The sequence below is a fragment of the Aliiroseovarius crassostreae genome (assembly GCF_001307765.1).
GTDB lineage: Bacteria > Pseudomonadota > Alphaproteobacteria > Rhodobacterales > Rhodobacteraceae > Aliiroseovarius > Aliiroseovarius crassostreae.
Genome location: NZ_LKBA01000025.1, coordinates 1 through 56,827, shown reverse-complemented (window position 1 = coordinate 56,827; position 56,827 = coordinate 1). Strand labels below are relative to the sequence as shown.

The following is a 56,827-nucleotide window of genomic DNA, read 5'->3' as shown; positions in this document are numbered from 1 at the left end:
GCCTGAACTGGCCCTCGATCGTAATCGGATTGCGCGATTTTGGCGGCACCGGGGCCTATGCCTCCGAATTCATCGCGGGCACCAAACATTTTCTGGACCATCGGCTGGCTGTTACTGGTGGGATCGGGTGGGGGCGCCTCGGCAGTTATGGCGGGTTTCAAAATCCGCTTTCTGTTTTTTCAAACAGGTTCAAATCCCGCTCGGAAAACGCCCTTTCACATGGCCGAGACACCGGCCAGCTGGACTTTGACCAATGGTTCCGGGGCGATGCCGCACTTTTTGGCGGACTGTCTTACAAGATCACCCCAAACCTGACCCTGAAGGCAGAATATTCCTCGGATGCCTATGAGGTTGAAGGTGCAAATGCCGGGTTCACACACCAAACCCCATTTAATTTCGGCCTGACCTACAGCTCTCGATATGCCAATCTGTCCGCCTATCTCCTGCACGGGTCTGAAATTGGCATTTCGGCAAGTTTCATCACCGACCCAAAGCGCGCCACCATTCCCGGAGGGATCGAGGCGGCCCCGCCCACGATCATCCCTGCCGCATTTCGCCGGACAAAGGGTTGGGATGGTCACAGCGCAGATCAGGGGAAAGCCCTCCTGACACAGGCGCTTCGCGATCAGGGGTTGATCCTGGAAGGGGTGTCCCTTTCAGGGTCCGAGGCCACGCTGCGCCTGATCAACACCCGCTACCGCACCGCATCACAGGCGCTGGGGCGCGCGGCGCGCGTGGCTGCCAACACCCTGCCCTCTTCCATCACCACCTTTCACATCGAACTCGTGCGTCACGGCATGGCCCTGTCCCGCAGCAGCCTGAGACGACAGGATCTGGAAGCGCTGGAATATGATCTCGACGGGGCGTGGAAGAGCTTTGCCCGCACCACCATTTCTGAGGCCGACAGCAAGGCCATCCCGCCCGTCACGGAAACCTATCCCCTGTTTGACTGGTCCCTCACCCCCTATCTGGAGCCGGAACTGTTTGACCCGGACAATCCCGTGCGCGCGGATCTGGGGCTGCAGGCCTTTGCCTCGTTCGAACCCGTGCGCGGGCTGGTCTTTTCCGGCGCCCTGCGACAGCGGGCCTTTGGCAACCTGAACACCAGCACAAGGCCATCGAACTCGCAACTGCCCCATGTGCGCACCGACATCACCGAATATGCCAAGCAATCCGACCTGCAGATCAAGCATCTGACCGGCGAGTATTTTTTCCATCCGGGCCCCGAGCTGTATGGCCGGCTGAGCGCAGGGTATTTTGAAACCATGTATGGTGGTCTCTCGGGTGAGGTCTTGTGGAAACCCGTCGAAGGTCCGCTCGCCCTTGGGGCCGAGATCAACTATGCGCGGCAACGCAATTTCGATCAGCTGTTCGGGTTTCAGCGCCGTGACGTCGTGACTGGCCACGTTTCCGCCTATTATGATTTTGGCGGCGGTTATCTGGGGCAGCTGGATGCCGGGCGCTATCTGGCCGGGGACTGGGGTGCGACGGTTTCATTTGATCGCGAATTCAACAACGGGTTCAGGGTGGGGGCGTTTTTCACCCTGACCGATGTGCCGTTCGATACGTTTGGCGAAGGGTCGTTCGACAAGGGGATCCGCTTTGACATCCCGATCACCTGGCTGGCGGGCGCCCCCGCCCGCAGCGGGTTTTCGACAACCATAAGGCCGGTTCAGCGCGACGGCGGCGCCCGGCTGGAGGTTCGAAACCGTCTGTATGATCTGATCCGCGACAGTCATGTGACGGAACTGGAAGATGGATGGGGAAGGTTCTGGAGATGAGATTGACCCATATTTCCCGCCTGCTCAGTTTGGCAGTGCTGGTGCTGACGGCCTGCTCTTCAGATCCGCAGCAACAGGCCCTGATGGCCGGGATCTGGCAGCGCAACACATTGCCTGACCCCAATCCAGAGTTTGTCACCCTCGCCAAAACCGGCGCGCCCGCCTATGTCGTATCGGTTGAAAATCGTCCGGGCGCCTATGCGCAATTTCTGCGCCAGCAGGTAAATATCCGGGGCGAAGAGACCTGGATATCAGGGGACGGGGTGTCTTTGGGCATGAAAGAGGGGCTGGTACTGGCCACGCGTGGTTTGGGAGGGGACCTGATGTCCGCCGACATTTCCCACCTTCTTCCCGCAATCCTGTCACGCCGGAACACCGTGACAGAGCTTTACCTGACCCATCTCAGTGCCAATGATGAAACCAGCTTCAGCACGTTTCGTTGCCGCCTGAGCAACCGCGGCACCCGGTCGGTTGATCTGGGGCCCTATACGGCCCGGACTGACCTGATGGTAGCTGATTGCACAAACGGCGATACCACACTGAAAAACCTGTATTGGCTGGACCGGCAGCGCGGCGGGATTGTTCAATCCCGACAGTGGATCAGCCCGCATACCGGCAGTCTGGCGCTGCGCGTCATACCGGGTGCGGGCTGAACCCGAAACACCCTCCGGGCAGGGTCAGTCGGCACCGAACAGATCGCGGGTGAACACCTTGTCCTCGACATCGCGAATGTCATCCGTCATCCGGTTGGCAAGCACCACATCTGCCTCATTTTTGAACGCATCAAGATCCCGGACAACGCGGGAGCCGAAAAAGGTTTCATCCTCCAGCACCGGTTCATAAACGATGACCTCAATCCCCTTGGCCTTGATCCGCTTCATGACCCCCTGGATTGAGGACTGGCGGAAATTGTCGCTGCCAGCTTTCATCACCAGACGATAGACCCCAACCACTTTGGGCTCTTTTTGCAGGATCTGCTCTGCCAGGAAATCCTTGCGGGTGCGGTTGGCGTCGACAATTGCGCGGATCAGGCTTTGCGGCACTTCGGAATAGTTCGCCAGGAGCTGTTTGGTATCCTTTGGCAGGCAATAGCCCCCATAGCCAAAAGACGGGTTGTTGTAATGCCCGCCAATCCGGGGATCCAAGGACACACCATCAATAATCTGGCGTGTATCCATCCCCCCGGCGATGGCATAGCTGTCCAACTCGTTGAAATAGGCCACCCGCATGGCAAGATAGGTATTGGCAAACAGCTTGATCGCTTCAGCTTCGCGCGCATCCACGAACAGGACCGGCACATCTTTCTTCACCGCGCCCTGCAACAGAAGCTCAGCAAAACGCGCCGCCCGCTCTGACCGTTCCCCCACGATGATCCGCGAGGGGTGAAGGTTGTCATAAAGCGCGCGTCCCTCCCGCAGGAACTCGGGGGAAAAGATCACCTGATCCGTCTTCAGTTCTTCCCGTATCCGTTCGACATAGCCCACGGGAATTGTCGACTTGATCACGATCGTCGCACGCCGGTTCACCGCAATCACATCCCGCACGACAGCTTCGATTGAGCTGGTATCGAAGTAATTATCCTTGGGGTCGTAATTGGTTGGCGTGGCAATAATGACGAAATCCGCATCCCGATAGGCTTCGATAGGGTCAACGGTCGCGCTGAGGTCTAAAGGTCTGTGCGCCAGAAACTCTTCCAGTTCCGCATCCACAATCGGGCATTGCCGCGCATTCAGCATGGCCACTCGCTCGGGTGAGATATCCACCGCCACCACTTCGCAATTCTGCGCCAACAGCACCGCGTTTGACAGCCCAACATAGCCAATACCCGCAACCGCAATCTTCATAATCTGGATCCTAAACCGTTCTAATGCGTCAGTAGCCCGCCACCAGCAGCCCCTAAAGCGTTTCGACTTTAACCAAAGACAGGGAAAAGTTAAAACACTGTCAGAGATATCTATGTCATGGGCGTTTCAGAATAAACATGTGCTGCCGTTTATCCCGAAACGCCTTATGAAGACAACAGTTGGCGCAGCAAGTCCACCTTCTCGGCCAATAACGACAAATCACCACGGGTTTCTACATTTAACCTCAAAAGAGGTTCCGTGTTTGACCGACGCAGATTGAGCCGCCACGCCCCGAAATCAAGGCTCATCCCGTCGGTATCATCCCGCATGGTCGCACGGGACCCAAGGACCTGTTCCACGGAGGCAAGCGCCTGATCGGCGTTTTCCACCCGGAAATTGATCTCTCCCGATGACGGGAAGGCCGCCCGCCGTGCGCGGATCAGATCAGCGAGCGGGACAGATTTTCGGGACAGAAGTTCAATCACCAGCAACCATGGGATCATACCGCTGTCACCGGCCATGAAGTCACGAAAATAGTGGTGGGCGGACATCTCACCGCCATAGATCGCGCCCGTGTCCCGCATCACCTGTTTGACAAAAGCATGACCGGTTCGGGCCATGATCGCCTGCCCTCCGGCGGCGTTCACCAGATCCTGTGTGTTCCAGATCACACGCGGGTCATGCACAATCATTGCGTCAGGGTCTTTGCTCAGAAAGCTTTCAGCCAACAGCCCAACCACATATTCCCCCGGCACAAACTGGCCTTCATGGTCAAACAGAAAGCAGCGGTCAAAGTCGCCGTCCCAGGCAATTCCCAGATCCGCCCCCTGCGCCAAAACCTCCTGCGCGGTGACCGGCTGGTTCTCAGGCAAAAGCGGGTTGGGGATGCCGTTTGGAAAGCGGCCATCGGGCTGGTGATGCATCCGGTGAAACCGGACCGGTGCCCTCGCATCACTCATGGCCGTGGCAATTGCATCGAAACTGGGCCCGGCCGCCCCATTGCCCGCATTGACCACCACGTTCATCGGCGCAAGCTGCGAGATATCGATGAAGGACAGCACCTTTTGCACATAAGCCGCCCGGGTGAGCTCTGCCTGCGAGGCATCGTGGCGCCCACCGGAGAAGTCGGCGGGAAACTCCCCTCGTTCTGCAAGGGTTTTGATCCGGGCGAACTCCTTCTGCGGATCCAGCGGCGCGGCCCCCGCCTTGACCATCTTCATCCCGTTATAATCCATCGGATTATGCGACGCGGTCACACAGATCCCACCATCTGCATTGTGGAAGTCCGTGCCGAAATATACCTCTTCGGTGCCGCAAAGCCCCAGATCGACAACTGTGACACCCGCCCGCATCAACCCTCTGACAACAGCATCAGACAGCGCCGAGGAGGACGCCCGCGGGTCATGGCCCAACACAACCTTTTTGGCCTGCAGGACCTGTACAAAGGCGCGGGCAATGCGCTCGGCCAGCAGCTCATTCAGCTCTTCCCCCAACCGGCCCCGAATATCGTAGGCTTTGAAACAGGGCATGGGGTAAAAAACGGAATGCGTCATGTCCAGATCCTGGGCCAAAGCTCAGCCCCTCGCCCCCTGCCCGCGGGCATAAACATCATCAAAGCGCTGAATATCGTCCTCACCCAGATAGGCCCCGGTCTGCACTTCGATCAGGGTCATCGGCACCTTGCCTGGGTTTTCCATCCGATGCCTGACCCCCAGCGGGATATAGACCGACTGGTTCTCCGTCACCAGCTGGACCTGATTGCCGATTGTGACCTGCGCGGTGCCCTGCACCACAATCCAGTGCTCGGCCCGATGGTGATGCGATTGCAGGCTGAGCGAGGCGCCCGGCTTGACCACAATCCGTTTCACCTGGAACCGATCCCCCTGGGCGAGGCTTTGGAAATGCCCCCAGGGGCGGTGATCCATCGGAAACTGCTCAGCCTGAACCGCGCCCTTTTGCTTCAGCAGAGTGACCACCTCTTTCACATCCTGTCCCCGTGATCGGTCAGCCACCAGAACCGCATCCGGCATGGCAACCGCAATGATGTTGTCCAGTCCGATCCCGACCAGTTCCAGCGCATCATCTTCGGACCGCAGCAGGCTGGCACGGCAGTCGATTGCGTCAGCATTGCCATGTGTCACCACACCATATTCGTCCGCCTCACATTCCCGCATGACTGCATCCCAGCCACCAAGATCACTCCAACCGGCAGAAAAGGGCACAACAGCCAGATTGTCCGCCCGCTCCATCACCGCATAGTCGATCGAAATATCTCTGACCTCGGACCAGGCGGTGGGATCGAGACGCAAAAAGCCCAGATCCGGCTCTCCCTCCTCCACTGCGGCCTGAACCGGCGCAATCAGATCGGGGGCGTGCAGGCGATAGGCTTCGAGAATGGTGGAAACTGTGAACAGGAAAATCCCGGCATTCCAGAGAAACCGCCCATCTGCCAGCATGTCTTCTGCCTTGGTCACATCGGGCTTTTCCACAAATGCCGTCAGATCCGACAGCCGGGCACAGTCCCCCGGCACCTGTGGCAGTTCGAGATAGCCATAACCGGTTTCCGCGTGGGTCGGTTTGATTCCGAAGGTGACCAGCTTGCCGCGCATGGCCCCCTCTACCCCTGCTTCAATTGCCGCCTGAAACGCGTCGGTATCCGGAATGACATGATCCGACGGGGCCACCAGCATCAGCGCATCCGGGTTCTCTTTGTGCAGCAATATGGCCGCCGCCAGAACCGCCGGAGCGGTGTTGCGGCCGTCAGGTTCGATCAGGATTGCGCCGGGATCCACCCCGACCTCAACCAGTTGCTCAGTGACGATAAAGCGGAAATCCGAATTGGTCAGCACCACAGGACTTGCAAATTGCGGCCCGGTCAGGCGCTGGACCGACATTTGCAGCAGTGATGTCTGCCCCATCAGCCGGGAAAACTGCTTGGGGTAAGATTTCCTGGAAAGCGGCCAGAGGCGTGTGCCCGACCCACCACATAACAACACCGGAACGATCTGCATTCAGACCTCCTTGCCGAAAGCCCATCAAGACAGCCTCGAACCAATGTCACCGGTCGGAAGATCCAAACGCAACACTCGTCCTAAGCATGATATTTCTATAATTAAATACAACCTACAAGATATCCACCCCTATCTCCGAAACGCACAAAAAAACGGACGGCAGGGGGACCCGCCGTCCGTAAAAGGCCCAAAGGCCAGATCAGGGGAATCGCTTGGATAGCGTTTGCAATAAGCGCAGGCCCCGTCAGACCGTCTGTCAGACCATCTGGATGACATCCTTGTCGATCGACAGCATGTAGCCGCGCCGCGCAATGGTCTTGACCAATAGCTCGCTCATCATCTGGTTGCCCATGGCGTCACGCAGCCGCTTGATCCGGGTGGCCCCGGCGGCCTCATCACAATCCGCAGCGTCACGCCCCGAAATCAGCCCTTCCAGCTCAGACCCCGATAAAACATCATCGTCCATGCGCGCCTCGGCAAGCGCAGACAGGGTTTCAATCGCCGCCTCGGTCAGTTTCAATTCCATATTGTTCAGATAAACCGTGCGCTCTTCACGCGAAATCAGAAGCGAATTGACCTGGATGCCAGCCCGTTCAATTTCCCCCATCCGGCGATTAAGCCCGATAATTGTAACCAGGAAGACCAGCGCCGCGATCAGCATGGCAGAGGCAAAGAGCAGCAGGACAAAGATCACCATACGATAGCTTGTCAGCGTGTCGGAAAAAGCCGTGCCCGACTGGGCCAGAATTTCCAGAAGCTTGATTTCGGCCCCTGAGGTCAGATTGTCATTTTCGATAAAAATCCGCTCAACCCGCGCATTGAAGGCGTTGGCATCCGGCAGGCTCAGAAACAGGAACACGGCCGCCATCAACAGAATTGCAACAATTGCCGCAACCCCGGCCAAAACCATGGGGGAGGCCCCTTTGCGCGCCTCAGTAGCGAAGGAAATATTGTCCGGCACTGTCTTTCCTTTCCGCAAGCCCATCCGTGTCAAACTGCGATACCACATTCAAAAGCACCCATCCATGGCGGGCCAGGCGCGCAGCCACCTGTTCGCGCGCATTCGAGCTGTTGGTGCAGGCGCTATCCGGCAGCTCCATCACACCATAATGCAGTTTCAACGGGTCATCCCGTTTGGCTTTGTAATCGACATAACACGCGGCCTGAGCCGGAAATGCCATGGCCACAAGAGCGAGGGAATAGAGGATCTGTTTCATGCCGAAACCATGCGCGGACCTTATGGGATATTCAATATCAAACAGGATAATCGCACCCCGTTATCCGATAACCATTCACCGATATGGCTTGTCCCGCCGCGCTCCGGGCAGGCTTGGGTCATGACACATGCATCCTTTCAAGATGCCCCCGAAGATCCACTGACCCCGATAAGGAGCCCCCCATGACCCGAATTGCCCTGCCCTCAGTCAACCGCTTCCTGATGATGCCCCTGTTGGTTGCCGCCCTCAGTCTGAACCCGGCCTCTCTCGCGCCGTCATTTGCCGGATCTCGTGACAATGATGATGAGATTGGCGCATTGATTGCCGCCCTGCTTGGGTTGGCCGTGGTTGGTGCGGTGATCTCAAACGACAATAACGATGATCGCCGGCGCCCCTCTGTTGATCGTGACCGCTATGACGACAGATACCGCAGGGATCCGAAATACACGCTTCCGAGCCAATGCCTGCGCAGCTTCAAAACCCAGTTCGGCAAGAAACGCTATTGGGGGCGGAATTGCCTGAAAAAGCGCTACAACCACGTGCGTTCGCTGCCCAAGGCCTGCCGGGACACGGTTGTGGTGAAGAACAAGAACGGCGTCTGGGTCTCGCGCAAGGTGTATCAGCCCCGGTGCCTGCGCGAAGCCGGCTATCGCAAACGCCGCTGATCCATTTGGCAAGGAAGGCGACCAACCATCCATTCCGTCGCCTTCGCATGACCCCCCTTTCCGGTCATGTGCAACTGGCAGAGACCTTGGTCTCTGCCTTTTTTCTTGCGAAATCCCATGAGATCGGTCACGCCATCCCCATGACCAAGACAATTCCCGACTATAGTTTCGAACTTGCCGCCCACGGGCGCGGGTTTTGCCGCGTTGCCGGTGTGGACGAGGTGGGCCGTGGCCCGCTGGCAGGTCCGGTGACGGCTGCCGCTGTCATTCTCGACCCGGACCATATTCCCGACGGGCTGAATGACAGTAAAAAGCTGACCGCCAAAAAGCGCGAGGCGCTGTTTGCGGAGATTCTGACCCTGGCGGATGTGTCGATTGCCCATGCCACGGTCGAAGAGATTGATGAGCTGAACATTCTTTACGCCAGCCACCTGGCGATGGAACGCGCGGTTGCGGGCCTGTCCACCCCGGCCGATCACCTGTTGATCGACGGCAACATGGCACCCAAGGGACTGACAATACCGAACGAAACTCTCGTTAAAGGCGACAGTCGGTCCGTGTCGATAGCCGCCGCATCCATCGTGGCGAAGGTCACCCGCGATCGCATCATGGTGGATTTGGCGCAACAGTTTCCCGGATACGGATGGGAAACAAACGCAGGCTACCCATCGAAAATCCACAAAGAGGGGTTATCCAATCTGGGGATAACCCCACATCATAGGCGTTCGTTTAAACCTATCCACAACATCTTGTATCAACAGAAAAATGTAATGGGCTGATTCAAAAAAGAAATTGACCCGTTATCCACAAGGCCTCATCTTAGACGGTAATGAATGAGCGCAAAAATGCGCCGTCTAAAGAGCGCAAATAGCGCCGGTACATGAGGCAGAAATGACAACCAAAACCAAAGCAAAGGCGGCTCTCGAGCTGCCACTCAATGAGATATTGGCGGGTGACTGCATCGAGGTGATGAACAGTCTTCCAGAAAACTCCGTTGACCTGATTTTCGCCGATCCCCCCTATAATTTGCAATTAAAAGGCGAGCTGCATCGCCCCGACAATTCCAAGGTGGATGCGGTTGATGATCATTGGGACCAGTTTGACAGTTTCAAAGCCTATGACAAATTTACCCGCGCCTGGCTGAAGGCGGCCCGCCGCGTGCTGAAACCCAATGGTGCGATCTGGGTGATCGGATCCTACCACAATGTGTTTCGCATGGGGGCCGAGCTGCAGAACCAGGGCTATTGGATCCTGAACGATGTGGTCTGGCGCAAATCAAACCCGATGCCGAACTTCCGCGGCAAACGCTTTACCAACGCCCATGAGACAATGATCTGGGCGTCGAAATCGGAAGGTGCGAAATACACCTTCAATTACGAGGCCCTGAAGGCCCTGAATGAAGGCATCCAGATGCGCTCTGACTGGGTGCTGCCGATCTGCACCGGGCACGAACGCCTGAAGGACGAAAACGGCGACAAGGCCCATCCGACCCAGAAACCCGAAAGCCTGCTTCATCGCGTTCTGGTTGGCTCGACCAATCCCGGTGATGTGATTCTCGATCCGTTCTTCGGCACCGGCACCACTGGCGCCGTGGCCAAGATGCTTGGTCGGGATTTCATCGGCATCGAGCGCGAAGAAGCCTATCGAAAAGTGGCCGCAAAGCGGATTTCCAAAGTGCGGAAATTCGACAAGGAAGCGCTGCAGACCACCCAATCCAAACGCGCGGAACCACGCGTGCCCTTCGGCCAGCTGGTTGAGCGTGGTATGTTGCGCCCAGGCGAGGTGCTGACCAGCCCGCGCGGCAAGACCGCCAAGGTGCGCGCAGACGGCACGCTGATTTCCGGCGATGCCCGTGGATCAATCCACCAGGTTGGCGCGGCACTGGAAAGTGCGCCGAGCTGCAATGGCTGGACCTACTGGCACTTCAAACAGGATGGCAAGAAAGCCCCGATCGACGTCTTGCGCCAGCAAGTGCGTGCCGAGATGGTCTGACGCCACCATTTCCCAAGAAAACAAGAATAACTCGGGCGCGCTTTCGGGCGCCCGGATAACGATGTACCGCCGTGCTGTGGCAAAATCCACGGCACACATAACTTGCCCCGCTCCTTGTGAGCGGGGCTTTTTTTACATGTCAGAAAAGGGGCGCTGCCCCTCGCCTCTTCGAGGCTCACCCCGAGGTATTTCCAGCAAGAAAAAGAGGCCCGGAGTGCACTCTAGCGGATCACCGGCGGCGGCAGGTCACCACGTTTGTAAGGGGTCCAATCCTCGATGTCCGGGTAATATCTTTTGCGCCAGGCGCGCACACGTGGGTTCATGCGGCGGCGCCAAAGCGGAGGGACCATCGCCATCATCGTCATAACCACATAGCCAAAGGGCAATTGTGGTGCCACGTCATCGGGATAGGTCTGCAGAAGCGGGAAACGGCGCGCGGGTTTGTAATGATGGTCCGAATGGCGTTGCAGGTTGATAAACAGCCAGTTGGTTGCCTTGTGGTCGGCATTCCACGAATGATGTGGGCGCACGGGTTCGTATTTTCCCTCTCCCAGATGGCGGCGGGTCAGGCCATAATGCTCCACATAGTTGGTCAGTTCGAGCTGCCAGACCGCAACCAGCGCCTGGAACAGGAAAAGGGCCACGCCCAGCGCGCCGCCGACAAGGACAGCCAGCAAAAGGGCAAGCGCCTGCAGGATGGCATACCTCCAGAACGGATTTCTGGCATTCCAGACCGATAGGTTGCGGCGCGCAAGCATCGCTTTTTCCGCAGCCCAGGCTGATCGTGGGCTTTCCCGCAGAACCCTGAAAAAGAACCTGTGGAACCCTTCGTTATATTTTGCTGTCACCGCGTCTCGGGTGGTGCCCACATGCGGGTGATGGACCAGCAGATGTTCGGTTCTGAAATGGCTATAAAGGACGGTGGCAAGTAACAGGTCAGCCAGCCAGCGCTCCAACCTATTGGACTGATGCATCAATTCGTGGCTGTACACGATGCCGATGGTGCCTGACAGCACCCCAACACCAAAGAACACCCCGAATTTCTCAGCCACAGACAGGTGGTCCGCTTCGATCACATAGGCCAGCATTCCGTAAATCAGCACCAGTTGGATGGGAAACCAGATCATCGTGATCAGGCGATACCAGAGCAATTGATCGTCCGGCGTTTCAGGGTCGGGGTTTTCGGTATTGCGCCCCAGAAGCGCGTCGAGACCGGTATATAACCACCAGGTTCCCAGCGGCGGCAACAAAAGAAACCACCCTCCCTGTGTTGCCGATACCCAGACCAGCAAGGGCAGCAGGATTGATATTCCAAACGGGGCAGCACGCCGAAAACTGGCAACTGTCTGAGCGGGGACCATGGCACGTTCCTCTTTCATTGCACAAGGCTTACGCCTGAACGATTTCAAGCACAAGCATCGCAGCACGGCGAAATCCCTAATTTGGGGTTTGTTGAGAGGCGGAGACTCTTTGATTGGGAAAATGGAAAAAGACATCTCAGATTTTTGCGTCCACCAGAAGATTCTGAAGAGACGCGCAAATAATCATACCAAATTCAATAACTTAAAATCTGCACTAAACGTGGGGGAAACATTACAAACACAACCAGAAGGCATATTTATATAATTTTAATCATCTTTAACGTTTTGTTAATACTTTTTTGAGTTTAACTATTAAGCAACCAATTAATCGTGCTTCCTGTCTAAGTTCCAAGTCTCCTTTTCAACTCCAGGGTCATCTTGTGAAAGACTTCGGCTACAAAAAATCGCATGACAATCAGCGCGAAGTCGCATCACAGGGGGGTGTTCTCAAACCCTATCGTGCGATTGGGAAAAGAGGTTTCGACATTCTAGTGGCGCTTTTCCTGCTGCCAGTTCTCGCACCGGTCATTGCGCTTTTCATTCTGTTGATCCGGCAGGATGGTGGACCGGGGCTTTACTCGCAGGAACGGATCGGCCTGAAAGGCCAGCGGTTTCGCTGCTGGAAATTGCGGACCATGGTCCAAGACGCCGAACAGCGGCTGAAAGAACTATGCGCCCTGGACACGGGAATTGCCCGCGAATGGCGCGAAAAGCAGAAGTTGGAAAATGATCCGCGCATTACCCCTATCGGGCGCTTTCTGCGCGCAACCAGCCTTGATGAACTGCCGCAGATCTTCAATGTCCTTTTGGGCGATATGAGCTTTGTCGGACCACGCCCTTTCATGGCCAGTCAGGAGCCACTTTATCGGGATGCAGGTGGAACAGCTTATTTCTCCCTTCGCCCCGGTATCACCGGCCCCTGGCAGGTGGCGGCGCGGGGGCGCTCAGATTTTCTGGATCGTATCCATTTCGATCAGTCCTATCTTGAGCAACATTCGCTTGGCTATGACCTGAAACTGATGCTGCAAACTGTCGGTGTCGTGGTGCAGCGCACCGGTCATTGATTTCAGGAGGACGAGCGCGACTTGGCAGCGCCATCGCGCTGAACAAGATCATAAGCCTTTCGCATGACGGTAGGCAGGTCCGCTGGGTGCAGGTGTTGAAATTCCCCCCGCTGTGGTTGAGCACCCATCGGCACATCCGCCACCCGCAGGGAAAGGTGCAGATGAAAATGCGTAAATGTATGCCGCACTTGCGCACCGGGGGCATACCAATCCCCAGACAGGGGCGGATCTTCCAATGGCGCTTCTCCCCACTCGGCCCCCGGCCAGCCCAGCATTCCCCCCAAAAGACCCTTTTCTGGTCGGCGCTCCACCAACCAGGCGCCATCTTCACGCCGCGCAAGGTAAGCAATGCCGTAACGTGTTGGTTTCGGGGGTTTCTTTCGCTTTCGGGGCAGATCTGAGGCCAGACCGGAACACCGTGCCTGACATGTTTCTCGCCAGGGGCAAATGCCGCAGGCGGGGTTTTTGGGGGTGCAAATGGTGGCCCCCAGATCCATCACCGCCTGCGCATAATCACCCGGGCGCTGATCAGAGGTAAGCCGTGCGGCCGCGGCCTTCATCTCTGGCTTGGCATCCGGCAGAGGGGTGGTGATCTCAAACACGCGCGCCATCACCCGTTCAACATTGCCATCAACCACCACATCCGGCTGGTCAAACGCGATCGCCGAAATCGCGGCAGAGGTATAGGGGCCAATACCGGGAAGCGCCTCCAACTCTGCCCGCGTTTGGGGAAATTCCCCCCCTCGCTCAGCCACGACTCTGGCGCATTTCAGCAGGTTTCGCGCGCGGGCGTAATAGCCAAGCCCAGCCCATTCCCCCATCACCCGTTCATCCTGCGCACCAGCCAGATCCTGCACGGTTGGCCACAGGGTCATGAAACGGAGAAAATAGGATTTCACCGCCGCCACGGTGGTTTGCTGCAGCATAATCTCCGAAAGCCAAACCGGGTAGGGGTCTGGCACCACCCCGGCTGCACGATCCTGTGGACCAACCCGCCACGGGAGAACCCGCGCATGGCGGTCATACCACGCCAGAAGAACGGCAGGTTTCGGCTCACCCTCAACCACGTCACACATCCGTGCCCCCCCCTTGTTTGCTTTCCGCTGGCATTGCATGTTTAAGCACCTAAAATAAAGACAAATGAGAAAGTTGCCAGCCGTGACCAAATCCGTCACAGAAAAACGACGCAGACGCGGGTTCGAACGCACATCGAGCCTGCTCACCGCCCGTATTCGCAAGGCGGGTGAAGCGCGCGGGTTTTCAGTGACGCGGATACTGACCCATTGGGCCGAGATTGTCGGCCAGGAGGTTTCGGCAATTGCCCGACCTGTGGATGTGTCTTACGGGCGCGGCGGCATGGGGGCGACCCTGACCGTTTTGACCACCGGGGCGCAGGCGCCGATGCTTGAGATGCAGAAGGAACAACTGCGCACGCGCGTCAACAGCTGTTACGGTTACAACGCCATTTCCCGCATTCGCATTACCCAGACCGCAGCCACCGGATTTGCAGAGGGGCAGGCACAATTCACCCCAGCCCCGCCCGCTAAGAAAACGCTCGATCCAGACGTCAAAAATCAGATCAGAAACTCAACCGCTGATATCGGGGATGAGGGTCTGCGCGCTGCGTTAGAGACACTGGGCCAGAATATACACAGAAAACAGAAACCAAAAGGCTGAGACCCGATGAACCGTTTCCTCCCCATAATTGCCGCTGCCGCCATCGCTGTCGCAGGTGGTGCTTTTTTCACATCCCAAAACCAATCTTCCCTTCCGGGCATTTCCATGGCCGTGGCGCAGGACGCGGACGTCATACCCGCCAAGGATATCGTGTTGGGGAACGAAGACGCCCCGGTGACCGTGATTGAATACGCATCCTACACCTGCCCGCATTGCGCCAACTGGCACGCCGAAAGCTTCAAGAAGCTGAAAAAGGACTATATCGACACCGGCAAGGTGAAGTTCATTCACCGCGAGGTCTATTTTGACCGCTTCGGTCTTTGGGCCGGCATGATTGCCCAATGCGCAGGGGAAACCCGGTATTATGGCATGACCGACATGATTTATTCGGGTCAGAAGGACTGGATTGGCGAGGGGGATCCGGCCACCATCCTCGACAATCTGCGCAAGATCGGGCGCACCGCAGGGATGACCAATGAAGAAATGGAAACCTGCCTGACCGACGAGAGCTTTGCCCAGAGCCTGGTGGCAGCTTACCAGCAGAACGCCACCGCAGATGAGATCCGCGCCACCCCGACCTTTATAATCGGCGGCGAAAAATACTCGAACATGTCTTACGAGGATTTTGCCGCCACGATTGAAGAGAAACTGGCGGAATAAAGCGTTTCGGTTTTAACCTGACACAGGGCAAAACCGAAGCGCTGCAAGAGGTCTCGATGTCGTGGGCGTTTCGGAATAACCGCGTGTCTCAAGTTTATCCCGAACCGCTTTAGGGCTTTTGGGCCATTTGGTGGTAGAGATCTCACCAAGGCAAAATGAAAGCCGCGCTGGTGACAGGGCGGCTTTTTCATTTGGCGGGCATCGGTCCTGCGTCATGGCAGGATGTCAATCACCGTGCCATCATTGACCATCACCCAGATCTCTTCGATCTCACGGTTCGAAACGGAAATGCAGCCAGCGGTCCAGTCCGCCCCCTCGGGGTCAATCCCTTTGCGTGGCCCGCCATGAATAAAGATATCACCGCCAGGATCCCGCCCCTGGGATTTTGCATAGGCAATGTCTCGGGCGTTTGGGTAAGAAATCCCAAGGCTGAGGTGAAACGTGCTGCGCGCATTTCTGCGGTTGATGTGATACCGGCCTTCCGGAGTCTTCCCATCCCCCTGAAACTGCTTGTCACCCGCTGGGGTAAAGCCCAGGTCAATCTCATAGGATTTCAGAACGTCCCGTTTGTGCAATAGATATAGTTTCCGATTGCTCTTCGACACCACAATCTGGGTCACTTCTGGCCCATCATAGTGGCGAAGAGTTTTGGTTTTTGCTCCGCAAGACGCCGTTCCCATCAGGCCAACGGCTGCCAGAACGGCAAAGATCAATCGCATGGGTGTTGCCTGTAATTGCCCGGGTGTTTTCCCTTGCCATACCGCATTCCCCCACCTTTGGGCAATATCAATGCAGCCTTCGGGGGCTATCTCGCTCAGATCCTGCGAAAAGACGCCGCCAGTTCAACATGGGGTGACCAACGGAACTGATCAACCGGACGCACCCAGGCCAACTGATATCCCGACGCGACCAAGATCTGTGCATCCCGGGCAAAACTGACCGGGTTGCATGAGACCATGGCCACCTGAGAAACCTCGCATTGTGCCATTTCCCTCACCTGCGCAATGGCGCCTGCTCTGGGTGGGTCAATCACGATAGCGTCAAAGCGATTGAGCTCATCAAGCAAAAGGGGACGGCGAAACAGATCGCGGGTTTCTGTGGTGACCTGTTTCAACCCGGAGGCCCGCCGCCATCCCGTATCCAGGGCCTTCATCATCGCCTCGATCCCTTCCACCGCATGGATCCGGGCGCGGCCCGCAAGGGGCAGGCTCAATGTGCCCGCACCCGCAAACAGATCCACAATGGATGCAGCCTGCGGAATGGCCTCCTCAACCGCCTCAACCAGCGCCCGCTCACCTTCCAGGGTCGCCTGCAGGAACGCACCGGGAGGAGGGGCCACCCGCGCCGCTCCGAATTGCTGCAGGGGTAGAGATTCACTCGCGATGACTTCGCCATCCCATGTCAGGCGGGCAAGGCCAAATTCATGCAATACCTGGGCAAGATCAGTCTCTAACCTGCGGTCCAGTGACTTTCCACCCGTGACAGAGACATCCACCCCACCCAGCGTTTCCACCAGATTGACAGAAAGTTCGCCCTTGCGTGACCCTCCCGTCCTCGCCAGCGCCTCGATCGCGGGAAGCTGCGCAAGCAGCGTTGGGGACAGCAACCGACAGTCGTGAATTGCTGAAATCACACCCGAGCGCCGGCCATGAAATCCGGCAACCACGCCCTTCTTGCCGCGCCGGACTGACAGGGTTGCACGGCGGCGCGAACGCTCCGGCGAGGTAACAATCGGGCGGATATCAGTCTCTAACCCGTGCGCAGACAGGGCATTTCGCACCACATCCATCTTCCATTCCGCCACAAATGGATCCGAGGCATGCATCAACGCACAGCCCCCGCAGCTGTTGTAATGTGGACAAGGGGCTTTGACCCGACTTGGTGAGGGCGTCACAATGCGCGGGGCTTCAATCCGGTCGCCCTGCACCTCTCCACTCACCTCTTCCCCCGGCAGGGTGCGGGCGGCAAAAATCGGTCCGGCAGCGATGCCGTCCCCAAGGTGGCCCAAACGTTCGATCAGATGGGAAGTGGTGCTCATTTCAACAGCTCCTCGCGGGTGAGTGTAAAACCCGATGCTATCCAACGCGCTTCAAGGGTTTTGATGTGTGCGCCCAGTTCTGGCCCCGTATAGTCCGGCATCAGATCTGCGGGCTTGACGGGAAACACGGCACGGGCGCCCCGTGATATTAGGTTTTCCGTATCCGGCAAAAGAGCCTGCCCCATCATTGCGGCGCGCAGCAAGGCCACGTCATGTGCTATGTCAGCCCCATCCCGATAAGCCAGTTCCGACAGGGACGTCGATGCCCCCATCTGGTCACGCAAAACAGCGTACCGGCGTGCCTCTTTGCGCGACAGCCGCAGACGATCCTCTGGGACCTCCCCTCCAAGGATTGCGAGGCGGCGCATTGGATCTGGTGCCCTGTTCCCTTCCAGATGCACAAGAACAGCAAGATAGGTTGCATCCGCCCCGGGCAATACAGACCCTAACACACCGCAACTTGACATTAATGCGACAGAAGGGGCGGGATCCGGCGCGGACAGAAGTTTACGCATTTCCGCACCAACTCGTTCCTTGGACAAAGCCCCTAACCCGCCCAGATTCTCTGCAATCGCCGACAGCGCCTCAGCATCTGGCCCTTCCGCCACATCGCCATACCAGGCATGAAACCGGAAAAATCGTAGAATGCGCAGGTAATCTTCGCGGATACGCTGCCCAGCATTGTCAATGAACCGCACGCGGCGCGCCAGAAGGTCGGGCAATCCGCCAAGCGGGTCAATCACCCGTCCTTCAGCATCTGCATAAAGCGCATTCATGGTGAAATCGCGGCGATGCGCGTCTTCTTCCATCGTGCTGGCAAAAGCAACCACGGCCCGGCGACCATCCGTTTCCACGTCTTTTCGATAGGTGGTGATTTCAAAACCTTCGCCGTCAACCACCACGGTAATGGTGCCATGCTCAATGCCGGTCGGCACCGCCTTCAGACCGGCCGACCCGGCCAGTTTCAACACTTGATCCGGCAGGGCATTGGTGGACAGATCAAGATCGGAAATCGGCTCTCCCATCAGGTCATTGCGCACACAGCCCCCGACAAAATGCAGCGCAAATCCTGCGCTGGAAAAGATGTGGGCGAGCTGTTGTACGGGTGCAGACCGAAACCAATCCCCTTGCAACCGGGTCATAAAGCCAACCTTTCCGCAAGCGCACGCAACATACGCGCCGTTGCCCCCCAGATGTAATAGGGGCCAAATGGAACGGTTTCATAATACCGGATGCGCCCCTGCCAGATCCGGCCCTGTTTCATATATTTCGCAAGGTTAGAGACATGTTCGAACGGAACCGTGAAAACCTCTTCGACCTCACCCCGCTCTGGCACCACCTCAAATGGTCGGGTGACAAGCCCGAGGATGGGGGTCACGGTGTAGGAGGTGACGGTTTCATGGGGGGGCAGCTCGCCAATCAGCTCTACCGCATCACGCGGCAGGCCGATTTCCTCCCAGGCTTCCCGCAGGGCCGCGGCGGCGGGTGAATTATCCTCAGCATCGATCTTTCCGCCGGGAAAAGCGATTTGACCGGGGTGATGTTTGAGGTGAGAGGCACGTTTGGTCAGGATCAGTCGCAACGCGCCCTGCTCATGAATCAATGGCACCAGAACGGCAGCGGGGCGCAAGCTGCGCCCCGTAGGTGGTCTGATATCCGGGTTGAGGTCAAAATCGGAACTGCCGCCACCAGAGTGGCCCAAAGCAGTCCGAATGCGATCAATCTCTGACGTCACCATCTGGTCCTTTGGCATCTTTGCCGACAGTCTTTGGATCAAGATCATAATGCGCACCACAGAATTGACAATCAGCGGTCACGCGCCCTTCTTCCGTGGTCATGTAGGCAATGTCTTTTTCAGAGTAGATCGACAGGCTTTCACGGACACGATCTTCGGAACAGGTGCAACCAAAGCGGATCGCCTGCGACTCGAAAATCCGCGGTGCTTCTTCGTGGAACAGACGGGTCAGCAAATCAGTCGGCGCAACGGACGGCCCAATCAGCTCCAGCTCTTCCACCGACGACAGCAGGATATTGGCGCGGTTCCAGTTTTCCTTGTTGTCCTCAGTGACCAGATCGTCGGCAACCAGAAGACCGTCTTTGCCTGAACCGCCATCTGGCGACACGTGAGAGCCCGCCTTTGGCATATGCTGCAGCATGACACCTCCTGCGCGCCAGCTTTCCTGACCACCGGCCCAGGTGGATTTGCCAAACGTCAGATGGAAACGGGTCGGCAATTGTTCCGATTGCGCAAAATAGGTCTGCGCGCAGTCAGACAGGGAACTGCCCACCAGCGGGGTCATGCCAGTATAGGGTTTATGGCCATCACCCTGGTCAATCAGCACCGCAAAAAAGCCCTTGCCGATCTGCCCAAAAGAAGGTGCCTCATGCGACAGGCGCTCTTCATCAAAGCTGGCATAGGCGCGGATCATCGCCGGTTCACCCTCTTTCGCGGGGGCATAGTAATCTGTGGCGATCAGGCGGGCGGGCCCATCCCCCCGGATCTGAAGGGACAGTTTCCAGCGCAATTTGATGGTTTGACCGATCATCGCGGTCAGCATCGCTGCCTCAGCCACCAATGCCTCGATTGCCGGGGGGTAGTCATGTTGCGACAGGATCGTGTCAAGCACACCATCCAGACGCAGCACACGTCCCCGTACGTCACAATTGTCCAGTTGGAAGGGCAGGATGGTATCATCCCAGGCAATCAGGTTTCCTAGTGTCATCGGGCTATCCACGGCTGAGCTTTCGGCAATTCGTTTGCATACCGCGTCTATATGGTCGCGGCAACCGTTGGGCAAAGAGGGAGCGCGCGATTTATTTCACCAGCCCCACAAGCATCAACGCGTTTGGCCCTTGAACTCAATCACTGCCATCGACAAGTCGTCACCAAATTCCCGGCTGCCGCAGAAATTATCCAGCTCCCACACCAGCCCATCCAGAAACAGCTGTCCTTTCAATGAGGCATTGCGTGAGATCATTCTTTCGAACCCCTCTTCCTCTAGCATCTGGTCCTTCTCATTCTCCGCTTCGGTAAACCCATCCGAATAGAAAATGAGCCGGTCCCCCGGTGCGAGAGCAATTTCGAAACGCTCATAGCTGCTTCCCCGGATCAACCCGATCGGCAAGCCGCCCTGCCCAACATATTCCACACTGCCATCTGCGCGCAGCAGCACGGGATTTGGATGGCCGCATTGGGTGAGCGTCAACACACCTGTATTCAGGTCGAGATAGGCAAGAATCATGGTGAAGTAATGCTCGGTAGGCATATCCTCCAGCATCATGGTATTGAGCAGATACGCCACTTCTTCCGGGTCACGCAGGCGCAATTTCCCCCGCAGGCCCGCGGCCATGGTGATATTCTGCTCAGGGGATCCATCCGACAAATAGGATGCAAGACGGGCCGTCAGAAGCGCAGAGGCAATCCCGTGGCCTGAAACATCAATCGAGTAAATTGCGACGGTATTCTCATCAGCCTGAAACATCCCGACAAGATCACCGCCCACATGCCCACAAGGCTGCAACAGCAGGCTGATCTCAGAGGACCCAAAATCACGAAACCGTTCACGCACCAAAGATTGCTGCATGTTGCGCGCCTCGATCAGGTCCCGATCAATGGAGTCGTAAATCGCCTGGATTTCAGTAAGGGTTGCGTTGACCAGCCTGTTCTTTTCCTGCAGCTCCCGCTCCATGGACATGATCCGGCCACCAGCATTGATCCGGGCCCGCAACTCCTCAGCATTGACGGGTTTATTCAGGAAATCATCCGCCCCGACATCCAGCCCCTGCGCCACCGCACCCTTTTCGCTTTTGGACGTCAGAAGGATGAAGTAGCCATACTTGTCTCTCTCCATCGCACGAAACGCCTGACAAAGCTCCAGACCATCCATGCCCGGCATCATCCAGTCAGACAGGATCAGGTCGATATCTTCCGTGGCAATCTTCTCCAGCGCTTCCTCACCGGATCCGGCTTCAACAACGGTAAACCCCTGACGTTTCAGGGTTGAGCTTACAATCATCCGCTGCGCACGGCTGTCATCCACGACCAGGACAGTGTTGACCACAGCCTCTCCCAAGGCTGCGCCATCTCTGACAGCAGAGTTGATCATATCTGGATTTATAGCAGATTTTGCCACGTGTTACCCTTCATCGCCAAAGCGAGTCGCTTACATTCCCTCAGCCATAGCCCCCGGAGATTTAACGGCGGTTTAAATTTAAAATTCTCAGGAAATTTACTGTCACACTAACCCCAGCTTAATCATCACCGGCTATTCAAGGCGCAGTATCAACGATTTATTTCTTATGAGGGCAGTATGATTAGCTGGGATCGCGTCGCGGAATTGAAAGCAGAGATCGGCGAAGAAGATTTTGCCGAGGTTGCAGAGATGTTCCTGATGGAGGTGGATGAGGTCATCGACCGGTTGCGCAACAACCCCGACCCCTCACAATATGAACAGGACCTGCATTTCCTGAAAAGCTCTGCCGTGAACCTGGGCTTTGACGCCCTGTCAAAACTATGCGGAGACGGCGAACAGATGGCAGCCCGCGGCATGGCAGCCGATGTTGATCTCACACCGGTCTTCGATACGTATTTCGCCTCAAAAGAGGTGTTCACCGCGCATTGAAATCAGCGTTTCGTTTAAATGACAAACTCAGCCAGCATTTCATCATCGGTGATATCGGAATAGGCAAAGCCCTTCTGATCGAGCGCATCACACAACGCGTCAAAATTCTCAGGCACCGTGGTTTCGATCCCAATCAAAACCGAACCGAAATTCCGGGCGGACTTCTTCATATACTCAAAACGCGCAATGTTGTCGTCTGGTCCCAGGATTTGCAGGAAATCCTTAAGCGCGCCGGGACGCTGGGGCAGACGGAGCAGGAAGTATTTTTTCAGCCCGGAATACCGCTGAGCGCGCTCTTTCACCTCTGGCAGGCGTTCAAAATCAAAGTTGCCCCCAGAGGTCACGCAAACCACCGTCTTGCCCCGGATCTCGTCCCGCAGATCCTTCAACACATCTACGGACAATGCGCCGGCCGGCTCCAGCACCACCCCTTCCACGTTCAACATATCAAGCATGGTTGTGCAGATCCGATCCTCGGGCACCCCATGGACCTGCACGGATGGCACATCCCGCAGCACGTCAAAGGGTTGCGCCCCAATCCGTGCCACAGCCGCCCCATCCACGAAATTATCAACCCGATCGAGAGTGACCGGTTGCCCCTGCGCAATCGCAGCCGCAAGCGATGCCCCCCCGGCGGGCTCAACATAATGCAGCACGGTTTCCGGGGCCACTTCCGCCAGATATCTGGTGATCCCGGCAGATAGGCCGCCACCGCCCACAGGCAGGACAACCACATCCGGGTTGCGCCCCAGCTGGGCGGAGATTTCAGCCGCGACGCTGGCCTGCCCCTCGATCACATCCTTATCATCGAAGGGTGACAGGAAATGCCCCCCGACCTTGTCACAATACCCCTGCGCAGCCGCAAGCGTATCGTCGAAATAGTCGCCAACAAGGCGGATCTCGATCGAGTCTCCCCCAAAAATCTGGGTCTTCTGAATTTTCTGCTGCGGGGTAGTGACCGGCATGAAGATCACGCCCTTGACGCCGAAATGACGCGACACAAACGCCACGCCCTGCGCGTGATTGCCCGCAGAAGCACAGACAAACACGTCCTGATCTGGATTTTTCGCAAGCGCCTTGCCCATTGCATTCAGCGCACCGCGGATCTTGTAACTGCGCACGGGGCTGAGGTCTTCGCGCTTCAACCAGATATCGGCATCATAGATGGCCGACAGATGGTCATTACGCTGCAAGGGCGTCGCGGGGAACAGCGCCCGCATCTGCTGTTCTGCCACGCGGGCTTTTCTCAGAAAATCGCTCATCTGAAATGTCTGACCCAAGGGCAGGCTCTTGGCAAGGTTGTTTACGCCAGTTTTCCCCCTGATTACGGCAGCTCTCGCCCTTCGACATAAACACCGTAGATCGTGGTCATGATGCTGATTTGCAACAATGTCATCAGCCACACTCCAAAGAAATACGCAGGAACTCCCAGCCCGGCCAGCAACACCCACAGGTTAGCGGCCGACAAAATTGCGACAAATATCCCAACCAAAACTACAATCCCGGTGGCAATCAGAAACAGCCAGAAGAACACACCGAAGATCAGCTTGCTGGATCCGCCCGTCGCGCGCCAAGCCTGTTTCAGACTTAGGTTTTGCCCAAGGGCGCGCGAGACCAGAACCGGCGACAGGCGCATCATTGCGATCATCAGGAATGTCACAAAAACGACTGCAATGACGGAAACAACAAAGGCCATTCCCATATTGGGGGCAGCTTCGGTTTCAATTTGCATGATGATCGGAACAAAGGCGGCAAACACCGGGATAAGCGCAATCAAAATCCCGATCCCCATCAAAATGATCCAAAGTGAGTAAAGCATAACCTCGGACCCATGCCATGACGGCAACCAACCTGTTGGGGTTTCATTCAAAAGCACAAATCGATGCCACGCCACAGCCATCCATCCCCCAATCACAACAGTGAATGCGTTCTGAAGCACTTGCATCAGGGCTAAGCCGACTGGCCCAATTGAGAAAATGAATTCCTCAGAAGACACCAATGCCAAATTGATCGCAAACCCAACAACCATGGACAACAGCAGCAACACCACGGAAATCCGCGCAGCATCTGCCTTGTTGCGCCACACCATTCTCCAGGAATGTTTCAAGATATCCAGACCAGACATACCAACACCTTTCAATCAATACGTGCGTTGCCCTCCTAAAATCACGGAAAGCCGATCAAAGCAAGGACGGGATGGCCCTGCAATACTTGCCCCCCGGGCAAAAACGGGATAAGCGCGCGGGGACACGCTCGTGAAAGGGAATATGATGATTTCGTCCAACACTGCACCGCAAAAGGCACCCAAGAAAGTTGTGCTGGCCTATTCCGGTGGTCTCGATACCTCAATCATCCTGAAATGGTTGCAAACCGAGTATGGGTGCGAAGTGGTCACCTTCACCGCTGACCTGGGTCAGGGCGAAGAGCTGGAACCGGCCCGCAAAAAGGCCGAGATGCTGGGCATCAAGCCGGAAAATATTCATATCGAAGATCTGCGCGAAGAATTTGTGCGCGATTTCGTGTTCCCGATGTTCCGTGCCAATGCGCAATATGAAGGGCTTTACCTGCTGGGCACCTCGATCGCGCGCCCGCTGATTTCCAAGCGTCTGGTTGAAATTGCCGCCGAACACGGGGCCGACGCCGTGTCGCACGGGGCAACCGGCAAGGGCAACGATCAGGTTCGGTTCGAACTGGCGGCCTATGCGCTGAACCCGGAAATCGTCGTGATCGCGCCCTGGCGTGAATGGGATCTGGGCTCGCGCACCAAGCTCTTGGAATTTGCCGAGCAGCACCAGATCCCGGTGGCCAAGGACAAACGTGGCGAGGCCCCTTTCTCGGTTGATGCGAACCTGTTGCACACCTCGTCGGAAGGTAAAGTTCTGGAAGACCCGGCCGAGGACGCACCGGACTATGTCTACCAGCGCACCGTGCATCCCGAAGATGCACCGGACACCCCCGAATTCATCGAGATCGAGTTCGAAAAAGGCGATGCCGTTGGTATCAATGGCGTGAAAATGTCGCCGGCAACCATCCTGACCGAACTGAACGAATATGGCCGCAAGCACGGCATCGGTCGTCTGGATCTGGTCGAAGGCCGCTATGTGGGTATGAAATCGCGCGGGATCTATGAAACCCCCGGCGGCACCATCCTGCTCGATGCCCATCGCGGCATCGAATCGATCACCATGGACCGTGGCGCTATGCATCTGAAAGATGAGCTGATGCCGCGTTACGCCGAACTGATCTATAACGGATACTGGTATTCGCCCGAACGCGAAATGCTGCAGGCGGCGATTGACCTGTCGCAGGAACATGTCACCGGCACTGTGCGCATGAAACTCTACAAGGGTCTGGCCCGCGTGGTTGGCCGCTGGTCGGATCACTCGCTCTATTCCGAGGCACATGTGACCTTTGAAGAAGACATGGGCGCCTATGATCAGACCGATGCGGCCGGGTTCATTCAGCTGAACGCCCTGCGCCTGAAGCTGATTGCCGATCGCAACCGTCGCGTTGGCAAGTGAGCTACGACGACGAGGATATCGACGATGAGCTGGACATGTTCATCGAAGCTCAGGACACCGTGTGGAGCGATGTCCTGAGCGAACTGCAGGCGGGAAAAAAGACCAGCCACTGGATGTGGTTCGTCTTTCCGCAACTGGCCGAACTGGGCAGATCCGACATGTCGCAGCTTTATGGGCTGGAGGATCTGAACGAGGCCACCGCCTATCTGGCGCATGATGAACTGAAACGGCGCCTGATTGTTGCGGCATCCCTGTTGCTGGAACATGCGGGCACGGATCCGGTTGAGATCCTGGGGGCTGTGGATGCACAGAAGCTGCGCTCCTGCATGACGCTGTTTGCTGCCGTCCCGGACGCGCCGGACATGTTCCGACAGGTGTTAGAGGTTCATTACGCGGGACAACCCTGCGCCCGCACGATCGAAATATTGAGCCGGGCCTGATATTCCTGATAACAGCGCCCGGAAATTGCCCGGCGCGCCCTACCTCCCCTTTGGTCATGCTTGCCAGACCCGGGATCGTCTTTCTATCGAGAGACAAACGGGAGGAACTGACATGCCACTGCAAAAACTTGCCGAGGGGATACAATCCGGCCTCGAAGGGCGCAGCTTTAACGGGTCTTTGAAATTTGACTGCGGCGAGGATGGGGTGATTGTGCTGGCCGAAAACGCCGCCAGCACCGAAAACCGTGACACGGACTGCACCCTGCGCCTGTCCACCGAGAACCTGCAGAAACTGCTGACCGGCAAGCTCAACCCGATGACAGCGGTCATGATGGGCAAGATCAAGCTGTCGGGAGATATGACCACCGCAATGCAGCTGGCCAAGCTCTTGGGTTAGGGTCAGCCCCCTAAGCGCGTGCCTTCAAAAACGCGGCCACCTCTTTTGCCGCCGGCATCACCTCGGCGGTGCCTTTACGGGTGACCTGAAGGGCGGCTGCGGCAGACGCCCGGTGCAACACCTGTTCCAAAGGCAATTTCTGATCCAGCCCTGCGGCCACGTAACCAATAAAACAATCCCCAGCCCCGGTCGTATCCACGGGCTGCACCTTGAAGGCAGGGGCGTGGAGCTCCCGCCCGGTATCTTGGTCCCGCCAGATCGCACCCTCTGCCCCTTTGGTGACCAGCAAAGCAAGCACGTCAATCTCGTGCAACCCAACACCCAGCGCGGCAGAAAGCTGGGTTGCCTCAACCTCATTCATCACCAGAAGATCGCAATACGGCAGCACCTCACGCACGGCGGATGCGTCAAAGGGTGCCGCAGAATAGATCACCTTTGCACCCCGACCGCGCGCAAACCTGGCAGCCTCAAGCACCAGGGTGGTCTCGTTCTGCAAGACCAGCAGGTCCTGCGCCGTCATCTTGTCCAGCGCCGAGCGCACGAAATCCCAGCTCAGCGCATAATTGGCACCGGGCATCAGCACGATCATATTCTCACCATCAGGATCAATGCAGATATTGGCGTGTCCGGTTGCCCCTTCTGTCACCTCAATATCACGCACATCCACACCGCGCCGCTCCAACGCCGCGCGACACCAATGCCCATCGGATCCGATGGCGCCGATATGATGCACAGGGCAACCCGCAAGGCTGGCCGCCACGGATTGATTGGCCCCCTTTCCCCCCAGCGAAATCGCGTGCTGTGTGGCACCAATCGTTTCGCCAGCCCCCGGAAGATGCGGCAGCTGGTAAAAATTGTCGATATTAATCGACCCGAGATTAAAGATGCTCATGGCAAGATCCCCTTGAGAAAACCCTATAATTTCCTGATGTTTACGCAAGAGAGAACCGGGGCGACCGCACTTAAAACCCCAATACTATTCACATTTAGGAATGTTAGTTTTCTATTGTATTCTATTGTATACCGACTATATGAACCAGCAGAATCCATAGGCCAAACGGTAAGTCACAAGCAGGGAGTTTCCGCCATGACGACCCAAATCGACGCCACCCTGATCCCCGGAGATGGGATCGGACCCGAAATCACCGAAGCTGTCACCGCCATCCTCGATCACATGGGCGCGCCCTTCAAGTGGGACGTTCAGCAGGCTGGCATGGCTGGCATTGACGCGGCGGGCGAACCGCTGCCGCAGGCCACAATCGACAGCATCCGGCACACCAAACTGGCCCTCAAAGGCCCGCTGACCACACCGGTGGGCGGCGGCTTCAAGTCGATCAACCTGCAGCTGCGTCAGGCGTTCAACCTCTATGCCAATGTCCGCCCCACTAAGACCATCAAACTCGACGGTCGGTTCGACAATGTGGACATGGTGATCTTTCGCGAGAACCTGGAAGGGTATTACATCTCGGACGAAGGCTATATGGAACACAATGGCGACCCGGAAGGCAAAGTCTTTTCAACCGGTTACAACACCAAAGAGGGTGCCCAGCGCATCACCCGCGCCGCGTTTGAATACGCCTTGGCCAATGGGCGCAAGAAGGTCTCGATCGTGCATAAGGCCAACATCCTGAAACTGCTCTCGGGCATGTTTCTGGAAGAAGCCCGCAAGATCGCCAAGGAATATGAAGACCGTGTGGCCTGGGACGAACGCATTGTTGATGCCTGTGCCATGCAGATGGTGATGTATCCGGATGCATTTGACGTGATTGTCACCACCAACCTCTTCGGTGACATCCTGTCCGACCTCGCCGCCGGTCTGGTAGGCGGGCTTGGCCTTGCCCCTGGCGCCAATATCGGCACAGATGCCGCCATTTTCGAGGCTGTGCATGGTTCGGCCCCGGATATTGCGGGCCAGCAAAAAGCAAACCCCTGCGCCTTTCTGATGGCCGCAGGTCTGATGCTGGAACATGTCGGCAAAACCGACGACGCCCAGCGCCTGAAGAAAGCGGTGATCGAAACCGTGCAGGCCAAAGATCGCGTGACCCCGGATCTGGGCGGCACCGGCACCACGATGACCATCGCTCAGGCCATCATTGACCGGCTTTGATCGAACCGGAAGGCCGTAGCACAAGCTGCGGCCTTTTTTCACTGCGCTGATAGCGCTACGCCCCTTTTTTTCTTCACACAATTTGTGTAAGGGAGGGGGGAAATCTCACATCTCACCAGCTTTGGGCAGGTGCCCGGCGGTGATCCTTTCAGCGAAAAAAGGGGTGTTCTGACATGACCGACACATCGCAGCCAGATATTCTGTATACCATTGTAGACGAAGCGCCGGAGCTGGCCTCGGCCTCCTTCCTTCCGATCATCCGTAAATTCGTATCAAGCGCCGACATCACCGTGGGCACCCCGGACATCTCGCTCGCGGGTCGTATCATTGCCACCTTCCCGGAAAACCTGACCGCTGAACAGCGCCAGTCGGACGATCTGGCTGCCCTGGGCGAGCTGGTGAAAACCCCGGACGCCAACGTGATCAAACTGCCGAATATCTCGGCCTCGGTGCCGCAGCTGGTTGCCGCCGTCGAAGAATTGCAATCGCAGGGTTACAACATTCCGAACTACCCGGAAGAGCCGAAGACCGACGAAGAAAAAGCCATCCGCGCACGTTACGACGCGATCAAAGGTTCTGCCGTGAACCCGGTTCTGCGCGAAGGCAACTCGGACCGCCGCGCTGCCAAAGCCGTGAAGAACTACGCTCAGAACAACCCGCATTCGATGGGGGAATGGGCATCGGACAGCAAAACCAAAGTGTCCTCGATGCCGGGTAACGACTTCTATGCAAACGAAGTTTCCGCCACCATCACCGCTGCGCAGGCAGGGGATGCGAAGATCGAGTTCGTCGGAAAAGACGGCGCTGTCACCGTTTTGAAAGACGGCTGGGCGCTGGAAGAAGGCACCATCGCGGATGCGACCTTCATGTCGGCGAAGGCCTTGGGTGCGTTCCTGGCAGACGCCATCGAAGACACCAAGAAAGACGGCACCATGTTCTCGCTTCACATGAAAGCGACGATGATGAAAGTGTCCGACCCGATCATCTTCGGCCACGCTGTCAAAGCATGGCTGGGTCCGGTTTGGGACAAGCACGGTGCCGCGATTGCTGCTGCCGGCGGGTCGCCGAACTCGGGTCTGGGTGCGGTTCTGGATGCCATCAACAGCTTGGACAACGCAGACGAGATCAACGCGGAAATCACCGCGCTGGACCGTCCGTCGATGTATATGGTCGACTCGGACAAAGGCATCACCAACCTGCACGTGCCTTCGGACGTGATCATCGACGCCTCGATGCCCGCCGTGATCCGCGCTGGCGGTAAAGGCTGGGATGAGGCTGGCAACAAGGGCGACACCAATTGCGTGATCCCCGACCGCTGCTATGCCACCGTCTATGATGAAACCATCAACTTCTTCAAAGCCAACGGCGCGCTGGACGTGACGACCGCGGGTTCGGTGGCAAACGTTGGCCTGATGGCACAGAAAGCGGAAGAATACGGCTCGCACCCGACCACGTTCGAGGCGCCCGCAGACGGCACCATCCGCGTGGTCACCGCCAATGGTGACATCCTGCATTCGCATGACGTGGAAGCCGGTGACATCTGGCGCGCCTGCACCGTGAAAAAGGCTCCGATCGAGAACTGGATTGAGCTGGCCCTCGACCGTCAGCGCCTAACCGGATCGGAAGCGATCTTCTGGCTGGACGCAAATCGCGCCCATGACGCCGAGCTGATCAAATATGTGACCCCGGCACTGGAAGCTGCTGGAAAAGCTGATCTTTTCCAGATCATGGCCCCGCGCGAAGCCACTGCCCAGTCGCTGAAAACGATCACTGCAGGTAACGATAGCATCGCCATCACCGGCAACGTTCTGCGTGACTATCTGACCGACCTGTTCCCGATCCTGGAACTGGGCACCTCGGCCAAGATGCTGTCGATCGTGAAGCTGATGAAAGGCGGCGGTCTGTTTGAAACCGGCGCTGGTGGATCGGCCCCGAAACACGTGCAACAGCTGGTTGAAGAGAACCACCTGCGTTGGGACTCGATGGGTGAGTTCTGTGCGCTGGGTGAAAGCCTGAACTTCCTCGCGGATGTGAAGGGCAACGCCAAAGCCGGTGTCCTGGGTGCCGCTGCCGAGGCCGCAACCCAAGGCATTCTGGACAACAACAAGTCGCCCTCGCGCAAAGTGGGTCAGCCCGACAACCGCGACAGCCACTACTGGTTCGCCCGCTACTGGGCCGAAGCCCTTGCGGCACAAGGCGATGACGCGGATCTGGCGGCTGAGTTTGCCCCGGTTGCAAAAGCACTGGCTGAGGGCGAAGAAGCGATCCTGGCCGAGCTTGCTGCGGCCCAGGGTCCAGCGGCTAACATCGGTGGCTACTTCCGCCCGTCGGTTGAGCTGAAAGCAAAAGTGATGCGCCCCTCGGCCACGCTGAACGCGATCATCGGCTAAGTTCGATCCCGCAGAACACGGAAAACCCCGCCCCTCAGGCGGGGTTTTTCATTTCTGAAACATGAAACTTTTGAAGCTGTCGAAAGCCGGAAGTTTAAAGTTTTCGCGACCCAAATATCAAAAGTTTAAACATTTCCCCGGCCAGTTCAGGGCGATTTCGTCACAACCCCGCCGCTTCCAGCTTCTCCAAATCGGGAAACCAGATCTCATTCGGGCCAGATTGATCCGGGTCACATCCGGGTGGGTCTGTAAGAGGTCCCGCAAATCTCGGGTTGCGCCCAGGGCGATCACACCGGTCAACTGCACCACCTCCCCCTCAGAAAACAGGTTATATTGCGCTGCATAATGCCGGTTGCGCATCTCCGAATACGGTTCATCAGACAGGAACGGGGTTGTCTGCAAGGCCAGCGCCCACCAGTGCGACAGCGAGGCAAAAACCGCGATGATCAAGGCGATCATCCCCGCCCAAAGTGGCAAAACAGACCCTAATTCAGGCAAATTCCGCTCTGCACTTCAGAAGTAGCCGATAGATTGCCAGATCAGGAACAGCAGATCGGCGCCCACCAGAACCGCCACAAGAGACACAGCCAGCGGGGCGATCGCCCCCAGCGCACCAAATCCAAGCAGGACAAGGGCGCGCAACACCACCCCATTGATCCAGAAGGCGCGCCAAAGCCCCCGCCAATGGGTGAGAATGTAGGACATGGGTCAGCTTAGGGCGTTTCGGGGCAAACATGAAACAGGTGCTTTTTCGAAACGCTTTTGGGGTGCTCCTCGTTGCGGTCAAACCCCGACCTCAAACCGGGTCCGGTCATGGGGGCGGGTGAAGTCCTGCGCCGGTCCTTTGGGCACAATCCGAGTCGGATTGATCGTCTCATGACTGGCATAGTAATGCCGCTTGATCTGGTGGAAATCCACGGTGTCTGCGACACCCGAATGCTGATACAAATCACGTAAATAATTGGAAATGTTGGGGTAATCCTCGATCCGTTTCAGGTTTGTCTTAAAGTGACCATGATAGACCGCATCAAAGCGGATCAGGGTGGGAAACAGGCGCCAGTCCCCCTCGGTCAACGTATTTCCAACGAGGTAACGATGTCGGGACAGGCGATCTTCGATCTGGTCCAGGGCTGCAAACAAAGCGTCAAATGCGTGTTCATAGGCCTCTTGCGTCGTTGCGAACCCGCATTTGTAGACCCCGTTATTGATGCTGGAATAGACAAACTCATTCCCCTCATCGATCTGGTCCCGAAGGGTTTCGGGATAGAAATCGAGCGTGTTTCCGGTGATCTCGTCAAAGGCGGAATTGAACATACGGATGATTTCCGAGCTTTCATTGCTGACCACCATCTGGGTCTGCTTGTCCCATAGCACCGGCACCGTGACCCGGCCCGAGTAGTTCGGGATGGCCTGCGTATAGAGCTGGTGGAGGTAGGCATGGCCGAAAAGTGGATCACCACCGCTATCCGGGTCAAACTCCCATCCGTTTGACAACATATCCGGAGAGACCACGGTGACGTCGATCAACCCCTCCAACCCCTTCAGCTTGCGAAAGATCAGCGTGCGGTGCGCCCAGGGGCACGCCAGCGAGACAAAGAGGTGATATCGACCCTGTTCCGCCTTAAAACCGTCTTTTCCGCTTGGTCCGGCGGATCCGTCACGGGTGATCCAGTTGCGAAACTGCGCCTCGCTTCGCCTGAATTTCCCCTTGGTGGATTTGGTGTCATACCAGACATCTTCCCATTTCCCGTTCACAAGCTGGCCCATGATCCGCTCCTTTATGCTGCAATGAGTATATGGGGGTGCGGATCGGGCGCTCAACATTCGTGAATGCAGAGAGAAATTGCAAATATGCACAGAAAAACCGGCCCCTGAGAAAGGGCCGGTTTCAGGCAGGATCAGAGCCTGTTTTTACCTTTCGCCCAGACGTGCCGCGGCAAGAACCGCCATGTTCAGGATGTCATTTGACGTGGAGTTGGTCGAACAGATCTGGATCGGTTTGTCGACGCCAGACAGGATCGGGCCAATCACCGTGGCACCTGCCAGTTCCTGCATCATCTTGACCGAAATCGAGGCAGAGTGGCGGGCGGGAACCACCAGCACGTTGGCGGGCCCGGACAGGCGGCAGAACGGGTAATGCTTCATCACATCCGGGTTCAGCGCCACATCTGCAGTCATCTCACCATCATATTCGAAATCAACGCCGCGCTGATCCAGAATTGCCGGTGCTTCATGCAGTTTCTGCGCACGTTCCGAGATTGGGTAGCCGAAGGTCGAGAAGCTGACAAACGCGACGCGGGGTTCAAGCCCAAGGCCCCGCGCCACGGCGGCGGCACGCTCTGCGATATTGGCCAGATCTTCGGTTTCGGGCCATTCATGCACCAGCGTATCAGCCATCAGCACGATACGGCCCTTGTGCAGAACGGCGGTGACACCGACCGCTCCGTCACTGGCGCGGGCATCAAATACATGGTTGATCCGGTCCAGCACATATGCCGATTTGCGCGTGGCGCCCGTGATCAGGCCATCGCCATGACCATGCTGCAGCATCAGCGACGCAAACACGTGGCGATCCCGCGCCGCGATGCGATGCACATCGTGGCGGTCAAAGCCCTGACGCTGTAGGCGCTCATAGAGGAAGTCTTTGTAAAGCCCGAGGTTTTCCGTGTTGGCGGCGTTCACCACACGCAATTCGCGGACTGCATCCCCCAGACCCTCGGCTTCCAGCTTCTCGCGCACATTTTCCTGACGCCCCACCACCAGCGCACGACCATACCCGTTACGCTGATATTGCACGGCAGCCCGGAGCACCTGCGGATCATCCCCTTCGGCAAAGATCATCGTGGCCTGGTTCTTGCGGGCGCGAGCGGTGATGCCGCGCAGAATGGAGGCGGTGGGATCCATGCGCGATTTCAGGTTCAGCGCATAGCTTTCCATGTCGATGATCGGGCGGCGTGCCACCCCGGTGTCCATACCGGCCTTCGCCACGGCGGGGGGAATGGTATAGATCAGGCGCGGATCAAACGGGGTCGGGATAATATAGTCGCGGCCAAAGGTCAGCTTGGTGCCATAGGCCATCGCCACTTCATCCGGCACATCTTCGCGGGCCAGTTCGGCAAGGGCCTGAGCGCAGGCGATTTTCATCTCGTCATTGATGGCGCGGGCGTGGATATCAAGCGCGCCGCGGAAGAGGTAGGGAAAGCCCAGAACGTTGTTCACCTGGTTCGGGTAATCCGAACGGCCGGTGGCAACAATGGCGTCATTGCGCACCTCATGCGCCTCTTCCGGCGTGATTTCCGGATCCGGGTTGGCCATGGCGAAAATGACCGGGTTGTCGGCCATGGATTTCACCATATCCTGCGTCACGGCCCCCTTGACCGACACGCCAAGGAACACATCCGCACCCTCCATCGCCTCTTCGAGCGTGCGCAGATCGGTGTTCACCGCATGGGCCGATTTCCACTGGTTCATGCCATCGGTTCGGCCCTGATAAATCACACCCTTGGTGTCGCAGACGATGCAGTTTTCATGCCGCGCGCCCATGGATTTGATCAGTTCGATACACGCGATCCCGGCGGCCCCCGCGCCGTTCAGAACGATCTTGCAGTCTTCGATCTTCTTGCCGCTGAGGTGCAGCGCATTCAAAAGCCCCGCCGCACAGATCACCGCCGTGCCATGCTGGTCGTCGTGGAACACCGGAATGTCCATGACCTCTTTCAGCTTCTGTTCGATGATGAAGCATTCCGGCGCCTTGATATCCTCAAGGTTGATGCCCCCGAAGGTCGGCCCCATCAGCTTGACCGCATTGATAAACTCATCCGGGTCTTCGGTGTCCAACTCAATGTCGATCGAGTTCACATCGGCAAACCGTTTGAACAGGACCGCCTTGCCTTCCATCACCGGTTTAGACCCTAACGCACCCAAATTCCCCAATCCAAGCACCGCTGTACCGTTGGAAATCACCGCCACCAGATTGCCCTTGTTGGTGTAATCATACGCGGTCGACGGGTCTGCTGCGATGGCCTCACATGGCACGGCAACCCCCGGCGAATAGGCCAGCGACAGATCGCGCTGCGTGGTCATTGGCACCGATGGCGTGACCTCGAACTTGCCCGGTGTCGGGTAGATGTGAAAGGCCAGAGCCTCTTCATCGGTGATGCGTTGTTTTGCCATTCCTCTTGGCCCTTTCCCTGCGACAGACAGACCCTCCTCCCTTACAGGGGGTCGTGCGCAGGCTCAACCTCATTTGAGCATTTTATAACTCAATTCGGGAGTTTTTGCGCAATAGTCGAAAATTCATCCCCGCCGTGACGCAACATTCAGAAAATCATTTACGGATATAACAGCCCCCTACCGCACAAAATTCCGTCCGTGCCTTTCACAGGACGATGATTTATATCTTGGCCAAACCTTTCATCAGGAGCGACACGTGACACAGACGATTTTGTTGACGGGCGGCGCAGGTTTCATTGGCTCTCATACCTATGTCGAGCTTGCAAGGGCTGGCTTTGATATTGTCATTCTGGATAATTTCTCAAACGCACGGCCAGATGTGATCGACCGGCTTGAAACGATCACCGGCGCGCCGGTCACCTGCTATACGGGTGACGTGCTGGATGAAGGGCTGCTGGATCGTATCTTTGCCAAGCACAAGATCGACGCCGCCATTCACTTTGCCGCCCTCAAGGCCGTGGGCGAAAGCGGCCAGATCCCGCTGGAATACATGAACACCAATATTGCCGGGCTTTACGCGCTGCTGCGCGCGATGGAGCGTGCCGGATGTGGGCGACTGGTGTTTTCCTCCTCGGCGACGGTTTATGGCCAGCCCAACCAGCTGCCCGTCACCGAAACCGCCGATCTCGGTTTTACCAACCCCTATGGCTTTACCAAACTGGCTTGTGAGCAGTCGCTGAACCAGATCGCCGCCTCTGATGACAAATGGACCTTTGGGATCCTGCGCTATTTCAATCCCGCCGGCGCCCATGACAGCGCGCTGATTGGTGAAGATCCGAATGACACGCCCAACAACCTGATGCCCTATATCGCCAAGGTCGCCACCGGCGAACTGGCCGAACTGTCAATCTTTGGCGATGATTACGACACGCCCGATGGCACCGGTGTGCGCGATTATATCCACGTGATGGATCTTGCGCAGGGCCATGTTCTGTCGGTCAAATCCTTGCTGGAAACAGACCAGAGCCACACGGTAAATATCGGCACCGGCACGGGATATTCGGTGATGGATATGCTGCGCGCCTATGAGGCCGCCGCGGGAAAACCCCTGCCCCACCGGATCGCCCCTCGTCGCGCCGGAGATGTGGCAAGCGTCTATGCCGACCCTTCCAGGGCCCGTGAACTTCTGGGCTTTACCGCGCAGCGGGGATTGGAGGAGATGTGCCAGTCCAGCTGGAACTGGGTCTCTCGGCGGAAAAACACCTGACACTGGGAAATATCCCGGAAAACCGGTTTTCCAGCCCCCGTGTTTTCTGGTTTTATCAACCAAACCCACCTCAATGCAGACCAGATCAAGGATCCCAGCGACGTGAGCGACAAAACTGCCAAAGTAACACCGATGATGGCGCAATTCCTCGACATCAAGGAAGGCTATCCCGATGCGCTCCTGTTCTATCGTATGGGCGATTTTTACGAGCTGTTCTTTGACGATGCCATCGCCGCCGCCGAGGCGCTGGATATTGCCCTGACCAAACGCGGCAAGCATCTGGGCAAGGATATTCCCATGTGTGGCGTGCCGGTGCATTCCGCCGAAGGGTATCTGCTGACGCTGATCCGCAAAGGGTTTCGTGTTGCGGTTTGCGAACAGTTGGAAAACCCGGCCGAGGCCAAGAAGCGCGGCGCGAAATCCGTGGTGAAACGGGATGTGGTGCGCCTTGTAACCCCCGGCACCCTTACCGAAGAAAGCCTGCTGGACGCGCGTCGGCACAATTTCCTCGCCGCCTTTGCCGAGATCCGCGAGGATGGCGCAATTGCCTGGGTCGATATTTCAACCGGCGCGTTCCACGTCATGCCCTGCTCGCGTATGCGCCTGTCACCGGAACTGGCCCGACTGGCCCCGCGTGAGGTCGTTCTCCCCGACCAGATCATGTATGATCTTGATGGAATAGTCACTGAATCCGGGGCAGCCCCCACCCCGCTCGGACAGGCCGCTTTTGACAGCACTGGCGCGGAAAAGCGCCTGAAAGAACTATACGCCGTCGGTTCACTGGAGGCATTTGGCAGCTTTACCCGTGTAGAAATTGCCGCCATGGGCGCCATTGTCGAATATCTGGAAATCACCCAGAAAGGCAAATTGCCGCTGCTGCGCCCGCCGGTGCGCGAATTGTCCCATGGCACGCTGCAAATCGACGCCGCCACGCGGCGCAATCTGGAACTGACCCATGCGATGTCCGGCGGCCGCCAGGGATCGCTTTTGTCAGTGGTGGACCGCACGGTAACCGCCGGCGGGGGGCGGCTGCTGGAGCGGCGCATTTCCTCTCCGTCACGCAACCTTTCCGAAATCCACGCCCGCCTTGAAACCGTGTCATTTCTGGTGGAACAGTCCCGCATTTCCGAAGATCTGCGCGAGTCTTTGCGCAAAACCCCCGATATGGATCGGGCCCTGTCCCGGTTGGGGCTGGACCGGGGTGGCCCCCGAGATCTGGCCGCAATCCGCGGCGGGCTGGGCGCCGCTATTGACCTGTCTGAACAGATCGCCAATGCCGAAGCGATCCCCGAACGGCTGATGGTGGCCGGGGAAAAGCTCCTGGGCCACGATACATTGCTATCCCTTCTGGAAGAGGCGCTGGTGGCTGATCCCCCTCTCCTCGCCCGCGATGGCGGTTTCATCGCCCCCGGTTATGACGAGGATCTGGACGAAGCCCGCAAATTGCGGGATGAGGGCCGGGGTGTGATCGCCGGGATGCAGGCTGAATACGCGCAGATTGCCGGGGTCAGCTCGCTCAAGATCAAACATAACAACGTGCTGGGATACTTCATCGAAACCACCGCCACCCATGCGGACAAGATGCTGAACCCACCACTGTCCGAGACCTTCATCCACCGCCAGACCACCGCCAATGCCGTGCGCTTTACCACCGTCGCGCTGAGCGAGCTGGAAACCAAGATCCACAACGCGGGAAGTCGGGCGCTGGAGATCGAAAAACGTCTCTATTCCAGCCTGACACGAGAGGTTCTGGACCGCGCTGCCGCCATTGCCGACACCGCCCGGGCGCTCGCGGAAATCGACCTTGCCACCGGGTTTGCCGATCTTGCGCGCGCCGAGGGATGGGCCATGCCGCATGTGGATGACAGCCGTAAATTCGAAATCACCGGCGGACGCCACCCGGTGGTCGAAGCCGCCCTGCGCAAAACCGGTGAGCCGTTTATCGCCAATGATTGCTCCCTCTCAAACGGCAATGACCACGCCCATATCTGGCTGCTGACCGGCCCCAACATGGCGGGTAAATCGACATTTCTGCGCCAAAACGCCCTGATTGCGCTTCTGGCCCAAACCGGGAGCTTCGTTCCCGCAAAATCCGCCCATATCGGCATTGTTTCACAACTGTTCAGCCGGGTTGGGGCCTCGGATGATCTGGCCCGGGGGCGGTCAACCTTCATGGTCGAGATGGTGGAAACCGCCGCCATCCTGAACCAGGCCGATGACCGCGCGCTTGTCATCCTCGATGAAATCGGCCGCGGCACCGCCACCTATGACGGCCTTTCAATCGCCTGGGCCACGCTGGAGCATCTGCACGAAACAAACCGCAGCCGCGCCCTGTTTGCCACCCATTACCACGAAATGACCCAGCTTGCGGACAAGCTGACCGGCGTTGAAAACGCGACGATTTCGGTCAAGGAATGGGAAGGCGAGGTGATTTTCCTGCATGAGGTGAAAAAAGGCGCTGCTGACCGGTCTTACGGGGTGCAGGTGGCCAAACTCGCCGGGCTGCCCGAAGCGGTGATTGCCCGCGCCAACGTTGTGCTTGAGGCGCTTGAGAAGGGTGAGCGCGATGGTGAGGGTGCCAAAGCGATGATTGACGATCTGCCGCTGTTTGCCGCCACTCCACCCGCGCCTGCGCCGGTGAAAACAGCGCCATCCAGGGTCGAAGACGCATTGCGGGAGGTTCTGCCCGACAGCCTCACGCCGCGCGAAGCCCTGAACCTGGTCTATGACCTGCGCGAGTTGTTAAAGGACTGATCCTTTTTTCTTGCCCAAAATACCTTAAAGCGTTTCGGAATAACCATGTGTCACGGGTTTATCCCGAAACGTTTTAGGGGGTCTGGGGGACAACGACCCCCAGCTACCAGCGGCCGGACGCACCACCCCCGCTGGAACTGCCCCCACCAAATCCACCAGATGAGGACGAGGAGGAGCGGCTGGATGTGATCCTTGGCAAAGTCCGTGTCGCGCTCCAGCTTTCGCCGCATTGCGCGCAGGAAAAGTCATCCCGTGCCCGCCCGGTTGACTGTCGCGTGGCGCTTTCCAACGTGGTGGTGTCCGTCTTCAATGTGTGAAAATCACATCGTGGGCAGCGGCTGTAAGAGGTGAACCACTTCTTGCGACGGATCACATGCGCATTGTCACAGGCCGGACAAAGCCAGACGTCGTAATCCGCGGTTTTCAGCCGTTCTTCTGTAAGCTGCCCTTTGATCAGATACGCATCATCATCAGTCTCACTCAGCCAGATCATCCACGTCCCGTCATTGGGGCAACGGCGGGGGGCGCGGCGGCGCAGGAACCGCCAGGCGGCAAACAAAAAGGCACCAAGGCCCGCAAGTGACAGCGGCCAATACCGTTTCACCTGCCGCAACCCCTGTTTTGCCACCAGCTGATACCGGGGGGCATCGTAATCTCCGGGATAGACACCCGTGATTTCATAAATCGCCTCATCGACACCGGACAAGATCCCGTTCACGTAATCCCCATCGCGAAATTCGGGCAGGATCGTATGGTCGATCACCCGCTGCATTGGCCCGTTCATGTCTGTTCCATAGCCCGAGCCGACTTCGATCCGCATCACCCGATCGTCACGCACAACCAGCATCATCACCCCATCATTTCGGGTCGCATCGCCAACGCCCCAGGCATTGAACAGTCCGGTGGCAAAGGGTTCAATCGGGCCGTCATAGGCGTGATCTGCGAGGCTTTTGAGAGTGACAAGCGTAAACTCTACCCCGCGTTTTTCGCGCAGTTCCTCAAGCGTGGCGCGCAGGCGATCCGCCTCTTGAGGTGAGAGGATGGCAGCAAAGTCATTTACGTAAAGATCTGAATAGGCGGGATAATTCTGCGCCTGGGCAATATTGGCCCAGACAAGAAAGAGGAGGGAAAGAAGGATGCGCAAAAGAAAACTCCCGTCAATGACGGGAGTTTCATACGCGGTTTTATCGCCCCTGTTGAGGGGAAAATTCAAGCCGGGGTCGAGGACACACCCACCTGGGCCGGACGCAGCAGGCGGTCATGGATCATGAACCCTTCCGCCATCACCTGGATCACATCCCCCGCCTTGGTGCCCGGCACCGGGGCTTCGAACATCGCCTCATGCTGTTCCGGGTCAAACTTGTCCCCCACTTCCGGAGAGACCAGACGGATGCCATGTTTTTCAAAAATGCCCAGAAGCGAACGCATGGTCAGTTCGATCCCTTCGATCAGCGGTTTGGACGCTTCATTGTCCACTTTCGAGGCCGCTTCCACCGCGCGTTTCATATTGTCAAAGACGGGCAGCATATCACGGGCCAGCTTTGATCCGCCGTAATTCTCAGCCTCGCGACGGTCCCGATCAGACCGTTTGCGGGCATTTTCCGCATCCGCCAGGGCGCGCATGAACCGGTCTTTATACTCGTCACGCTCAGCTTGCAGCGCCAGGATCTCTTCGCTCGGCGGCAGCTCATTGGCCAGATCGTCCAGCGACATCGGCTCATCACCGGCCTGCTCGGTCATCAATTCCTGAATGGCGGCTTCCACGTCTTCCGCCGGTGTCTTTTTCACGTCGGTCATCTTCTATCCTCGATCCGAGATCATTTTGCCAACCAGTTGCGCCGTGTAATCCACGATCGGCACGATCCGTCCGTAATTCAGCCGGGTCGGTCCAATCACCCCCACGGCACCAATAATCTTTCGATCAGCGTTCATATAAGGGGAAACCACCAAAGAGCTACCCGAAAGTGAAAAAAGTTTGTTCTCCGACCCAATAAAAATGCGCACCCCGTCACCCTGATCCGCCAGTTCAAGGAAATCGGCGATGTCGCGCTTGCGTTCGAGGTCGTCAAACAGGGTGCGAATACGCGCAAGATCGGCTTCTTCTTCGGTGCCCGACAGGAGATTCGACCGGCCCCGCACAATCAGCCGCTCGTTCTGCCCCCCCTGATCGGCCCACAGTGCCACCCCGCCGTCAATCAGCTCCTGCGCCAATGTGTTCAGCTCTGCCCGGCGGCGTGCAATCTCATCCCCCATATCGCCGCGCAACTCGGTAATGGTGCGCCCCTCGGCAATTGCATTGAGGAAATTGGCCGCCTCACGCAGGGAGGACGGCGTCTGGCCCGCAGGCGGGGTGAACACCCGGTTCTCCACCTGACCATCGGCAAAAACCAGCACCACAAGGGCGCGATCCGCGCCAAGTGACACAAATTCGATATGCTTGATCGGCGCCTCATGTTTTGGCGTCAGAACCAGGCTGGCGCCCGCAGTGATCCCCGACAGCGCCTGCCCCACCCGATCCATCATCGTGCCCACATCGCCGGGCACATTCCCAACCGTGGCATCAATCTTTTCCCGGTCACTGTGATCAAGGTTGGACACTTCAAGCAACCCATCCACAAACAACCGCAGCCCCAGATCCGTGGGCACCCGACCGGCTGACACATGGGGGGAATTCAGAAGCCCCATAAATTCGAGGTCCTGCATCACGTTGCGAATGGTCGCCGCTGACACTTTCTCGGTCATGGCGCGGGTCAATGTGCGTGACCCAACCGGATCCCCGGTTTCCAAATAGCTTTCCACAAGACAGCGGAACACCTCGCGCGAGCGGGTATTCATGTCTTTGATCAGGTCAGATCCGTCTTCCATGCGCTAATGCCTTGCCTTTCTACCAGCCCCATGGGTATCACGCCTATAGGTTTTAAATAAAGGGGAATGCCATGCGCCCGTCTGGTAGAAATTTAGATCAAATGCGCTCGATTTCAATCGAGACCGGGGTCACAAAACACGCAGAAGGGTCGTGCATGATCCGCGTGGGCGACACCCATGTGCTCTGCACCGCCTCATTGGAAGAGCGTGTGCCCCCGTTCCTGCGCAACTCCGGCAAAGGCTGGGTCACCGCCGAATACGGGATGCTGCCCCGTTCCACCGGATCACGGATGCGCCGTGAGGCCGCAAGCGGCAAACAGCAAGGCCGGACCGTGGAAATTCAACGACTTATCGGCCGCTCTCTGCGCGCAGGTGTCGATCTGGTCGGGTTGGGAGAGCGTCAGATCACCGTCGATTGTGACGTGATTCAGGCGGATGGCGGCACGCGGTGCGCCTCAATCACCGGGGGCTGGATTGCGCTTCGTCTTGCGGTGAACAAGCTTTTGAAAGCTGGCGACATTTCCACCGATCCGCTTGGCGATCCGGTCACCGCCGTGTCCTGCGGCATATATGCCGGCCAGCCCGTGCTCGATCTGGACTACCCCGAAGATTCCGTGGCCGGCGTGGATGGCAATTTTGTCATGTCCGGAGCCAAGCTGATCGAAGTGCAGATGTCGGCCGAGGGCGCAACCTTCAACCGTGATCAGATGAACCAGTTGATGGATCTGGCCGAAAAAGGCGGGGCGGAACTGGCCGCGGCTGCAATTGAGGCCACCAAGTGACCCGCAAGTTTGACGGAAAAGAACTGGTCATTGCCAGCCACAACAAAGGCAAGCTGCGCGAAATCGCAGCTTTGCTGGCCCCCTTTGGGGTCACCGTCACTTCAGCCGCCGATCACGGATTGGAAGAGCCGGAAGAGACCGAAGACAGCTTTGCCGGAAATGCTCGGATCAAGGCGCATTTTGCTGCAAAATCAACGGGTTTGCCTGCCCTGTCCGATGACAGCGGGATCATGGTCGACGCGCTGGACGGCGCCCCCGGCGTCTATACCGCCGATTGGGCCGAAACCGGAAATGGTCGGGATTTTCCGATGGCGATGGAAAAAACCTGGCGCCTTCTGGAAGAGAAAAACGCCCCCCTGCCCCGCACCGCACGGTTTTGCTGCACGCTCTGCCTCGCCTGGCCCGACGGCCATGACGAGCTGTTCGAGGGCAAAGTTGAAGGATCTCTGACCTGGCCCATGCGCGGCGACCAGGGGTTCGGCTATGACCCGATCTTTGTGCCCAATGGCCATGACATCACCTTTGGTGAAATGGATCCGGCCCAAAAACACGAAATGAGCCATCGCGCAGATGCTTTCGCGAAACTCGTGGCAGGCAGCTTTGCCTGAGAATTGGCAAACGGCTGGATTCGGACTTTATGTCCACTGGCCGTTTTGCGCCTCGAAATGCCCCTATTGCGATTTCAACAGCCACGTATCGGCGCAGATTGACCAATCGCAATGGTTGGCTGCCTATCTGAAAGATCTGGACCGGTACGGGGCCGAGACACCGGGCCGGGTTTTGTCTTCGATCTATTTCGGCGGCGGCACCCCAAGCCTGATGGACCCCGCCACAGTGGCGGCGATCATCGACAAAGCCTCTGACCTTTGGACCTTTGCAAACAATATCGAAATCACGCTGGAGGCCAACCCGACCTCGATCGAGGCCGGGAATTTCGCAGGCTATCGCGAGGCGGGCGTCAACCGTGTCTCGATGGGGTTTCAGGCATTGAATGATGACGACCTTCGCAAACTCGGACGATTGCATAGTGTTGACGAAGGTCTGCGCGCGCTGGAGATCGCCCGGCAGCATTTTTCGCGGGTCAATTTTGATCTGATCTATGCGCGGCAGGATCAGACCCTGCCCCAGTGGCAGGCCGAACTGGACCGCGCGCTGAGCTTCGACCCGGATCATCTTTCGCTTTATCAGCTGACCATCGAACCCGGCACCGCGTTTGGTGCACGGTTTGATGCAGGCAAACTGTCGGGCCTGCCAGAGGAGGATCTGGCGGTTGACATGTTTTTCCATACACAGGAAGCCACAGCCGCTGCGGGGCTTCCGGCCTATGAAGTTTCCAACCACGCTCGTCCCGGTGAGGAAAGCCGACACAACCTGATCTATTGGCGGTCAGGGGATTGGGTCGGGATCGGTCCCGGGGCCCATGGTCGGCTGTCTTTTGGGCAGAACAGATGGGCAACAGAAACCCCTCTCTCGCCGAGCAAATGGTTGGAGAACGCCCTGGGGGACGCTGACAAGCGCGAGAGAGCACCTCTTCCTTTAGAAGAGCAGGTAGCAGAATACCTTTTGATGGGGTTACGCACCACCGAGGGCGTGGATCTGGACCGCCTGTCCCAACAATTCAAGACATCTCTTAATCGAAATAAAATCAAAGACTTATCTGAGATGGGCTTGATTTCGGTCACGCAGAAAACACTAAGGGCGACCGAGGATGGCCGCCCTGTGTTGAATGCGATACTTCGAGAGATTTTGCCGGACTGATTTCCGGGTTACGCCCCCAGAATTCCGCAGATATCGTCCAGTTCATCAAGGTTTTGGTAGCGAATGGTCACCACGCCCCCTTCGGTGCCCGGTTTGTGGTCAATGGAAACCTTCATTCCCAAAGTGGCAGAGAGATCACCCTCCAGCGCCTTTGTATCCGCATCCTTGTCAGATTTCGGGCGCGCAACCGGTTTGGCCTCTCCCTTCGGTTTCTTCGCCAGACGTTCTGCCTCGCGCACCGACAGCCCTTTTGCGATGATCTGCTTCGCCAAGGTCAGGGGATCTTCCGCCGTGACAAGCGTTCGTGCATGACCAGCCGTCAGTTTCCCGTCACGCACAAACTCCTGCACATCAGCGGGCAGGTTCAAAAGGCGGAGCAAATTGGCGATATGGGATCGGCTTTTTCCGAGCGCCTCTGACACTTTTTCCTGCGTATGGCCAAAGCGATCCATCAAGTCGCGATATCCTGCAGCTTCTTCGATGGCGTTCAGATCAGCGCGCTGAATATTCTCGATAATGGCAACTTCGAGCGCCTCAGTATCGGTATATGTCCGAATAATAACCGGAATCTCGTGCAGCTGAGCCATCTGCGACGCCCGCCAGCGCCGCTCACCCGCGACAATTTCATAGGTGCCGTCATCTTTTGGATCAGGGCGAACGATCAGAGGTTGGATGACCCCTTTTTCCTTTACCGAGGCAGCCAGATCATCCAATTGATCTTGGGTAAATGTGCGGCGCGGCTGATCCGGATTGGGATGAACCTTTTCAATCGGCATCATCTGATCAGCTTTCCGAACGGCAGCTGCACCTGTTTGGGCGACCGGTTCCGGCGTTACATCTGCCATCAATGCGGATAGACCACGCCCCAAACCCCGGCTTTTTGCTTTATTTGCCATTTTTGCCTCCTATTTCCTGCCGTCAAGTTCTGCTGCCAAGTCGCGATATGCCTGGCTACCTTTAGAGTGCGGATCGTAAGACAGCACAGGCAAGGCGAAGGATGGAGCTTCGCTGACCCTTACATTTCTCGGAATAATGGTGTCGAAAACCAACTCTCCGAGGTTGTCGCGCGCATCGACCTCTACCTGACGGGACAGGTTGTTCCTGGCATCATACATTGTGAGAACAATTCCTTCGATCCGAAGATCCGGATTTGCGGACTGGCGCACCTCTCGAACACTCAGCATCAGCTGAGACAGCCCCTCAAGCGCAAAAAACTCGCTTTGCAGCGGCACCAAAACGCTGTGTGCGGCCACCATGGCATTCACGGTCAAAAGATTGAGAGAGGGAGGACAGTCAATAAGCACATAGTCAAACCCCTCAACATCTTGTGTACGCAGCGCATCATGAAGCAAGTGGCTGCGTTTTTCATTCGAAACCAGCTCAATATCTGCTGAAGAAAGATCTGTGGTCGCCGGTGCAATCCACAAACCTTTTATGGCGGTTTCAACAATAACGTTTGAAAGTGGTGCCTCTTCTATTAACACATCATATGTGGTCAAAGCGCGATCGGCCAGCTCGATCCCCAGACCTGTTGACGCATTTCCCTGCGGATCCAGGTCAACCAAGAGAACATTTCGCCCAAGTTCAGCCAGCGCGGCACCCAGATTGATAGTTGTCGTTGTCTTACCCACGCCGCCTTTTTGATTGGTAACAGCGATAATCTTGGTCCCTGCAGGACAAGTAAGGTCAAGCACGTTTGATCGCTCCAATTTTCAAAATGACTGCGTCTGAATTTGTAACGCTTGGTATTTTATCCAATTGAAATGACCAGTTTTCAAGGGCTTCTTCAACTTCTTCCTGATATCTGACGCCTTTTTGGAACACACAGATGCCATCCGGTGACAAATGCCGTTCCGAAAATTCCAGTAGCTTATCAAGTGACGCGAGGGCACGCGCGGAAAACACGTCAGCGCCCTGCGGTTCGGCACTTTCAATTCGTTCTGAAAGCACTTTCGCCTTAACGCCGGTCTCACGCAAAACGGTTCGCAAGAACGTTGCCTTTCGAAGATCACTTTCAATACATGTTATCTGTAGTTCAGGCGCCTTTTCCTGGGCAAGCATTGCAACGATAAGGCCGGGAAACCCCCCACCCGTTCCTACGTCGCACCATTTCGTTGCATCCTGAGGAAGAGCGGAAAACACCTGTGCAGAATCGAGGAAATGCCGCTCCCACAGGTCATTGATAGTCGAAGGCGCAACCAGATTAATGGCCGGATTCCATTTTTTGAGTAGACTCGCGTAGATCTTCAACCGTTCCAATGTTTCACGTGAAACATCGAACTTCCGTGAGAAAAATTTGGTATCTGTCACGCTACACCCTTTTTTGAACGCTCTGCCTTGCGTAGTTTTGCCAACAAAAGTGTCAACGCTGCTGGTGTCATCCCCTCAACACGCGCTGCCTGGGCAAGATTTCTTGGTTGGGCCGCTGTGAGCTTCGCCGCAAGTTCATTTGAAAGACCATCCATCCCCTGGAATTCGAAATTCTCTGGAATTTCCTGTGCCTCATCGCGTTTAATTGCGGCAACATCTTTTTCTTGTCGTTCCAGATAGTTGGAATAAAGCGCATCTTTTGCGATCTGATCACGGATTTCAGGCAAGATGGTTTCAAATGCAGGATCGAGGTTCAAAACATCGTCAAAACTCACCTTGGGAAAGGAAAGCAGCGTGAACGCACTTCTTCTTGTCCCATCCTTGCGAACCTGGAAACTGGAACCTTCAAGATCTTGTGGTGTAAAGGTCTTTTCCATCAGGATATTGCGGGCACTTTCCAGTTCCTCTTGCTTCTTTAGGAACCGCGCTTTCCGGACATCTCCAACACATCCGATCTCAATGCCGACTGGCGTCAAGCGCTGATCAGCGTTGTCAGCGCGCAGAGAAAGCCGGAATTCAGCCCGAGACGTAAACATGCGGTAGGGTTCTGTAACGCCGCGCGTTATAAGATCATCAACCATGACCCCGATGTAAGAACTGGACCTGGAGAACAGGATCTTTTCACGCCCCAGAACTTCTGCAGCTGCATTCAAACCCGCTACCAAACCTTGTGCAGCAGCCTCTTCATATCCGGTTGTCCCATTGATTTGGCCTGCAAGATAAAGGCCTTGAACATTTCGGACCTGCAAAGTTTCAGTCAGCGAGCGGGGATCAACATAGTCATACTCGATCGCATATCCCAGCTGGAGGATGGTGACGTTTTCGAGACCAACAATAGATCGCACATATTCCTGCTGCACATCTTCGGGCAAAGAGGTGCTAATACCGTTTGGATAAACCGCAATATCATCCAAGCCTTCCGGTTCGAGAAAGATCTGGTGAGAGCTCTTATCGGAGAACCTGACAATTTTATCTTCAATTGATGGGCAATACCGCGGCCCAACGCCGTCGATGTGCCCCCCATACATCGCAGAACGATCCAGATTTTCCCTAATGATTTCGTGGGTTTTCTCATTCGTATGGGTGATACCGCATGAAATTTGTCGTGCAAATGGCGCGCTGTTCAGAAAGGAGAACATGGAAGGATCATCATCAGCTGGCTGGGATTCTAAAATCGACCAGTCGATTGTCCTAGTGTCCAGGCGCGGTGGTGTCCCAGTTTTCAGGCGACCAAGGGGCAGATCAAACTGTTCCATCCGTTCCGCCAAACGAATCGAGGGCCGATCCCCCATGCGGCCACCCTGCTTCTGCACATCTCCAATATGAATAACACCACGCAGAAATGTGCCCGTGGTAAGTATGACTGCGCCTGCGGATATTTCCGCCCCATCAGCCAGAACAACGCCCTTGACCTGCGCGCGGTCCATCAGAAAATCAGCAACCTCCCCCTCAATCAGGGTCAAGTTTTGCGTCGTCGCAATTTCCGCCTGCATTTCGCGTCGATAAATTGCCCGATCCGCCTGTGTACGCGGCCCCTGCACCGCAGGCCCTTTCCGGCGATTCAATAAGCGAAACTGGATCCCTGCCTTATCAGCAACACGCCCCATCAATCCGTCGAGCGCATCAATTTCCCGAACCAGATGCCCTTTCCCCAACCCACCAATTGCGGGATTGCAGGACATCACCCCAAGATCTTCTTTTTTCAGAGTGATCAGAGCGGTGTTTGCCCCCATGCGTGCAGAGGCATGAGCCGCATCTGCGCCCGCATGGCCACCGCCAACCACAATCACATCGAATTTCGAATGTTTCACGTGAAACACTCCTTTCCCAATCCCAAGGATCTACTTACCCAGACAAAAGCTCGAAAAGATCTCATCGAGAACCATTTCGACATCCACACGTCCAACAAGGCCATCCAAAGCCCGAACGGCGCTCCGCAATTCTTCCGCGGCCAGTTCGGCACGGTCCTGTCCAAACTCTATCTCGATTCGAGCACGCCCCAAAGCGTCGAAAGCACGCAGCATTTCCTGGCGATGCCTCTCACGGGTTGCAATTCCAGCGGACTGCACCCGGTCTTCCAGAATAGACGTGATCTTTTCGATCAAGAGGTCAATCCCCTGCCCCGTTTTTCCCGAGATCCGAAACCCCTCACCATCGGTCAGATCAGCCTTTCCAAGGGCGACGATGTCACCCTCCGTGGGGTTAATCCCCAGTTTCGCCTCAGGTTGGTCCAGAAGGAAAATACGAAGATCGGCCGAAGCCGCGCGACTTACCGCACGATCAATGCCGATGGCTTCCACCTGATCAGAGCTTTCACGAATACCAGCCGTGTCCAAAAGCGTGACCGGAAGCCCGGCCAAATCCATGCGGACCTCAATCACGTCCCGGGTTGTCCCGGCCACTTCTGATGTGATTGCCGCATCACGACCGGCCAGAGCGTTCAGAAGCGTAGACTTTCCGGCATTTGGCGGGCCGATAATGGCGATTTCAAACCCGTCTCGAATACGTTCCGCAATCTTTGCACCATCAACTTCGCGCCCCAGACTTTGCATGACACCGGACAAAAGATCATCAACTTCGGGAGATACATCTTCTGGCACCTCCTCATCTGCGAAATCAATTGTGGCTTCCAGCAAAGCCGCAGCGCGGATCAGATCCCAGCGCCAGCTTTCGGCAATCTCTCCTAACGCGCCGGACAGCACATTCAGCGCCTGCTTGCGCTGCGCCTCTGTTTCGGCGTCCAGAAGATCGGCAAGCCCTTCCACCTGCGCCAAGTCCAGCTGTTCATTTTCCAGCGCACGACGGGTGAACTCCCCCGGTTCAGCCATGCGGAGGTTTTCGAACTTTCCAAGCTCTTCCAGCACAGCCCGAACCACGGCGGTTGATCCATGCAACTGGAGTTCAACAACATCTTCACCGGTAAAGCTGGCCCCGTGTTCAAAGCAAATCACCAAGGTTTGATCGAGATAGGTGCCATCCAGAGCGGTCAGCCGGCGCAGCCCTGCCTTGCGCGGTTCTGGCACTGATCCCGCCAGAGTTTCGGCGGCCAGAAACGCTTGTGGCCCGGATATCCGGACCACCGCGACGCCCGCCTTACCGCGAGCAGATGCCAATGCAAAGATTGTATCCATATCTAAGCCATTGTTAATTCATAATAATTAAGCGTTCATCGAGTCGAAGAATTCACTATTCGACTTGGTCTGCTTCAATTTTGAAATCAGGAACTCAATTGCATCCGTGGTGCCCATCGGGTTCAGGATACGGCGCAGAACATAGGTTTTCTGCAGGTCCTTGGCATCCACCAAAAGATCCTCTTTCCGCGTGCCGGATTTCAGGATGTCAATTGCCGGGAAGACACGTTTGTCAGCCACTTTGCGATCCAGCACGATTTCCGAGTTGCCGGTGCCTTTAAACTCTTCAAAGATCACTTCATCCATCCGCGACCCGGTGTCGATCAGCGCGGTGGAGATGATAGTCAGCGACCCACCTTCTTCGATATTCCGGGCAGCACCAAAGAAGCGTTTCGGGCGTTGCAGCGCGTTGGCATCCACACCACCGGTCAGAACCTTGCCCGATGACGGCACCGTGGTGTTGAAGGCGCGGCCGAGGCGGGTGATCGAGTCGAGCAGGATCACCACGTCACGCTTATGTTCAACCAGACGTTTCGCCTTTTCGATCACCATTTCAGCGACCGCCACGTGACGCGATGCAGGTTCATCAAAGGTCGAGGAGACAACCTCGCCTTTCACGGAGCGCTGCATGTCGGTCACCTCTTCTGGACGTTCGTCAATCAGCAACACAATCAGGTAGCATTCCGGGTGGTTGGCTTCGATCGAATGGGCGATGTTTTGCAGCAGCACGGTTTTACCGGTCCGCGGCGGCGCCACGATCAGCGACCGCTGACCTTTACCGATCGGTGAGACAAGATCGATAATCCGGGCCGAACGGTCTTTGGTAGTCGGATCTTCAATTTCCATCTTCAGACGCTCATCCGGGTAAAGCGGCGTCAGGTTATCAAAGGCCACCTTGTGTTTTGCCGCTTCCGGGTCGCCAAAGTTGATCTTTTCCACTTCGGTAATTGCGAAATAATTCTCGTTCTCGCCGGGGGCCTGAATGATGCCTTCGATTGTATCGCCGGTGCGCAGTGAATACTGGCGGATCACCGTAGGCGAAACATAAATGTCATCCGGGCCCGGCAGATAGTTGGCTTCGGTTGAGCGCAGGAAACCGAACCCGTCCTGAACCACCTCAAGCACACCATCACCACCGATGATCCACTCTTCTTCGGCCAGTTCCTTGAGAATCGAGAACATCATCTCGCCCTTGCGCATGGTCGAAGCGTTTTCGATTTCGAGCTCTTCGGCCATTGCCACAAGCTCTTTTGGGCTTTTGGCCTTCAGATCAGCCAGATTCAGACGGTTTTCGGACATGGGAATAGCCTTGCGATACGCATTAAAGCGTCGTTGGAACAGATGTGCAGTCGTGAAGATGCATTGGCCGGACGGCCTGCTTGTCTGCCACATAGGCTAAAGGGGGCCGGTGAGTCAAGAAATTCGGAGGGATCTCAGTATTTGAACACCACTGAGAAGACGATCAGGAGCATCAGAAGCGTGGGTAGCTCGTTCATCATGCGATAGCGCCGCCCGGGCAGACGATTGGTGCCTGCGGCGAATTCCTTGCGCCGGGCTGCCAGCCACATATGAAACCATGTCATCCCAAGCACGGACCCGCCTTTGAGCCAGGGCCAGAGGTCGCTCCAGTCCACCACACCAGGGGTGGCCACAAGGCTCAAACCAAAAATCCAGGTCGAAATCATCGCAGGATTCATGATCGCCTTCAAAAGCCGCCTTTCCATAATCTGGAACAGATCATCGGTTTCATTGCCCGATCCGACTACTTCTGCGTGATAGACAAACAAGCGGGGCAGATAAAACAGGCCAGCCATCCAGGCAATGACGGAGACGATATGTAAGGATTTGGTCCAGAAATACCAATCCGAAAGAATGTCACCCATGTTATGCCTGCCTTTCTGACCCGCCCGTTTTTCCCTTCTTAAAATAATAAATATTTAAAAGAAAAGATGATGATTAAGTAGGGTCTGTGGATAATGGGGATTATTGGGTTTTCCCGGCCCTTTTACACAGGTGGACAAGTTTGCTCTTTGATCGTGGACAAGTTTCAACTTGCCAAGTTTTCATAGCAGATTCGGGACCGGCCGGCTGGGGATAACTCGGCGGATGAAAGCCAGCCTGTTGGCCAATTTGTTTTTCCCGTGGAAAACTTCTCAACAGTGGAAGATCTGCGGATTATGACGTAGGAACTGAGGAACTATCCGCAGGTGCAGAGGGAGGGGTCAGTTACCCCCGGATGCAAACACCGGAACAAACAGAGTTTTTCCACAGGGTTTTCCCATGGCAACACAATTCATCCTCGCATCAGGCTCCGAAATTCGGGCAACACTCCTGCGCAATGCAGGTCTGAGCTTTGAGGTTATTCCCGCACGAATTGATGAAGATATGATTAAAATGTCACTGAAAGCGGAGGGCGCCCATTCGCGCGACCTTGCGGATGCCCTGGCCGAGTTCAAAGCCCGGAAGATCAGTGAAAAACACCGAAACGCACTGGTGTTGGGATGTGATCAGGTGGCTGATCTGGGCGGAGAGGTGATGTCAAAACCATCCACGCAAGAGGACGCAATTTCTCAACTTATTGAAATGTCTGGAAAAACTCACCGCCTTCTCTCTGCTGCCGTGCTGTATCAGGATGGCAAGCCCCTCTGGCGTCACGTGGGGTTGGTGCGTATGAAAATGCGCGACCTCAGCGCAGGGTATATTCAGGACTATGTGGCGCGGAACTGGGACAGCATCCGTCATTCGGTTGGGGCCTATAAGCTGGAAGAAGAAGGGGTGCGCCTCTTTTCCAGCGTGGAAGGTGATTATTTCAATGTGCTGGGTTTGCCGCTGACGGAACTCCTGTCATATCTGATCGAACGAGAAGAGGTGATGATATGAGCGAACGTCGTATTCCGCTGGCCGGGGTGATCGGGAATCCGATCGAACATTCCCTGTCGCCGCGCCTTCATGGCTATTGGCTGAAAACAATGGGCTTGCCCGGGCATTATGTGCCGATGCGGGTTGAGGTGAAGGATCTGGAAGAGGTCATTCGCACCCTCCCCAAGGCTGGCTTTGTCGGCTGCAACGTGACCATTCCTCATAAGGAAGAGGTGCTGAAGCTGGCTGATCTGGTGACCGATCGGGCGGCTTTGATGGGGGCCGCAAATACGTTGATTTTCCGCAAAGACGGAAAAATTCACGCCGATAACACGGATGGGTACGGATTTATCGAAAATCTGCGTCAGGGCACGACAGGATGGAATCCAAGGTCCGGCCCGGCCGCCGTTCTGGGGGCTGGTGGGGCGTCGCGCGCCGTGATCGCCTCGCTTTTGGAAGTGGGGGTGCCGGAAATCTTCCTGTCAAACCGCACCCGCACCCGCGCCGATGCGCTGCGGTCCGAGTTTGGCGCCCGCGTCACCGTGGTGGATTGGGTGCAGGCCGGCAATATGATTGAAGAAGCCCTGACCGTTGTGAACACCACTTCTCTGGGGATGGTTGGAAAACCGGAGCTGAGGGTGCCACTTGACGGGCTGAAACCCGGACAGGTCGTGACCGATATTGTCTATACCCCGCTAAAAACACCGTTGTTGCAGACTGCCGAAGCAGCCGGGTGCCAGATTGTTGATGGTCTTGGCATGTTGTTGCACCAGGCGGTGCCGGGGTTCGAGCGTTGGTTCGGCACACGACCCGAAGTGACTGAGGAGCTGCGCCGCGCAGTGCTGGCACAATGAGCGCGCCGTTTATCATAGGTTTGACCGGCTCGATCGGTATGGGGAAATCCACCACGGCCAAAATGTTTCACGCCTATGGGATTCCGATCTGGGATGCGGATGCGGCGGTGCATCGGATTTACGGCGCCGGTGGCGCTGCGGTTGAACCGATCAGATCCATTTGCCCCGAGGCGATCATTGACGGGGTGGTTGACCGGGATGTGCTCAAGGACTGGATCGGACGCGAGGCAACGGCCCTCAAACAGCTTGAACAGATTGTGCATCCGCTGGTCGCCGAAGATCGGGCGCAATTTCTGGCAGATTCGGGCGCGGATATCGTGCTTCTGGACATGCCGCTTCTGTTTGAAATCGGGGCACATGAACATGTGGATCTGGTGGTTGTCGTGTCGGCACCGGCTGATCTGCAACGCGCCCGCGTGATGGAGCGCGGCACGATGAGCCAGCAACAATTCGAGACTATTCTTGCCAAACAAGTGTCTGATTCAGAAAAACGTGCCCGGGCTGACGTGATCATTCCGACCGAAACTCTGGATGGTGCCAAGGCGGCTGTAGAGGAAGTTCTGGCCCATATTCGGGAGAAGCTGAATGCGTGAGATCGTTCTTGATACTGAAACCACGGGGTTTGATCCAAACTCCGGCGACCGGATTGTGGAAATCGGGTGTCTGGAGCTGATCAACCACATGCCCACGGGACGCACCTATCATCAATATATCAACCCGGAACGCGGCATGCCGGAAGAGGCATTTGGCGTGCATGGGATTGGGCCTGATCTTTTGCCAACACCCCGCCCTGCCGCGCCCGGTGAAGTGATTTTGAAAGACAAGCCTGTCTTCAAAGAAGTCGGACAGGCATTTGTGGAGTTCATCGGGGACGCGCGTCTGGTCATTCACAACGCGGCGTTCGACATGAAATTCCTGAATGCCGAACTGAAATGGATGGGGCTTGCGGAACTGCCCTGGGAGCGGGCGCTTGATACGCTTGCGATTGCGCGCAAAAAGTTCCCCGGTGCGCCTGCCTCACTGGATGCGCTCTGCCGTCGCTTCGGGATCGACAACTCGAACCGAACCCTGCACGGCGCGCTTCTTGACAGTGAAATTCTGGCAGAAGTGTATCTGGAGCTGATTGGTGGGCGACAGCCGGATCTGGTTCTGGCGGGTGGACCCGGCAGTGCATCAAACGAGGATGTGGCTGATAATTGGCGCCCAACCGCACGCCCAAGCCCGCTTCCTTCGCGGATCAGTGACGCAGAAGCCGCCGCCCATGCCGAGTTTATTAACAAGCTGGGCGACGACGCGCTTTGGAAAAAACTGTCGGAGAGCTGATCCCCGGAAGGATCAGTTCTGCGTGGCGGTTGCTGCTTCTGCCGCGGCGCGACGTTCGATTTCTGCGCGATAAAGGGCAAGGAAATCAACGGTATCCAGGTTAAGCGGCGGGAAGCCACCATCGCGGGTCACGTCAGAAACGATGCGCCGCACGAAGGGGAACAGCATACGCGGGCATTCGATCATCAAGAACGGGTGCAGCTGTTCGTCCGGCACGTTTTCCACGTGGAAAATGCCGCCATATTCCAGCTCGAGCAGGAAAAGCTGCTGACCGCCGTTCTTGTTGCGTGAACCCACGGTGAATTTCGTGGTGATTTCATACTGGTGATCGGCTGGGCGTTTTTGCGCATCCAGCGACACTTCGACACTGATTTCGGGTTGCACTTCGCCTTCGACACCCTTTTGGGCCAGGATGTTTTCAAACGACATGTCGCGGATGAACTGGCCCAGGATTTGCATCTTGGGCGGCACGGGGGCTTTTTGTTCCTCGGCCATGGGGATCTCCTTAAGAATTTGGTTGGAAAGATGCCTAGCACCTTGCTCAGGCAGGCACAACCGATGTGGTCAAGTCCAAGGAGAAGGGGTTTTCGGAGCGGGGCAAAATCGCTAAAGGTCGGACATGAACACGAAGATCCCCACTTGGGTGGATGGCACCCTGACCCCGGTCGACAAGCTGGAGGCGCATGTGAAAGCGATGCGCCACAAGGCGGTGTCGGTGTTTATTCTGCACAAGGGCAAGGTGCTGTTGCAGCAGCGCGCAGCCGGGAAATATCACACGCCGAACCTCTGGGCGAACAGTTGCTGCACCCACCCGCATTGGGGGGAAGATCCGCAGGATTGTGCCATTCGGCGTCTGAGGGAAGAGCTGGGGATCACCGGGCTTGATCCGGTCTGGGTAGAGCAGCTTGAATATCGGGCGGATGTCGGGGGCGGGTTGATCGAACATGAGGTGGTCGACCTTTTTGTGATCCGCTGTGACACCCTGCCGAAGATTGATCTGAACCCGGAGGAAGTTCAGGCCACGCGCTGGGCTGATCCGGCTGAGTTAGACACGGATATTGCCCGGACACCGGAGGTCTTTACGCCCTGGCTCAGGATCTACCTGCGCGATCACCGGGCGTCGGTGTTCGGGGCCTGACGTGGCCAGGTCCTACCTGAGGCAGGGAAAGCTGAAATGCTTAGCAGGCTGCTGAAATAGTCCTGCCTCGACAGCGGGTTGATCATTCGACCATTTACCGCTGGGTGCAACGATATGCCCCGGACATGGAACGGCGGATGCGCTGGCAGTGGCGGCGGCCGATGTCGGATAGCTGGCGCGTTGACGAGACGTATATCAAGGTGCGCGGCAAGTGGACATATCTGTACCGGGCGGTCGATAAGCTGGGCAACACGATCGACTTTTATTTGTCCTCGACACGCAATGCCAAAGCCGCCAAATGCTTTCTGGGCAAGGCTATTCGTGCCTGCAAAGGTTGGGAAAAACCGTCCAAAATCAACACCGACAAGGCTGGATGCTACACCCAGGCGATCCGCGAATTGAAGAAAGAGGGTAAGTGCCCAAAGGACGTCGAACACCGCCAGGTCAAGTATCTGAACAACGTCATCGAGGCCGATCACGGTAAGCTCAAGCAGCTGATCAAGCCGGTCCGGGGCTTCAAAACGATGAAAACCGCCTACGCCACGATCAAGGGATTTGAAGTGATGCGCGCATTGCGAAAAGGCCAGGGCCGCGCCTTCAACCTGACCCGCGATCCCATCGGCGAAAAACGCATGATCGAACGCGCCTTCGGTGTCGGACCATGTGTTATGTCAGAGACCATGACCTGGCTCGAACAGCAACTCGCAGCCTGACTCCGTCCAGCGAGAGGGTCATTGCGGCTCAATAAAATGTTTGCAACAGAGCC

The 56,827-nt window shown here is 56.8% G+C and carries 55 protein-coding genes and 1 pseudogene (1 of these 56 cut by a window edge); 25 read left to right on the top strand and 31 right to left on the bottom strand.

From position 1 onward, the window contains the following. Together AKJ29_RS18075 and AKJ29_RS18070 are read left to right on the top strand one after the other, a co-directional pair. Positions 1-1,781, top strand: partial view of a YjbH domain-containing protein gene (locus AKJ29_RS18075; RefSeq protein ID WP_235477755.1) — the 3' portion only. Its footprint begins 328 nt before the window's first position; only the last 1,781 of its 2,109 coding nucleotides appear in the window; its start codon lies beyond the left edge, outside the window; the stop codon is at positions 1,779-1,781. Then, on the top strand, positions 1,778-2,434 hold the full coding sequence (locus tag AKJ29_RS18070; RefSeq protein ID WP_161805484.1) for a YjbF family lipoprotein: 657 nt from the start codon (positions 1,778-1,780) through the stop codon (positions 2,432-2,434). The genes AKJ29_RS18075 and AKJ29_RS18070 overlap by 4 nt, the downstream gene beginning before the upstream one ends. A gap of 24 nt (positions 2,435-2,458) precedes the next feature. On the opposite strand, the gene AKJ29_RS18065 is transcribed toward AKJ29_RS18070, so the two are convergent. The 5 genes from AKJ29_RS18065 to AKJ29_RS18045 form a co-directional block, all read right to left on the bottom strand. Continuing rightward, positions 2,459-3,625, bottom strand: coding sequence for a nucleotide sugar dehydrogenase (locus AKJ29_RS18065; protein WP_055192937.1), 1,167 nt, complete (start codon positions 3,623-3,625; stop codon positions 2,459-2,461). 164 nt (positions 3,626-3,789) lie between these two features. Next, complete coding sequence (locus tag AKJ29_RS18060; RefSeq protein WP_302847607.1) at positions 3,790-5,178, bottom strand: phosphohexomutase domain-containing protein; 1,389 nt, start codon at positions 5,176-5,178, stop codon at positions 3,790-3,792. 21 nt (positions 5,179-5,199) lie between these two features. Beyond that, entirely contained in the window at positions 5,200-6,636 is a 1,437-nt protein-coding gene (locus AKJ29_RS18055; RefSeq protein WP_055192936.1) for a mannose-1-phosphate guanylyltransferase/mannose-6-phosphate isomerase, read from the bottom strand. Between the two features lie 256 nt (positions 6,637-6,892). Beyond that, positions 6,893-7,546 (bottom strand): winged helix-turn-helix domain-containing protein, encoded by a 654-nt coding sequence (locus AKJ29_RS18050; RefSeq protein ID WP_055192935.1) that lies wholly within the window; start codon positions 7,544-7,546, stop codon positions 6,893-6,895. Between the two features lie 22 nt (positions 7,547-7,568). Next, the gene (locus AKJ29_RS18045; protein ID WP_055192934.1) at positions 7,569-7,853 is read right to left on the bottom strand and encodes a hypothetical protein; all 285 of its coding nucleotides are present in this window, start codon (positions 7,851-7,853) and stop codon (positions 7,569-7,571) included. A gap of 182 nt (positions 7,854-8,035) precedes the next feature. Between AKJ29_RS18045 and AKJ29_RS18040 the strand changes: the two genes are divergently transcribed. From AKJ29_RS18040 to AKJ29_RS18030, 3 genes are all read left to right on the top strand, one after another. Beyond that, positions 8,036-8,518 (top strand): hypothetical protein, encoded by a 483-nt coding sequence (locus AKJ29_RS18040; RefSeq protein WP_055192933.1) that lies wholly within the window; start codon positions 8,036-8,038, stop codon positions 8,516-8,518. Between the two features lie 140 nt (positions 8,519-8,658). Continuing rightward, positions 8,659-9,297 carry a ribonuclease HII gene (locus tag AKJ29_RS18035; RefSeq protein ID WP_055193003.1) on the top strand — a complete coding sequence of 213 codons (639 nt, stop codon included), beginning with the start codon at positions 8,659-8,661 and terminating at the stop codon, positions 9,295-9,297. A gap of 112 nt (positions 9,298-9,409) precedes the next feature. Continuing rightward, positions 9,410-10,510 carry a site-specific DNA-methyltransferase gene (locus AKJ29_RS18030; RefSeq protein WP_055192932.1) on the top strand — a complete coding sequence of 367 codons (1,101 nt, stop codon included), beginning with the start codon at positions 9,410-9,412 and terminating at the stop codon, positions 10,508-10,510. Between the two features lie 221 nt (positions 10,511-10,731). On the opposite strand, the gene AKJ29_RS18025 is transcribed toward AKJ29_RS18030, so the two are convergent. Continuing rightward, the gene (locus AKJ29_RS18025) at positions 10,732-11,871 is read right to left on the bottom strand and encodes an alkane 1-monooxygenase (RefSeq protein WP_055193002.1); all 1,140 of its coding nucleotides are present in this window, start codon (positions 11,869-11,871) and stop codon (positions 10,732-10,734) included. Positions 11,872-12,251: 380 nt separating this feature from the next. On the opposite strand from AKJ29_RS18025, the gene AKJ29_RS18020 reads away from it, so the two are divergent. After that, complete coding sequence (locus AKJ29_RS18020; RefSeq protein ID WP_082392693.1) at positions 12,252-12,935, top strand: sugar transferase; 684 nt, start codon at positions 12,252-12,254, stop codon at positions 12,933-12,935. Positions 12,936-12,937: 2 nt separating this feature from the next. Here the strand turns inward: AKJ29_RS18020 and mutY are convergent, their stop codons facing one another. Then, positions 12,938-14,011 (bottom strand): A/G-specific adenine glycosylase, encoded by a 1,074-nt coding sequence (mutY, locus tag AKJ29_RS18015; protein ID WP_055192931.1) that lies wholly within the window; start codon positions 14,009-14,011, stop codon positions 12,938-12,940. 64 nt (positions 14,012-14,075) lie between these two features. On the opposite strand from mutY, the gene AKJ29_RS18010 reads away from it, so the two are divergent. Both AKJ29_RS18010 and AKJ29_RS18005 read left to right on the top strand, forming a co-directional pair. Then, positions 14,076-14,612: a DUF721 domain-containing protein gene (locus AKJ29_RS18010; RefSeq protein ID WP_055192930.1), complete on the top strand. Its 537-nt coding sequence runs from the start codon at positions 14,076-14,078 to the stop codon at positions 14,610-14,612. 6 nt (positions 14,613-14,618) lie between these two features. Further along, entirely contained in the window at positions 14,619-15,272 is a 654-nt protein-coding gene (locus tag AKJ29_RS18005; protein WP_055192929.1) for a DsbA family protein, read from the top strand. Positions 15,273-15,484: 212 nt separating this feature from the next. On the opposite strand, the gene AKJ29_RS18000 is transcribed toward AKJ29_RS18005, so the two are convergent. From AKJ29_RS18000 to AKJ29_RS17975, 6 genes are all read right to left on the bottom strand, one after another. Next, complete coding sequence (locus tag AKJ29_RS18000; protein WP_055192928.1) at positions 15,485-15,991, bottom strand: L,D-transpeptidase family protein; 507 nt, start codon at positions 15,989-15,991, stop codon at positions 15,485-15,487. A 95-nt stretch (positions 15,992-16,086) separates the two neighbouring features. Further along, positions 16,087-17,310 (bottom strand): class I SAM-dependent RNA methyltransferase, encoded by a 1,224-nt coding sequence (locus AKJ29_RS17995; RefSeq protein WP_055192927.1) that lies wholly within the window; start codon positions 17,308-17,310, stop codon positions 16,087-16,089. Continuing rightward, positions 17,307-18,452, bottom strand: coding sequence for a CCA tRNA nucleotidyltransferase (locus AKJ29_RS17990; protein ID WP_055192926.1), 1,146 nt, complete (start codon positions 18,450-18,452; stop codon positions 17,307-17,309). Before AKJ29_RS17990 ends, AKJ29_RS17995 begins: the two co-directional genes overlap by 4 nt. Beyond that, positions 18,449-19,063, bottom strand: a complete 615-nt coding sequence (locus tag AKJ29_RS17985; protein WP_235477748.1) for a CoA pyrophosphatase — start codon at positions 19,061-19,063, stop codon at positions 18,449-18,451. Before AKJ29_RS17985 ends, AKJ29_RS17990 begins: the two co-directional genes overlap by 4 nt. After that, positions 19,029-20,033, bottom strand: a complete 1,005-nt coding sequence (gene hslO / locus AKJ29_RS17980; protein WP_055192924.1) for an Hsp33 family molecular chaperone HslO — start codon at positions 20,031-20,033, stop codon at positions 19,029-19,031. The genes AKJ29_RS17985 and hslO overlap by 35 nt, the downstream gene beginning before the upstream one ends. A gap of 114 nt (positions 20,034-20,147) precedes the next feature. Beyond that, entirely contained in the window at positions 20,148-21,416 is a 1,269-nt protein-coding gene (locus AKJ29_RS17975) for a PP2C family protein-serine/threonine phosphatase (protein ID WP_055192923.1), read from the bottom strand. A gap of 204 nt (positions 21,417-21,620) precedes the next feature. Between AKJ29_RS17975 and AKJ29_RS17970 the strand changes: the two genes are divergently transcribed. After that, positions 21,621-21,932 (top strand): Hpt domain-containing protein, encoded by a 312-nt coding sequence (locus AKJ29_RS17970; RefSeq protein ID WP_055192922.1) that lies wholly within the window; start codon positions 21,621-21,623, stop codon positions 21,930-21,932. A 14-nt stretch (positions 21,933-21,946) separates the two neighbouring features. Here the strand turns inward: AKJ29_RS17970 and ilvA are convergent, their stop codons facing one another. Beyond that, the gene (gene ilvA, locus AKJ29_RS17965; RefSeq protein WP_055193000.1) at positions 21,947-23,194 is read right to left on the bottom strand and encodes a threonine ammonia-lyase IlvA; all 1,248 of its coding nucleotides are present in this window, start codon (positions 23,192-23,194) and stop codon (positions 21,947-21,949) included. Between the two features lie 62 nt (positions 23,195-23,256). Further along, positions 23,257-24,057 (bottom strand): hypothetical protein, encoded by an 801-nt coding sequence (locus AKJ29_RS17960; protein WP_055192921.1) that lies wholly within the window; start codon positions 24,055-24,057, stop codon positions 23,257-23,259. A gap of 145 nt (positions 24,058-24,202) precedes the next feature. Here AKJ29_RS17960 and AKJ29_RS17955 point away from each other — a divergent pair, with 145 nt between their 5' ends. The 3 genes from AKJ29_RS17955 to AKJ29_RS17945 all read left to right on the top strand — a co-directional run bounded on the left by AKJ29_RS17955 (position 24,203) and on the right by AKJ29_RS17945 (position 26,290). Beyond that, positions 24,203-25,453 (top strand): argininosuccinate synthase, encoded by a 1,251-nt coding sequence (locus tag AKJ29_RS17955; protein WP_055192999.1) that lies wholly within the window; start codon positions 24,203-24,205, stop codon positions 25,451-25,453. Between the two features lie 35 nt (positions 25,454-25,488). After that, the gene (locus AKJ29_RS17950) at positions 25,489-25,893 is read left to right on the top strand and encodes a DUF1810 domain-containing protein (protein ID WP_055192998.1); all 405 of its coding nucleotides are present in this window, start codon (positions 25,489-25,491) and stop codon (positions 25,891-25,893) included. A 112-nt stretch (positions 25,894-26,005) separates the two neighbouring features. Next, entirely contained in the window at positions 26,006-26,290 is a 285-nt protein-coding gene (locus AKJ29_RS17945; protein WP_055192920.1) for an SCP2 sterol-binding domain-containing protein, read from the top strand. A gap of 10 nt (positions 26,291-26,300) precedes the next feature. Here AKJ29_RS17945 and AKJ29_RS17940 read toward each other — a convergent pair whose 3' ends face one another. Further along, positions 26,301-27,182 (bottom strand): ribokinase, encoded by an 882-nt coding sequence (locus tag AKJ29_RS17940; protein ID WP_055192919.1) that lies wholly within the window; start codon positions 27,180-27,182, stop codon positions 26,301-26,303. Between the two features lie 195 nt (positions 27,183-27,377). Between AKJ29_RS17940 and AKJ29_RS17935 the strand changes: the two genes are divergently transcribed. Together AKJ29_RS17935 and AKJ29_RS17930 are read left to right on the top strand one after the other, a co-directional pair. After that, positions 27,378-28,397 (top strand): isocitrate/isopropylmalate dehydrogenase family protein, encoded by a 1,020-nt coding sequence (locus AKJ29_RS17935; protein WP_055192918.1) that lies wholly within the window; start codon positions 27,378-27,380, stop codon positions 28,395-28,397. A gap of 173 nt (positions 28,398-28,570) precedes the next feature. Further along, a complete protein-coding gene (locus tag AKJ29_RS17930; protein ID WP_055192917.1) occupies positions 28,571-30,787 on the top strand; it encodes an NADP-dependent isocitrate dehydrogenase in 2,217 nt (738 codons plus the stop codon). Between the two features lie 117 nt (positions 30,788-30,904). On the opposite strand, the gene AKJ29_RS17925 is transcribed toward AKJ29_RS17930, so the two are convergent. The 4 genes from AKJ29_RS17925 to AKJ29_RS17910 form a co-directional block, all read right to left on the bottom strand. Further along, positions 30,905-31,246, bottom strand: coding sequence for a hypothetical protein (locus AKJ29_RS17925; protein WP_139231362.1), 342 nt, complete (start codon positions 31,244-31,246; stop codon positions 30,905-30,907). 54 nt (positions 31,247-31,300) lie between these two features. Continuing rightward, positions 31,301-31,492, bottom strand: a complete 192-nt coding sequence (locus tag AKJ29_RS17920) for a hypothetical protein (RefSeq protein ID WP_055192915.1) — start codon at positions 31,490-31,492, stop codon at positions 31,301-31,303. 78 nt (positions 31,493-31,570) lie between these two features. After that, positions 31,571-32,554: a glutathione S-transferase family protein gene (locus tag AKJ29_RS17915; RefSeq protein WP_055192914.1), complete on the bottom strand. Its 984-nt coding sequence runs from the start codon at positions 32,552-32,554 to the stop codon at positions 31,571-31,573. Between the two features lie 144 nt (positions 32,555-32,698). Continuing rightward, positions 32,699-34,960: an NADP-dependent malic enzyme gene (locus AKJ29_RS17910; protein ID WP_055192913.1), complete on the bottom strand. Its 2,262-nt coding sequence runs from the start codon at positions 34,958-34,960 to the stop codon at positions 32,699-32,701. 256 nt (positions 34,961-35,216) lie between these two features. On the opposite strand from AKJ29_RS17910, the gene galE reads away from it, so the two are divergent. Then, the gene (galE, locus tag AKJ29_RS17905; protein ID WP_082392692.1) at positions 35,217-36,227 is read left to right on the top strand and encodes a UDP-glucose 4-epimerase GalE; all 1,011 of its coding nucleotides are present in this window, start codon (positions 35,217-35,219) and stop codon (positions 36,225-36,227) included. Positions 36,228-36,359: 132 nt separating this feature from the next. Then, the gene (mutS, locus tag AKJ29_RS17900; RefSeq protein WP_055192996.1) at positions 36,360-38,981 is read left to right on the top strand and encodes a DNA mismatch repair protein MutS; all 2,622 of its coding nucleotides are present in this window, start codon (positions 36,360-36,362) and stop codon (positions 38,979-38,981) included. A gap of 103 nt (positions 38,982-39,084) precedes the next feature. Here the strand turns inward: mutS and AKJ29_RS17895 are convergent, their stop codons facing one another. The 3 genes from AKJ29_RS17895 to hrcA all read right to left on the bottom strand — a co-directional run bounded on the left by AKJ29_RS17895 (position 39,085) and on the right by hrcA (position 41,846). Beyond that, a complete protein-coding gene (locus AKJ29_RS17895) occupies positions 39,085-40,125 on the bottom strand; it encodes a TPM domain-containing protein (RefSeq protein WP_055192912.1) in 1,041 nt (346 codons plus the stop codon). A gap of 65 nt (positions 40,126-40,190) precedes the next feature. Beyond that, the gene (locus AKJ29_RS17890) at positions 40,191-40,778 is read right to left on the bottom strand and encodes a nucleotide exchange factor GrpE (protein WP_055192911.1); all 588 of its coding nucleotides are present in this window, start codon (positions 40,776-40,778) and stop codon (positions 40,191-40,193) included. 3 nt (positions 40,779-40,781) lie between these two features. Beyond that, positions 40,782-41,846 carry a heat-inducible transcriptional repressor HrcA gene (gene hrcA, locus AKJ29_RS17885; RefSeq protein ID WP_055192910.1) on the bottom strand — a complete coding sequence of 355 codons (1,065 nt, stop codon included), beginning with the start codon at positions 41,844-41,846 and terminating at the stop codon, positions 40,782-40,784. 71 nt (positions 41,847-41,917) lie between these two features. On the opposite strand from hrcA, the gene rph reads away from it, so the two are divergent. The 3 genes from rph to hemW are packed head-to-tail and all read left to right on the top strand — an operon-like array spanning position 41,918 to position 44,386. Continuing rightward, a complete protein-coding gene (rph, locus tag AKJ29_RS17880) occupies positions 41,918-42,628 on the top strand; it encodes a ribonuclease PH (RefSeq protein WP_055192909.1) in 711 nt (236 codons plus the stop codon). Next, positions 42,625-43,236, top strand: a complete 612-nt coding sequence (gene rdgB / locus AKJ29_RS17875; protein WP_055192908.1) for an RdgB/HAM1 family non-canonical purine NTP pyrophosphatase — start codon at positions 42,625-42,627, stop codon at positions 43,234-43,236. The genes rph and rdgB overlap by 4 nt, the downstream gene beginning before the upstream one ends. Continuing rightward, entirely contained in the window at positions 43,199-44,386 is a 1,188-nt protein-coding gene (gene hemW / locus AKJ29_RS17870) for a radical SAM family heme chaperone HemW (RefSeq protein ID WP_055192907.1), read from the top strand. The genes rdgB and hemW overlap by 38 nt, the downstream gene beginning before the upstream one ends. Before the next feature lie 8 nt (positions 44,387-44,394). Here the strand turns inward: hemW and AKJ29_RS17865 are convergent, their stop codons facing one another. From AKJ29_RS17865 to hemJ, 7 genes are all read right to left on the bottom strand, one after another. Beyond that, a complete protein-coding gene (locus tag AKJ29_RS17865; RefSeq protein WP_055192906.1) occupies positions 44,395-45,282 on the bottom strand; it encodes a ParB/RepB/Spo0J family partition protein in 888 nt (295 codons plus the stop codon). 9 nt (positions 45,283-45,291) lie between these two features. Further along, positions 45,292-46,080: a ParA family protein gene (locus AKJ29_RS17860; protein WP_055192905.1), complete on the bottom strand. Its 789-nt coding sequence runs from the start codon at positions 46,078-46,080 to the stop codon at positions 45,292-45,294. Further along, entirely contained in the window at positions 46,073-46,696 is a 624-nt protein-coding gene (gene rsmG / locus AKJ29_RS17855) for a 16S rRNA (guanine(527)-N(7))-methyltransferase RsmG (protein ID WP_055192904.1), read from the bottom strand. Before rsmG ends, AKJ29_RS17860 begins: the two co-directional genes overlap by 8 nt. Beyond that, on the bottom strand, positions 46,693-48,567 hold the full coding sequence (gene mnmG, locus AKJ29_RS17850; RefSeq protein ID WP_055192903.1) for a tRNA uridine-5-carboxymethylaminomethyl(34) synthesis enzyme MnmG: 1,875 nt from the start codon (positions 48,565-48,567) through the stop codon (positions 46,693-46,695). The genes rsmG and mnmG overlap by 4 nt, the downstream gene beginning before the upstream one ends. A 30-nt stretch (positions 48,568-48,597) precedes the next feature. Continuing rightward, a complete protein-coding gene (mnmE, locus tag AKJ29_RS17845) occupies positions 48,598-49,887 on the bottom strand; it encodes a tRNA uridine-5-carboxymethylaminomethyl(34) synthesis GTPase MnmE (protein ID WP_055192902.1) in 1,290 nt (429 codons plus the stop codon). Positions 49,888-49,914: 27 nt separating this feature from the next. Next, positions 49,915-51,186 (bottom strand): transcription termination factor Rho, encoded by a 1,272-nt coding sequence (rho, locus tag AKJ29_RS17840; RefSeq protein WP_055192901.1) that lies wholly within the window; start codon positions 51,184-51,186, stop codon positions 49,915-49,917. A 134-nt stretch (positions 51,187-51,320) separates the two neighbouring features. Next, positions 51,321-51,770, bottom strand: a complete 450-nt coding sequence (gene hemJ / locus AKJ29_RS17835; protein ID WP_055192900.1) for a protoporphyrinogen oxidase HemJ — start codon at positions 51,768-51,770, stop codon at positions 51,321-51,323. 397 nt (positions 51,771-52,167) lie between these two features. On the opposite strand from hemJ, the gene AKJ29_RS17830 reads away from it, so the two are divergent. Genes AKJ29_RS17830 through dnaQ form a run of 4 tightly spaced genes read left to right on the top strand, consistent with a single transcriptional unit; the run spans position 52,168 to position 54,923 of the window. Further along, positions 52,168-52,767, top strand: a complete 600-nt coding sequence (locus AKJ29_RS17830; RefSeq protein WP_055192899.1) for a Maf family nucleotide pyrophosphatase — start codon at positions 52,168-52,170, stop codon at positions 52,765-52,767. After that, complete coding sequence (locus tag AKJ29_RS17825) at positions 52,764-53,600, top strand: shikimate dehydrogenase (protein WP_055192898.1); 837 nt, start codon at positions 52,764-52,766, stop codon at positions 53,598-53,600. The genes AKJ29_RS17830 and AKJ29_RS17825 overlap by 4 nt, the downstream gene beginning before the upstream one ends. Continuing rightward, positions 53,597-54,193: a dephospho-CoA kinase gene (coaE, locus tag AKJ29_RS17820; RefSeq protein ID WP_055192897.1), complete on the top strand. Its 597-nt coding sequence runs from the start codon at positions 53,597-53,599 to the stop codon at positions 54,191-54,193. The genes AKJ29_RS17825 and coaE overlap by 4 nt, the downstream gene beginning before the upstream one ends. Continuing rightward, positions 54,186-54,923, top strand: coding sequence for a DNA polymerase III subunit epsilon (gene dnaQ, locus AKJ29_RS17815; RefSeq protein ID WP_055192896.1), 738 nt, complete (start codon positions 54,186-54,188; stop codon positions 54,921-54,923). Before coaE ends, dnaQ begins: the two co-directional genes overlap by 8 nt. 12 nt (positions 54,924-54,935) lie before the next feature. Here dnaQ and secB read toward each other — a convergent pair whose 3' ends face one another. Further along, entirely contained in the window at positions 54,936-55,418 is a 483-nt protein-coding gene (gene secB, locus AKJ29_RS17810; RefSeq protein ID WP_055192895.1) for a protein-export chaperone SecB, read from the bottom strand. A gap of 124 nt (positions 55,419-55,542) precedes the next feature. Between secB and idi the strand changes: the two genes are divergently transcribed. Both idi and AKJ29_RS17800 read left to right on the top strand, forming a co-directional pair. Further along, complete coding sequence (gene idi, locus AKJ29_RS17805; RefSeq protein ID WP_055192894.1) at positions 55,543-56,061, top strand: isopentenyl-diphosphate Delta-isomerase; 519 nt, start codon at positions 55,543-55,545, stop codon at positions 56,059-56,061. A gap of 77 nt (positions 56,062-56,138) precedes the next feature. After that, positions 56,139-56,774 (top strand): annotated as a pseudogene (locus AKJ29_RS17800) (IS6 family transposase); the annotation flags it as partial. Positions 56,775-56,827: the final 53 nt, after the last annotated feature.

Excerpts from the sequence above, each read along its gene's own strand:
- hslO (WP_055192924.1), bottom strand. The coding sequence starts at position 20,033 with ATGACACTAGGAAACCTGATTGCCTGGGATGATACCATCCTGCCCTTC.
- idi (WP_055192894.1), top strand. The coding sequence starts at position 55,543 with ATGAACACGAAGATCCCCACTTGGGTGGATGGCACCCTGACCCCGGTC.
- AKJ29_RS17930 (WP_055192917.1), top strand. The coding sequence starts at position 28,571 with ATGACCGACACATCGCAGCCAGATATTCTGTATACCATTGTAGACGAA.
- AKJ29_RS17925 (WP_139231362.1), bottom strand. The coding sequence starts at position 31,246 with ATGATCGCCTTGATCATCGCGGTTTTTGCCTCGCTGTCGCACTGGTGG.
- dnaQ (WP_055192896.1), top strand. The coding sequence starts at position 54,186 with ATGCGTGAGATCGTTCTTGATACTGAAACCACGGGGTTTGATCCAAAC.
- mnmE (WP_055192902.1), bottom strand. The coding sequence starts at position 49,887 with ATGGATACAATCTTTGCATTGGCATCTGCTCGCGGTAAGGCGGGCGTC.
- AKJ29_RS17920 (WP_055192915.1), bottom strand. The coding sequence starts at position 31,492 with ATGTCCTACATTCTCACCCATTGGCGGGGGCTTTGGCGCGCCTTCTGG.
- hemW (WP_055192907.1), top strand. The coding sequence starts at position 43,199 with ATGCTTTCGCGAAACTCGTGGCAGGCAGCTTTGCCTGAGAATTGGCAA.
- AKJ29_RS18010 (WP_055192930.1), top strand. The coding sequence starts at position 14,076 with ATGAGAAAGTTGCCAGCCGTGACCAAATCCGTCACAGAAAAACGACGC.
- AKJ29_RS17985 (WP_235477748.1), bottom strand. The coding sequence starts at position 19,063 with ATGCCAAAGGACCAGATGGTGACGTCAGAGATTGATCGCATTCGGACT.
- AKJ29_RS17995 (WP_055192927.1), bottom strand. The coding sequence starts at position 17,310 with ATGAGCACCACTTCCCATCTGATCGAACGTTTGGGCCACCTTGGGGAC.
- secB (WP_055192895.1), bottom strand. The coding sequence starts at position 55,418 with ATGGCCGAGGAACAAAAAGCCCCCGTGCCGCCCAAGATGCAAATCCTG.
- rph (WP_055192909.1), top strand. The coding sequence starts at position 41,918 with ATGCGCCCGTCTGGTAGAAATTTAGATCAAATGCGCTCGATTTCAATC.
- AKJ29_RS17950 (WP_055192998.1), top strand. The coding sequence starts at position 25,489 with ATGTTCATCGAAGCTCAGGACACCGTGTGGAGCGATGTCCTGAGCGAA.
- AKJ29_RS17955 (WP_055192999.1), top strand. The coding sequence starts at position 24,203 with ATGATTTCGTCCAACACTGCACCGCAAAAGGCACCCAAGAAAGTTGTG.
- AKJ29_RS17825 (WP_055192898.1), top strand. The coding sequence starts at position 52,764 with ATGAGCGAACGTCGTATTCCGCTGGCCGGGGTGATCGGGAATCCGATC.
- AKJ29_RS18070 (WP_161805484.1), top strand. The coding sequence starts at position 1,778 with ATGAGATTGACCCATATTTCCCGCCTGCTCAGTTTGGCAGTGCTGGTG.
- hrcA (WP_055192910.1), bottom strand. The coding sequence starts at position 41,846 with ATGGAAGACGGATCTGACCTGATCAAAGACATGAATACCCGCTCGCGC.
- AKJ29_RS17910 (WP_055192913.1), bottom strand. The coding sequence starts at position 34,960 with ATGGCAAAACAACGCATCACCGATGAAGAGGCTCTGGCCTTTCACATC.
- coaE (WP_055192897.1), top strand. The coding sequence starts at position 53,597 with ATGAGCGCGCCGTTTATCATAGGTTTGACCGGCTCGATCGGTATGGGG.
- AKJ29_RS18005 (WP_055192929.1), top strand. The coding sequence starts at position 14,619 with ATGAACCGTTTCCTCCCCATAATTGCCGCTGCCGCCATCGCTGTCGCA.
- AKJ29_RS17915 (WP_055192914.1), bottom strand. The coding sequence starts at position 32,554 with ATGGGCCAGCTTGTGAACGGGAAATGGGAAGATGTCTGGTATGACACC.
- AKJ29_RS18030 (WP_055192932.1), top strand. The coding sequence starts at position 9,410 with ATGACAACCAAAACCAAAGCAAAGGCGGCTCTCGAGCTGCCACTCAAT.
- AKJ29_RS17935 (WP_055192918.1), top strand. The coding sequence starts at position 27,378 with ATGACGACCCAAATCGACGCCACCCTGATCCCCGGAGATGGGATCGGA.
- AKJ29_RS18060 (WP_302847607.1), bottom strand. The coding sequence starts at position 5,178 with ATGACGCATTCCGTTTTTTACCCCATGCCCTGTTTCAAAGCCTACGAT.
- AKJ29_RS17830 (WP_055192899.1), top strand. The coding sequence starts at position 52,168 with ATGGCAACACAATTCATCCTCGCATCAGGCTCCGAAATTCGGGCAACA.
- AKJ29_RS18025 (WP_055193002.1), bottom strand. The coding sequence starts at position 11,871 with ATGGTCCCCGCTCAGACAGTTGCCAGTTTTCGGCGTGCTGCCCCGTTT.
- AKJ29_RS18040 (WP_055192933.1), top strand. The coding sequence starts at position 8,036 with ATGACCCGAATTGCCCTGCCCTCAGTCAACCGCTTCCTGATGATGCCC.
- AKJ29_RS18055 (WP_055192936.1), bottom strand. The coding sequence starts at position 6,636 with ATGCAGATCGTTCCGGTGTTGTTATGTGGTGGGTCGGGCACACGCCTC.
- AKJ29_RS18065 (WP_055192937.1), bottom strand. The coding sequence starts at position 3,625 with ATGAAGATTGCGGTTGCGGGTATTGGCTATGTTGGGCTGTCAAACGCG.
- hemJ (WP_055192900.1), bottom strand. The coding sequence starts at position 51,770 with ATGGGTGACATTCTTTCGGATTGGTATTTCTGGACCAAATCCTTACAT.
- AKJ29_RS17890 (WP_055192911.1), bottom strand. The coding sequence starts at position 40,778 with ATGACCGACGTGAAAAAGACACCGGCGGAAGACGTGGAAGCCGCCATT.
- AKJ29_RS17970 (WP_055192922.1), top strand. The coding sequence starts at position 21,621 with ATGATTAGCTGGGATCGCGTCGCGGAATTGAAAGCAGAGATCGGCGAA.
- ilvA (WP_055193000.1), bottom strand. The coding sequence starts at position 23,194 with ATGAGCGATTTTCTGAGAAAAGCCCGCGTGGCAGAACAGCAGATGCGG.
- mutY (WP_055192931.1), bottom strand. The coding sequence starts at position 14,011 with ATGTGTGACGTGGTTGAGGGTGAGCCGAAACCTGCCGTTCTTCTGGCG.
- mutS (WP_055192996.1), top strand. The coding sequence starts at position 36,360 with ATGATGGCGCAATTCCTCGACATCAAGGAAGGCTATCCCGATGCGCTC.
- AKJ29_RS17865 (WP_055192906.1), bottom strand. The coding sequence starts at position 45,282 with ATGGCAAATAAAGCAAAAAGCCGGGGTTTGGGGCGTGGTCTATCCGCA.
- AKJ29_RS17990 (WP_055192926.1), bottom strand. The coding sequence starts at position 18,452 with ATGACCCGGTTGCAAGGGGATTGGTTTCGGTCTGCACCCGTACAACAG.
- AKJ29_RS17960 (WP_055192921.1), bottom strand. The coding sequence starts at position 24,057 with ATGTCTGGTCTGGATATCTTGAAACATTCCTGGAGAATGGTGTGGCGC.
- AKJ29_RS18050 (WP_055192935.1), bottom strand. The coding sequence starts at position 7,546 with ATGGTTTTGGCCGGGGTTGCGGCAATTGTTGCAATTCTGTTGATGGCG.
- AKJ29_RS18045 (WP_055192934.1), bottom strand. The coding sequence starts at position 7,853 with ATGAAACAGATCCTCTATTCCCTCGCTCTTGTGGCCATGGCATTTCCG.
- AKJ29_RS17975 (WP_055192923.1), bottom strand. The coding sequence starts at position 21,416 with ATGATCAACTCTGCTGTCAGAGATGGCGCAGCCTTGGGAGAGGCTGTG.
- AKJ29_RS17940 (WP_055192919.1), bottom strand. The coding sequence starts at position 27,182 with ATGAGCATCTTTAATCTCGGGTCGATTAATATCGACAATTTTTACCAG.
- AKJ29_RS18000 (WP_055192928.1), bottom strand. The coding sequence starts at position 15,991 with ATGCGATTGATCTTTGCCGTTCTGGCAGCCGTTGGCCTGATGGGAACG.
- rho (WP_055192901.1), bottom strand. The coding sequence starts at position 51,186 with ATGTCCGAAAACCGTCTGAATCTGGCTGATCTGAAGGCCAAAAGCCCA.
- AKJ29_RS17945 (WP_055192920.1), top strand. The coding sequence starts at position 26,006 with ATGCCACTGCAAAAACTTGCCGAGGGGATACAATCCGGCCTCGAAGGG.
- AKJ29_RS18035 (WP_055193003.1), top strand. The coding sequence starts at position 8,659 with ATGACCAAGACAATTCCCGACTATAGTTTCGAACTTGCCGCCCACGGG.